General features: G+C 49.5%; 53 protein-coding genes (1 of these 53 running past the window's edge). 24 read left to right on the top strand and 29 right to left on the bottom strand.

The features are described 5' to 3' along the window. From BP71_RS22095 to BP71_RS22080, 4 genes are all read left to right on the top strand, one after another. On the top strand, positions 1-440 hold the end of the coding sequence (locus BP71_RS22095; protein ID WP_496383253.1) for an outer membrane beta-barrel protein. It extends 2,770 nt beyond the left edge of the window; the window shows 440 of its 3,210 coding nt (coding positions 2,771-3,210); the start codon falls outside the window, past its left edge; its stop codon occupies positions 438-440. 276 nt (positions 441-716) lie between these two features. Further along, positions 717-1,163: a methyltransferase family protein gene (locus BP71_RS22090; RefSeq protein WP_496383251.1), complete on the top strand. Its 447-nt coding sequence runs from the start codon at positions 717-719 to the stop codon at positions 1,161-1,163. A 327-nt stretch (positions 1,164-1,490) separates the two neighbouring features. Further along, positions 1,491-1,952 carry a (2Fe-2S)-binding protein gene (locus BP71_RS22085; RefSeq protein WP_496383249.1) on the top strand — a complete coding sequence of 154 codons (462 nt, stop codon included), beginning with the start codon at positions 1,491-1,493 and terminating at the stop codon, positions 1,950-1,952. A gap of 10 nt (positions 1,953-1,962) precedes the next feature. Then, on the top strand, positions 1,963-4,134 hold the full coding sequence (locus BP71_RS22080) for a xanthine dehydrogenase family protein molybdopterin-binding subunit (RefSeq protein WP_496383248.1): 2,172 nt from the start codon (positions 1,963-1,965) through the stop codon (positions 4,132-4,134). Positions 4,135-4,137: 3 nt separating this feature from the next. Here BP71_RS22080 and BP71_RS22075 read toward each other — a convergent pair whose 3' ends face one another. Further along, positions 4,138-6,915: a DUF6797 domain-containing protein gene (locus BP71_RS22075; protein WP_496383246.1), complete on the bottom strand. Its 2,778-nt coding sequence runs from the start codon at positions 6,913-6,915 to the stop codon at positions 4,138-4,140. A 158-nt stretch (positions 6,916-7,073) separates the two neighbouring features. Here BP71_RS22075 and BP71_RS22070 point away from each other — a divergent pair, with 158 nt between their 5' ends. Both BP71_RS22070 and BP71_RS22065 read left to right on the top strand, forming a co-directional pair. After that, on the top strand, positions 7,074-8,366 hold the full coding sequence (locus tag BP71_RS22070; protein ID WP_496383244.1) for an NCS2 family permease: 1,293 nt from the start codon (positions 7,074-7,076) through the stop codon (positions 8,364-8,366). A gap of 8 nt (positions 8,367-8,374) precedes the next feature. Further along, on the top strand, positions 8,375-9,178 hold the full coding sequence (locus BP71_RS22065; RefSeq protein WP_496383242.1) for a 5'-methylthioadenosine/adenosylhomocysteine nucleosidase: 804 nt from the start codon (positions 8,375-8,377) through the stop codon (positions 9,176-9,178). A 3-nt stretch (positions 9,179-9,181) separates the two neighbouring features. On the opposite strand, the gene BP71_RS22060 is transcribed toward BP71_RS22065, so the two are convergent. Then, positions 9,182-10,447, bottom strand: coding sequence for a chloride channel protein (locus BP71_RS22060; RefSeq protein ID WP_496383240.1), 1,266 nt, complete (start codon positions 10,445-10,447; stop codon positions 9,182-9,184). 273 nt (positions 10,448-10,720) lie between these two features. On the opposite strand from BP71_RS22060, the gene BP71_RS22055 reads away from it, so the two are divergent. Beyond that, a complete protein-coding gene (locus tag BP71_RS22055) occupies positions 10,721-11,830 on the top strand; it encodes a hypothetical protein (RefSeq protein ID WP_496383238.1) in 1,110 nt (369 codons plus the stop codon). Positions 11,831-11,834: 4 nt separating this feature from the next. Then, on the top strand, positions 11,835-12,953 hold the full coding sequence (locus BP71_RS22050; protein WP_496383236.1) for an Ig-like domain-containing domain: 1,119 nt from the start codon (positions 11,835-11,837) through the stop codon (positions 12,951-12,953). Between the two features lie 6 nt (positions 12,954-12,959). Here BP71_RS22050 and BP71_RS22045 read toward each other — a convergent pair whose 3' ends face one another. The 4 genes from BP71_RS22045 to BP71_RS22030 all read right to left on the bottom strand — a co-directional run bounded on the left by BP71_RS22045 (position 12,960) and on the right by BP71_RS22030 (position 16,036). Next, entirely contained in the window at positions 12,960-13,688 is a 729-nt protein-coding gene (locus BP71_RS22045) for a LytR/AlgR family response regulator transcription factor (RefSeq protein ID WP_496383234.1), read from the bottom strand. Continuing rightward, entirely contained in the window at positions 13,689-14,852 is a 1,164-nt protein-coding gene (locus BP71_RS22040; protein ID WP_496383232.1) for a sensor histidine kinase, read from the bottom strand. A gap of 137 nt (positions 14,853-14,989) precedes the next feature. Continuing rightward, positions 14,990-15,226 (bottom strand): hypothetical protein, encoded by a 237-nt coding sequence (locus BP71_RS22035; RefSeq protein WP_496383231.1) that lies wholly within the window; start codon positions 15,224-15,226, stop codon positions 14,990-14,992. A 189-nt stretch (positions 15,227-15,415) separates the two neighbouring features. Next, positions 15,416-16,036, bottom strand: coding sequence for an START domain-containing protein (locus BP71_RS22030; RefSeq protein WP_496383229.1), 621 nt, complete (start codon positions 16,034-16,036; stop codon positions 15,416-15,418). A 233-nt stretch (positions 16,037-16,269) separates the two neighbouring features. Between BP71_RS22030 and BP71_RS22025 the strand changes: the two genes are divergently transcribed. After that, positions 16,270-16,497 (top strand): type II toxin-antitoxin system HigB family toxin, encoded by a 228-nt coding sequence (locus BP71_RS22025; RefSeq protein WP_496383227.1) that lies wholly within the window; start codon positions 16,270-16,272, stop codon positions 16,495-16,497. A 15-nt stretch (positions 16,498-16,512) separates the two neighbouring features. Continuing rightward, positions 16,513-16,896 carry a helix-turn-helix domain-containing protein gene (locus BP71_RS22020; RefSeq protein WP_496383225.1) on the top strand — a complete coding sequence of 128 codons (384 nt, stop codon included), beginning with the start codon at positions 16,513-16,515 and terminating at the stop codon, positions 16,894-16,896. A 176-nt stretch (positions 16,897-17,072) separates the two neighbouring features. On the opposite strand, the gene BP71_RS22015 is transcribed toward BP71_RS22020, so the two are convergent. Then, positions 17,073-18,047: a phytanoyl-CoA dioxygenase family protein gene (locus BP71_RS22015; protein WP_496383223.1), complete on the bottom strand. Its 975-nt coding sequence runs from the start codon at positions 18,045-18,047 to the stop codon at positions 17,073-17,075. Between the two features lie 167 nt (positions 18,048-18,214). Here BP71_RS22015 and BP71_RS22010 point away from each other — a divergent pair, with 167 nt between their 5' ends. Next, positions 18,215-19,060, top strand: a complete 846-nt coding sequence (locus BP71_RS22010; RefSeq protein WP_496383221.1) for an AraC family transcriptional regulator — start codon at positions 18,215-18,217, stop codon at positions 19,058-19,060. 105 nt (positions 19,061-19,165) lie between these two features. Next, positions 19,166-19,810, top strand: a complete 645-nt coding sequence (locus BP71_RS22005; RefSeq protein WP_496383219.1) for a 2'-5' RNA ligase family protein — start codon at positions 19,166-19,168, stop codon at positions 19,808-19,810. Positions 19,811-19,855: 45 nt separating this feature from the next. Here the strand turns inward: BP71_RS22005 and BP71_RS22000 are convergent, their stop codons facing one another. Next, on the bottom strand, positions 19,856-20,818 hold the full coding sequence (locus tag BP71_RS22000; protein WP_496383217.1) for a metallophosphoesterase: 963 nt from the start codon (positions 20,816-20,818) through the stop codon (positions 19,856-19,858). 348 nt (positions 20,819-21,166) lie between these two features. Here BP71_RS22000 and BP71_RS21995 point away from each other — a divergent pair, with 348 nt between their 5' ends. Next, positions 21,167-23,038 carry a gamma-glutamyltransferase family protein gene (locus BP71_RS21995; protein ID WP_496383216.1) on the top strand — a complete coding sequence of 624 codons (1,872 nt, stop codon included), beginning with the start codon at positions 21,167-21,169 and terminating at the stop codon, positions 23,036-23,038. 25 nt (positions 23,039-23,063) lie between these two features. Here the strand turns inward: BP71_RS21995 and BP71_RS21990 are convergent, their stop codons facing one another. Genes BP71_RS21990 through BP71_RS21980 form a run of 3 tightly spaced genes read right to left on the bottom strand, consistent with a single transcriptional unit; the run spans position 23,064 to position 26,769 of the window. Next, on the bottom strand, positions 23,064-23,924 hold the full coding sequence (locus tag BP71_RS21990) for a GNAT family N-acetyltransferase (RefSeq protein ID WP_496383214.1): 861 nt from the start codon (positions 23,922-23,924) through the stop codon (positions 23,064-23,066). 10 nt (positions 23,925-23,934) lie between these two features. Continuing rightward, complete coding sequence (locus tag BP71_RS21985; protein ID WP_496383212.1) at positions 23,935-25,578, bottom strand: ankyrin repeat domain-containing protein; 1,644 nt, start codon at positions 25,576-25,578, stop codon at positions 23,935-23,937. A gap of 9 nt (positions 25,579-25,587) precedes the next feature. Continuing rightward, a complete protein-coding gene (locus tag BP71_RS21980; RefSeq protein ID WP_496383210.1) occupies positions 25,588-26,769 on the bottom strand; it encodes an acetyltransferase domain-containing protein in 1,182 nt (393 codons plus the stop codon). A gap of 103 nt (positions 26,770-26,872) precedes the next feature. On the opposite strand from BP71_RS21980, the gene BP71_RS21975 reads away from it, so the two are divergent. Further along, positions 26,873-27,286 carry a GNAT family N-acetyltransferase gene (locus tag BP71_RS21975; RefSeq protein WP_496383208.1) on the top strand — a complete coding sequence of 138 codons (414 nt, stop codon included), beginning with the start codon at positions 26,873-26,875 and terminating at the stop codon, positions 27,284-27,286. Between the two features lie 9 nt (positions 27,287-27,295). Here the strand turns inward: BP71_RS21975 and BP71_RS21970 are convergent, their stop codons facing one another. From BP71_RS21970 to BP71_RS21950, 5 genes are all read right to left on the bottom strand, one after another. Then, the gene (locus BP71_RS21970; protein WP_496383206.1) at positions 27,296-28,369 is read right to left on the bottom strand and encodes a winged helix DNA-binding domain-containing protein; all 1,074 of its coding nucleotides are present in this window, start codon (positions 28,367-28,369) and stop codon (positions 27,296-27,298) included. A 139-nt stretch (positions 28,370-28,508) separates the two neighbouring features. Beyond that, positions 28,509-28,976: a nuclear transport factor 2 family protein gene (locus BP71_RS21965; RefSeq protein ID WP_496383204.1), complete on the bottom strand. Its 468-nt coding sequence runs from the start codon at positions 28,974-28,976 to the stop codon at positions 28,509-28,511. A gap of 8 nt (positions 28,977-28,984) precedes the next feature. Then, the gene (locus BP71_RS21960; RefSeq protein WP_496383202.1) at positions 28,985-29,368 is read right to left on the bottom strand and encodes a hypothetical protein; all 384 of its coding nucleotides are present in this window, start codon (positions 29,366-29,368) and stop codon (positions 28,985-28,987) included. Positions 29,369-29,541: 173 nt separating this feature from the next. Next, entirely contained in the window at positions 29,542-30,009 is a 468-nt protein-coding gene (locus tag BP71_RS21955) for a GNAT family N-acetyltransferase (RefSeq protein WP_496383200.1), read from the bottom strand. Positions 30,010-30,085: 76 nt separating this feature from the next. Further along, the gene (locus BP71_RS21950) at positions 30,086-30,712 is read right to left on the bottom strand and encodes an SDR family NAD(P)-dependent oxidoreductase (protein WP_496383198.1); all 627 of its coding nucleotides are present in this window, start codon (positions 30,710-30,712) and stop codon (positions 30,086-30,088) included. A gap of 94 nt (positions 30,713-30,806) precedes the next feature. Between BP71_RS21950 and BP71_RS21945 the strand changes: the two genes are divergently transcribed. From BP71_RS21945 to BP71_RS21925, 5 genes are all read left to right on the top strand, one after another. After that, complete coding sequence (locus BP71_RS21945; RefSeq protein WP_496383196.1) at positions 30,807-31,616, top strand: LuxR C-terminal-related transcriptional regulator; 810 nt, start codon at positions 30,807-30,809, stop codon at positions 31,614-31,616. Between the two features lie 143 nt (positions 31,617-31,759). Beyond that, on the top strand, positions 31,760-32,062 hold the full coding sequence (locus BP71_RS21940; protein ID WP_496383194.1) for a hypothetical protein: 303 nt from the start codon (positions 31,760-31,762) through the stop codon (positions 32,060-32,062). Positions 32,063-32,185: 123 nt separating this feature from the next. Further along, the gene (locus BP71_RS21935; RefSeq protein ID WP_496383192.1) at positions 32,186-32,581 is read left to right on the top strand and encodes a response regulator; all 396 of its coding nucleotides are present in this window, start codon (positions 32,186-32,188) and stop codon (positions 32,579-32,581) included. Between the two features lie 61 nt (positions 32,582-32,642). Beyond that, complete coding sequence (locus BP71_RS21930) at positions 32,643-33,134, top strand: anthrone oxygenase family protein (protein ID WP_496383190.1); 492 nt, start codon at positions 32,643-32,645, stop codon at positions 33,132-33,134. 11 nt (positions 33,135-33,145) lie between these two features. Next, positions 33,146-33,649, top strand: coding sequence for a GNAT family N-acetyltransferase (locus BP71_RS21925; RefSeq protein WP_496383189.1), 504 nt, complete (start codon positions 33,146-33,148; stop codon positions 33,647-33,649). Here BP71_RS21925 and BP71_RS21920 read toward each other — a convergent pair. Both BP71_RS21920 and BP71_RS21915 read right to left on the bottom strand, forming a co-directional pair. Beyond that, the gene (locus BP71_RS21920) at positions 33,616-35,307 is read right to left on the bottom strand and encodes a GH39 family glycosyl hydrolase (protein WP_496383188.1); all 1,692 of its coding nucleotides are present in this window, start codon (positions 35,305-35,307) and stop codon (positions 33,616-33,618) included. The two genes, BP71_RS21925 and BP71_RS21920, sit on opposite strands and share 34 nt — an antisense overlap. Positions 35,308-35,444: 137 nt before the next feature. Continuing rightward, a complete protein-coding gene (locus BP71_RS21915; RefSeq protein ID WP_496383186.1) occupies positions 35,445-37,889 on the bottom strand; it encodes an outer membrane beta-barrel protein in 2,445 nt (814 codons plus the stop codon). A 248-nt stretch (positions 37,890-38,137) separates the two neighbouring features. Here BP71_RS21915 and BP71_RS21910 point away from each other — a divergent pair, with 248 nt between their 5' ends. Together BP71_RS21910 and BP71_RS21905 are read left to right on the top strand one after the other, a co-directional pair. After that, positions 38,138-39,178 carry a sensor histidine kinase gene (locus BP71_RS21910; protein ID WP_496383184.1) on the top strand — a complete coding sequence of 347 codons (1,041 nt, stop codon included), beginning with the start codon at positions 38,138-38,140 and terminating at the stop codon, positions 39,176-39,178. A 1-nt stretch (position 39,179) separates the two neighbouring features. Continuing rightward, positions 39,180-39,896 carry a LytR/AlgR family response regulator transcription factor gene (locus BP71_RS21905; RefSeq protein WP_496383182.1) on the top strand — a complete coding sequence of 239 codons (717 nt, stop codon included), beginning with the start codon at positions 39,180-39,182 and terminating at the stop codon, positions 39,894-39,896. A gap of 53 nt (positions 39,897-39,949) precedes the next feature. Here BP71_RS21905 and BP71_RS21900 read toward each other — a convergent pair whose 3' ends face one another. Beyond that, positions 39,950-40,528, bottom strand: coding sequence for a porin family protein (locus tag BP71_RS21900; RefSeq protein ID WP_496383180.1), 579 nt, complete (start codon positions 40,526-40,528; stop codon positions 39,950-39,952). Positions 40,529-40,869: 341 nt separating this feature from the next. On the opposite strand from BP71_RS21900, the gene BP71_RS21895 reads away from it, so the two are divergent. After that, positions 40,870-43,416 (top strand): hypothetical protein, encoded by a 2,547-nt coding sequence (locus tag BP71_RS21895; RefSeq protein ID WP_496383178.1) that lies wholly within the window; start codon positions 40,870-40,872, stop codon positions 43,414-43,416. 7 nt (positions 43,417-43,423) lie between these two features. On the opposite strand, the gene BP71_RS21890 is transcribed toward BP71_RS21895, so the two are convergent. From BP71_RS21890 to BP71_RS21875, 4 genes are all read right to left on the bottom strand, one after another. Further along, complete coding sequence (locus BP71_RS21890) at positions 43,424-44,848, bottom strand: LamG domain-containing protein (protein WP_496383176.1); 1,425 nt, start codon at positions 44,846-44,848, stop codon at positions 43,424-43,426. Positions 44,849-45,112: 264 nt separating this feature from the next. Next, positions 45,113-45,925 carry a class I SAM-dependent methyltransferase gene (locus BP71_RS21885; RefSeq protein WP_496383174.1) on the bottom strand — a complete coding sequence of 271 codons (813 nt, stop codon included), beginning with the start codon at positions 45,923-45,925 and terminating at the stop codon, positions 45,113-45,115. Between the two features lie 60 nt (positions 45,926-45,985). Further along, a complete protein-coding gene (locus BP71_RS21880) occupies positions 45,986-46,453 on the bottom strand; it encodes a hypothetical protein (RefSeq protein ID WP_496383172.1) in 468 nt (155 codons plus the stop codon). Positions 46,454-46,495: 42 nt separating this feature from the next. Further along, complete coding sequence (locus tag BP71_RS21875; protein ID WP_496383170.1) at positions 46,496-47,797, bottom strand: vanadium-dependent haloperoxidase; 1,302 nt, start codon at positions 47,795-47,797, stop codon at positions 46,496-46,498. 233 nt (positions 47,798-48,030) lie between these two features. Between BP71_RS21875 and BP71_RS21870 the strand changes: the two genes are divergently transcribed. Next, complete coding sequence (locus tag BP71_RS21870; protein WP_496383168.1) at positions 48,031-48,645, top strand: DUF3455 domain-containing protein; 615 nt, start codon at positions 48,031-48,033, stop codon at positions 48,643-48,645. Position 48,646: 1 nt separating this feature from the next. Here BP71_RS21870 and BP71_RS21865 read toward each other — a convergent pair whose 3' ends face one another. The 3 genes from BP71_RS21865 to BP71_RS21855 all read right to left on the bottom strand — a co-directional run bounded on the left by BP71_RS21865 (position 48,647) and on the right by BP71_RS21855 (position 54,135). Further along, the gene (locus tag BP71_RS21865; protein ID WP_496383166.1) at positions 48,647-52,705 is read right to left on the bottom strand and encodes a hybrid sensor histidine kinase/response regulator transcription factor; all 4,059 of its coding nucleotides are present in this window, start codon (positions 52,703-52,705) and stop codon (positions 48,647-48,649) included. 428 nt (positions 52,706-53,133) lie between these two features. Further along, positions 53,134-53,502, bottom strand: a complete 369-nt coding sequence (locus BP71_RS21860) for a VOC family protein (RefSeq protein ID WP_496383164.1) — start codon at positions 53,500-53,502, stop codon at positions 53,134-53,136. Between the two features lie 69 nt (positions 53,503-53,571). Then, a complete protein-coding gene (locus tag BP71_RS21855) occupies positions 53,572-54,135 on the bottom strand; it encodes a Crp/Fnr family transcriptional regulator (protein WP_496383162.1) in 564 nt (187 codons plus the stop codon). Positions 54,136-55,192: 1,057 nt separating this feature from the next. Here BP71_RS21855 and BP71_RS21850 point away from each other — a divergent pair. Further along, positions 55,193-55,726: a hypothetical protein gene (locus tag BP71_RS21850; protein ID WP_496383160.1), complete on the top strand. Its 534-nt coding sequence runs from the start codon at positions 55,193-55,195 to the stop codon at positions 55,724-55,726. Positions 55,727-56,389: 663 nt separating this feature from the next. On the opposite strand, the gene BP71_RS21845 is transcribed toward BP71_RS21850, so the two are convergent. The 3 genes from BP71_RS21845 to BP71_RS21835 form a co-directional block, all read right to left on the bottom strand. Next, positions 56,390-56,836: a hypothetical protein gene (locus BP71_RS21845; RefSeq protein ID WP_496383159.1), complete on the bottom strand. Its 447-nt coding sequence runs from the start codon at positions 56,834-56,836 to the stop codon at positions 56,390-56,392. 176 nt (positions 56,837-57,012) lie between these two features. Continuing rightward, complete coding sequence (locus BP71_RS21840) at positions 57,013-57,123, bottom strand: hypothetical protein (protein ID WP_496384269.1); 111 nt, start codon at positions 57,121-57,123, stop codon at positions 57,013-57,015. Positions 57,124-57,385: 262 nt separating this feature from the next. Then, on the bottom strand, positions 57,386-57,671 hold a 286-nt coding region (locus tag BP71_RS21835), incomplete at its 5' end, for a transposase (RefSeq protein WP_496383157.1).

Genomic DNA, 57,671 nt, shown 5'->3' with positions numbered 1-57,671 from the left:
ACGATCCGAGCGTACCTGAAAACGTGCGTACCGGTCTCCAAGCCATCCTCGACAACAAGGACGCGAGCCAGAGCATTAAAGATTATATCATCAAGAACTCAGGTAAAATCGCTGAAAGAAATGGTGGTATCAACGGATTCTACGGCGTGTTCGACGTTCGTGCATCGAAAAAGATCAAAATTGCCGGCACGCATGCCATTGAAGTTTCTGCCGATATCTTCAACTTCGCCAACTTCCTGAACAAGGAGTGGGGCCGCAACAAGTCGCTGGGTACACAAAACCTTTATGCATTGGGTATTCCGGCCACGAAAGATCAGCAGGCAATTCCGGCATTTGACAGAGCGAAAAACCAGTTTGTATACCGTGTGAATACTGCCGGTGTGGTGACGCCTTCGGGCAACCCTTACCAGGTGCAGATTGGGTTGCGGTATAGCTTCTGATACCTCATTTAATAAGGATTGTAAGAAAGTCCCGGTTGCTGACGCGGCCGGGACTTTTTTGCACATCCCATTGATAATTGATTTACGGCTAATGCAATAACGAAAATGCCGGAGTCGGTATCCCGGCAATCCAAACGGCTCACCTTCGTTTTCAAGCCGTTTACACCGCTGTTTTTGCAGTTCATCGCATTGATATTCTCACGTATGCGTGCAACGACATAGCTTTGTATTGCGTTTTACCAAAAAAGAACGGTAACTACCAAACTCCAACTAGCCATGAGTACTATCGAAATTGAACAAGACCAAGAGATTACCCCCAAAAACATCATCCAGATCGGGATGGGATTCTGGCCGGCAAAAGTCCTGCTGACGGCCGATAAACTCGATCTTTTTACCGAACTGGCCGACGGACCCCTGTTTGCATCGGAAATCCAGCGCCGACTGGGCTTACACGAGAAAGGCGCCATGTATTTTCTCGACTCGCTCGTCGCGCTCGGCCTCATCGAACGCCAGGGCAAAGGCTTCACCGCCATTTACAGCAATACACCAGAAACCGCAACTTATCTGAATCGCCGTAAGCCAACGTATTTGGGCAGGTTTCTGGAAAAAGCCAACGACAGGCTCTATCCTTTCTGGAACAATTTGGAAGAAGCATTGCGGACTGGCCGGGAGATCAAAGCGATCGGACAACCGCTGTTTTCGGCATCGCAGGCGTCTGCTTGATTGTGAAAACCGCATAAAAATCGAGCAACCAGTGGGTTCATTGCTAGTAAATAGCCAATGTACCGAATCATATCCCAGATTTCCGGGAGTCGCTTGCGCGGCTCCCTTTTCTATTTTTTCCCTTAGTCGGTTGGAATCGCTAAACCCAATATCTCACGGTGAGATATTGCCTCCATACTACTGTCCATTTTGTATTTATCGAAAACGAGCAGACCCATCAAAACCTGCATTTCGTCACTGTAAACCAGTCCTTCATCAATTGTATTTCTGCACCTCACGGCGTCGGCTTAGGTTTGAACGATTTATGTCATCCCAACCAACATCAATATGCCGTCCTACGAACTCTCCGTCAATGGCAAAAACTACTCCGTCGAGGAGGAAGAACAGATGCCGTTATTATGGGTTATCCGCGATATCATCGGGCTCACGGGTACAAAATATGGATGCGGGATCGCGCAATGCGGCGCTTGTACCGTGCACCTGAGTGGTGCTCCGGTCCGGTCGTGCTCTTTTCCGGTGTCGGCGGTAGGGGGACAGCCCGTGACGACAATCGAGGGAATTTCTGAGGACAATTCGCATCCGGTCCAGAAAGCGTGGATCGCCGAGCAGGTACCGCAATGCGGTTACTGCCAGAGCGGGCAGATCATGTCGGCGGTGGCGCTGCTGCAAGGCAATCCGAAACCTACCGACGAAGATATCAATGCAGCCATGAGCGGAAACATATGCAGGTGCGGAACCTACCCGCGTATCCGCAAGGCGATCAAAACCGCCGCAGGCTATTCCCATTGACCGCACGAATATGAAAGATGCCGATATTTCCCGACGCGATTTCCTGAAACAGGCTGCGTATTCGGGCGCAGTGCTCACCCTGGCAGCTTACTTTCCGGCGAAAGGACAAACCGTCGTGCAGGTGATCAATACCGGTGTGAGTGGCCATACGTCGGGAATGGAATTAATGTCATGGATTTCAATCAGTGAATCGGGAAAAGTGACGCTGATGTGCAACCGCTCGGAAATGGGCCAGGGCACTTTCCAGGCTATGCCGCAGATGATCGCCGAAGAGCTGGAAGTCAGACTGGAAGATGTGGACATTCTTTTTGCTCCCGCTAATCCTAAAAAATTTGGCCCGCAACCCCAGGAAGGAAGTTTCTCGATCCGAGGCTGGGCACAACAGCTCCTGCGCACGGGCGCCTCCGCGCGGGAGATGCTGCGACAGGCTGCCGCTACGCAGTGGCACGTGCCCCTGAGTGAATGCTATGCCGAGAATGCCCATATCCTGCACCATTCTACGGCCCGGAAGCTGGGTTATGGCCATCTCGTGGCGACCGCGTGCAGCCTTCCGGTTCCCGAAAATGTGGTGCTCAAAAGCCGGAGAGATTATAAAATCATCGGCAAACCGATTCCCCGCAAGGACATTCCACTGAAAACCAATGGGACCGCCGTGTTTGGTTTGGACAAAAAAATATTGGGCATGCGGTATGCGGTGGTAGAGCGCAACCCGCGGTTCCTGGGAAAAGTAAGTGGGTTCGACGATTCCGAAACCCGGAAGGTACCGGGTGTTACGCACGTCTTTAAGGTACAGCGTGCTGTTTTTTCGCAATTATGTGAAGGAGTCGCGGTGGTGGCCGATTCACTTTGGGCCGCCATGCAGGGACGCAAGGTATTGAAAGTGGATTGGGATGATTCAGGATTCCCACATCCGGGTTCCGCTTCGCTTGACGCACAAATGCGGGAAAATCTCCAGAAGCCCGGCCCTCAGCCACAATTCGAAAATGAATATGCCCGTTGCTCCCGAAAGCTGGAAGCCGTTTATGAAACACCTTACCAGTCGCACAGCTGCATGGAACCGCTCAACTGTATTGCCGATGTGCGCCCGGACAGCATCGAGATATGGGGCCCGATTCAGGAGGTCAACTGGATCCAGGCCGACCTCAGTTCCCGGATGAATATCCCCATTGAGCGCGTTACGGTACATATGACGTTTCTGGGAGGCGGGTTCGGCAGAAAGGCCTTCCCGGACTATCCGCACGAAGCCGCATTAATTTCCAAAGAGATTCACGCCCCCGTACAGGTGGTATGGACACGTGAAGATGATATGAGTACCGGCCCCTTCCGGCCCGGCGCATTTTATGCTTTAAAGGGCGGCTTGCATGCCGATGGCCGCATTCATGCCTTCCAGGCCATTACCGCCACCCAATGGATCGGCCAGGAGTGGTCACCCGCCCTTCCGCCCGCTCCCGAAGTGCCTGGCTATAATACCGGTGATTTTGAAGGATTATTGCCTGCTTATCGCAAAGGTATTCCGCATTACAGTTTCGGGGGTGTGGGTACGCATTCCCCCGTCCCTGTGATGTGGTGGCGCTCCGTATCCGCATCGACCAATGGATTCGCCTGCGAGAGTTTCATAGACGAACTGGCGCACCTGGCAGGCAAGGATCCGCTGGATTTCCGCCGTGATCATCTACCCGAACCGCGTTACCATGCATTAATGGATCGCATGGAAACATTGACAGGCTGGAAAACAAGAGGAAAAAACAAGGGATGGGGCCTCGCGGCAACCGAATGCTTTACGGGCATTTGCGCTCATGCCGTGAAAGTGTCACGAGGCGCCAACGGCAAGGTGAAGATCGATAAGGTTATTGCGCTGATGGATTGCGGCTGGTATGTGAATCCCGATATCATTCGCGCGCAGGTAGAAGGCAGCATTGTGATGGCACTTGGCGCAGCTACCATTCATGCTACCACATTTGAAGATGGCAAAGCAGTTCAAAAAAACTTTGACACCTACCCGATGCCCCGGATCGCGGACATCCCGTCTATTGAAGTACACATTATGGAAAACGACGAGAAACCCGGCGGTGTGGGAGAGCCGGGACTGCCTCCGTTTGCCCCGGCTCTTGCCAATGCTGTTTTCGACCTGACGGGCCAACGTATCAGAAAGCTGCCTTTCAGTCTGGATACTATTTCCTGAAACCTATTTATCCGAAAGGGATTTGATGTACAGGATCACCGATTCGATGTCATTGTCGGAAAGCACGCCGACAAATGAAGGCATTTCCTCATTGTATCCCTTCACAATGCGCTTGGACGGCGTCAGGATAGATTCCCTCAGATAAGCTTCATCCGCGATAACCTTGCCGCCATCATCGAAGTGCCTTTCAGATTTGTATAGGTTCTGAAACGGCGGACCGTACATGCCTTTGGTACGGGTGCCTTCGGAATGGCAGCCTGCACAGGCCATTTTCTGGAAAATCTCCCGTCCTTTTTCAGCCGAAGCCGGCGTCTCCGCAATTGCTGCCGCTACGACCTCGGGCCTTTTGGCGGTTAGCAATGCCAAATCGACATTTTGGAACCCATAGCGTTTCAAATCGAGTTCTTTGGACTCATTGATAGTAAACCAGAACTGATCATTGACTTTTTTGCCATCGGCCGCCTGCAAATGGTAAGTCACTTCCACCTGCATGATTTCCTGCATATCGGGCACGAGCAACAGTATTTTTTTACGATCCGGCGACAAATATGAAGCTGCAACATACAGGGTCTCCTCGCCGGTTGAGCCATCCGTTTTGAAATGCCCCGAACCGTATTCCTCGGTCCGTTTGTAGTTCCAGCGCTTTACTTCGAAGTTTTTGGGATCTGTTGCAGAATTTGCTTCCAACGGCGAATCAAAACTCAGGATAATGCCTTGCTTACCTGCTCCAAAATGGTTGGGCATATAGCTCGGCTTACCGGTGTAGCGTAGCCGCAGCAATGCACTGATCCCATTGGAACTCGACCCCCAGAGGTTAAAACCCGCTACATACAGCTGCTCATCCACAGGATTCATGGCCCCTTTGGAAGTGGGTGCCGGGTAGTCGGCGTTAATCACAGACACACCTCCCTGCACCACGCTCGTCGTACTGTCGATCAGCACGCGGAAGAGTCCCGGGCGGCCAAAGGAGAAATGGATGAGGTTTCCATTCAACGGCCCCATTTTATTCCCGGTTACCCATGCCTGACTGATCGCCGAACGATCGACGCTGTGAGGAATCCAAGTCAACGGAGGCGTTACCGCCGGATTATCCTTGCGATGCAATGTGGGCTCCACGCCAAAATAATCGCCGTTATGAATAACAAAAATCGGGGTGGAGGGCACGAAGTTACCCTGTTGGTCTGAGGCCGTGAGAATACCCTTCTGCGGATGAATACCCAGGTAAGGCCCTCTCAGACCGGTTGCTATCACTTCATAGTTACGTCCGTCCTGCGAAATTTTCAGGATTGTGCCATTCTGATCGGAGCCTGCACGAAAACCTTTGCCCGTCGCCGCGGTCATTCCCGGGCCATTGCTGAGGCTGCCTCCCTTGGCAATATAAAAACTCCCGTCGGGAGCCGTTACCAAATCCCCGGCCCATTCACGCGACTCGGGCGATTGCGCCATAACATTGGAGAAATTTTCGTAGTAATCAGCCACATTATCATTGTTGAGGTCACGCAGGTGTACGATTCCGTTCCGGTCAAAAACATAGATTTCCTCTTTTACGATCTCGATGCTCATCGGTTCATGCAACCCCGACGCAAAACGCCTCCATTTGAGGTTTTGCAGGTTGCGGTCGATGCCTTCGATCAGCCAGACATCCCCTTCGAAAGTCACTACGGCAGCTCTGCCATCTTTGAAAAAACCGACATCGGCCACACGTACATTGCGCTTCCAGGGATTGTTCAGGGGCAATGTAAGCTGGTCGGTCACGAAAGCTGCGGTATCGGGCGATAATTTCCCTTGTGTTACTACGGTCTCCTTCCACAATCCCAGCCCTCCGCTTTTGAAATCGGGAAGCGGGGTATGTTTTGTTTTACAGAATTTTTCAAATGCGCCTTTATTTTTCGAAAGCCCTTTCCAAATCACCACGGTCGCTTCTTCCGTTTTGCCGGAAGCCGGGATTTTGACAGTCAGGTACTTTCCTTCTTCAATCCCGGGTTGCCACGCTGACTTACCTTTCCCAAGCAACGCCACCGCCGTAACGGTGTCTTTGGCTACCCCCTGGTATATGTAGGCAATGCGGCCCTTCACCTCGCTTGCGGTCGCATTGCCGATCTCCGCGGCGGTCAGGTACAGCTCGTTACCCGGGTTATTAGCCTGAATGCTCCGTGTAAAGGCTACACCGCCTGCAAATTTTGTACTGCCGGGCATTTCATAAATGCGGGCATCGCCCACCGAATAATCCAGTACCGACCGGTTGCCATATACATACACACCATTCCAGCGGGCCTTGTCAGCAGGAAGCGCCTTCCAGGTGGGCGGCAACGACTGGTCGCTGCGGTACGCGGGTTTCCCCGTGGTCCAGCCTGCATACGCGCCCGTGGCGAGCACGGGTACACCGGGCACGGTGGTAATGCCATTGTTTTTATTAAAAAAATCCTTGTAGGAAACCTGTGCCATCAGCACCATCGGCAGGAATCTTCCGGTCCAGGCCACCGACCAACGTAGCAAATCGGTGTCGAAGCATGCATAGGCACTATCACCCAGCTGCAATGCGAGCGTACGTGCGGCCTGATTGTCTTTGGGGAAGCCTCCACCCAGTTTGCGGGCATCGACGGACGTTGAAATATAAGGAAAACCGGGTTCGACAAATGAAGCAAGATTCAGTGAATCGGGCCGGTCTGATGCATTGTTGATCGTATGGGTGTATCCGGTTATCAGAACGGACGCTACCGAAAGCCCTCCCAGCAGAGCCAATGCCCATTGCTTGCCGCGGTACTTCGAAATTCTAAACATGTAAGGATCAGGGAATAAAGGAACAAAAGGTAAAGCAGTGCAAAGTAGCAACTTACTGGATTACATTTGACCAATTTTACCCCCTTTCTCCCCTACAAGCAATAAAAAAGGCCTCTCGTTGAATTTAAATCAATATATTTGAAATAAACCTAAACACTATGTTCGCTTTCTCCGGGCTTCGAAAAGACCAGGTCTCCACCGAAATCCTGGCCGGAATTTCCTCATTCCTGGCAACCGCCTACATCATTGTTGTCAACCCGTCGATCCTCAGTCAAACGGGAATGCCATTTTCAGCGGTACTCACCGCTACCATCCTGGTCTCATTTTTCAGCAGCCTTATGATGGGTCTGTATGCCAACAACCCGATCCTGGTAGCGCCGGGGATGGGGCTGAACGCATTCTTTACATTTACAGCAGTACTCACCGATAAGCTAACCTGGCAGGTTGCATTGGGCACTGTGTTCTGGTCGGGTATATTTTTTCTGATCCTGTCGGCCTTTAACGTGCGCGCCTACATTGTAAAAGCCATTCCCAAGCCTTTGCGCTTCGGGATTGCGGCCGGTATCGGGCTTTTTATCACGCTCATAGGCTTTGCCAATGCGAAATTCATCGTTCCCAACCCGGCTACGATGATCAGCCTGGGAGGCCTCAATGCCCCTGCTCTGACATTCATCGGCGGATTGCTCATTACAGTGATCCTGCTCGTGAGGCGGGTAAAAGGCAGTATCCTCATCGGCATTGTCGCCACCAGTCTGCTCGCCTGGCCGATCGGTCGCTGGTGGGGCGGTACGGAAACTGTCATTAACATTGACCATATTATTGCAAAACCGGATTTCAGTCTGCTGTTCCAGCTGGATCTGGTCAATTCCCTGCAATGGAGCCTGGCTCCGATCATTCTGGCATTTGTGTTCACAGATATGTTCGACAGTCTTTCGACCTTCGTAGGTCTGGCCGAAGCAGCCAACCTGCTAGACGAGAACGGAGAGCCGAGAAATATCCGGCGTTCGCTCATAGTCGACGCACTATCCACTGCCATTGCCGGATTGACAGGCAGCAGCCCCGGAACTGCCTACATCGAATCGGCGGTGGGGATCGAACAGGGCGGAAAAACAGGCCTCACGGCGGTCACCGGCGCCATTTTGTTCCTGCCTTTCCTCTTTTTATCGCCACTGCTGAGCGCTGTTCCCGCGATTGCCACCGCTCCTGCATTGGTTTTGGTGGGTGTTTTTATGATGAAACCGGTAACACGCATCAATTGGCACGATCTTTCAGAGGCATTCCCCGCGTTTCTGGCGATGGTGCTCATTCCATTTACCTACTCCATTACGCAAGGCATCATCTGGGGTTTCCTCAGCTGGACCGTGTTGCAGCTTCTGACCGGCAAAGCCAGGGAAATCAGTCTTGCGCTGATTGTTATCGATATTTTCGCCATTCTGGCGCTGATTTTTTAGCTTTTCTTATGAAAAATTCACTACTCACGTCTCTTCTGCTCCTTTCTTCAATGTTCGTTCAAGCCCAAAGTATAACGGGTATCCTCGGCGCATTTCCTCCTGAACTGGTTCTTTTGGAAACTGAAATGAGCAACAAAAAAGACACGGTGATCAGCAACATCCGGTTTTCACTGGGCACGTTACGAGGAAGGCCTGTCGTGCTGGCACAAACGGGTATTGGTAAAGTGAATGCGGCCATTACCACCGTGCTGATGATTGAGCATTTCAAACCCAGGGAGATTGTTTTTTCAGGAATTGCCGGCGGGATCGATCCGGCATTGTCACCGGGCGACCTTGTGATCGCGACACAGATCACCTATCATGATTTTGGTCAGATCGACGATGCAGGCATGCATTATTGGGCAACAAAAAATCCTTTTACTCAAAAGGACAATCCGTTGAAATTCCATTGCGACTCCGCATTGGTGGCTAAGGCATTCTCGGTATCCAAAACGCTGAGTCTCGCAAAAGTCAAACGCGACAACGGCAGCGTTGTCCCTTCAGTCAAAAAGGGAATAGTAGTTACAGGTGATGTATTTGTTGCCTCCGAAAAAACAACGCGCCGCCTATTGAAAGACCTGAATGCCGCCGCCACCGAAATGGAAGGTGCCGCCATTGCGCAAACCTGTTTTCAGCATAATGTGCCGTTCCTCATCATCCGCAGCCTCAGCGACAGGGCCAATGGTAAAGCCAAGAGCGATATGGACCAGTTTTACAATGTGGCGGCCCACAACGCGGCAACACTCGTGATGGCTGTTGTTGAAGAAAAATAACCGTCAGGCTTTTTTGACCTGATAAGTATAAACCGAGTAGGGAAAAATCATCGACGCGACCCATTTAGAGATCAGGCTGGCGATGACGATCGGAATGAAAAGGATATAGTTGTCCGCCAGTGCGCACACCAGGAAAATGGATGTAAGCGGTGCATGGATACTGCCACTCAGCACTGCGGCCATCCCGATGAGCACGAAATTGACAGGTATTAGTCCCAAATCGAAATAATGGTTCAGGACGACGCAAACGATCAATCCAAGAAATGCACCGATAAACAGACTGGGCGCGAAAACACCGCCGTCGCCACCCGCTCCGAGCGTGACCGAAGTAGCCACCGGTTTGAGTAGTAACACAGCGAGTAAGGGCAACATCAGTGTCATCGAAGGAGCATTCACATGCCGGAATACGCTTTTGATCCCGTCATAGCCTTCCCCGTACAGGTTCGGGACAAAGAAAATCAGCGTCGAGATCAGCAACGAGCCGCCGATAATGCGGACGTAGTCGTTTTGCAGGGAGCCGAAAAATTTCTTGCAGAACAATACGCATTTGGTGAGGTACACCGAGTTCAGTCCTGCCAAAACACCCAGTAATATCATGTAGGGCAATGCTTCGGTGCGCCAGTTAGTCACAGTGAAATGGAACACCTGCTTATAAAAGAAGAACCGTGTCACGAAGTACGACGAGAGTACAGCCGTGATGACACTCGCCGAATGCAGTTTGCTTCTTCTCCGGGTGAAGACTTCAAAGGCGAACAAAAACCCGGCAACAGGTGCATTGAACAAAGCGGTTACCCCCGCCGCCAGGCCCGCGCAGACGAGGTCGGTGCGGTACCTGCGAAGGTAGCTGACTTTGCGGCTCGACAATGCGCCGATGGCCGCTGTCGAAACGACCGTCGATACTTCGATACCCGTAGATCCACCGAAAATGACGGTCAGCAGCCCGTTGAAGTAATGTGATGGGATTTTGTATGCAGGCAGCGTATGTGCATTCTTGTTTACGGTGTCGAGTACTTCCTTGATCCCCTTGTTGGCCTTGTTATGAAAAAGGAAATACCGTAGCAAATGGATGGTCGTGAGACCGATCAGCGGGATAATGAAGATCAGATAGCGGTTATGATGCAGGTTTTCGAGAAAAACTTCCTCGTAATGCTCCGTAATGACTTTGAGTGTGTCGGCCACCAATGCCGACAAAACCCCTGTAACAGCAGCAGCCAGCAACACCACAGCCACTCGCTTTGACTTTTTAATCTGATAAGATTTATAATACATTGTAAAAGAGGATAACCCTACATCTTAAGCTAACGTCATTTTTCCTGCTTTTTGTTTCATCAGCACCGCGACAATTCTTTTTTTTATCCTATTTCTACCACCAAAACCCGGGTACTGTACAAAAACAGCCTGTTAAACCGCAAAAAATAATAATACGGAGACAATCCGGCACGGGTAGGATAAACGAACCGGATTCTTTTTATCAGGTCCGGGAGTAAGTTTCGGACACAATCCAGTGTATTCATTATCAAACCGTTAAATACATATCAGACTATGAAAAAAATGTATTTCCTTTTGACGGTCCTGGCCGGGCTCGTATTGCTGGCCAACACGTCGCGCACCGCGCGCGGAAAGTACGGAATGGTGGTCGGTACCCCGGAAATCAAGTCGATCAGTGGCCTCGCATTCGGTCCGGACGGGATATTGCTGGTAGGCGATTCCAAAAGCGCCACCATCTTTGCAATCGACACCCGGGACGCTGCCCAGAATGCCCAACCGGCGCCCGTAGAGATCAAGAACATCGATCAGAAGATAGCCGCATTACTCGGAACGGAGGCCCAAAACATCTCGATCCAGGATATTGCGGTGAATCCGGTTTCGAAAAGCGTCTATTGCGCCGTTCAGAACAGTGACGGCACACCGGTACTGCTGAAAATAGACGGGGATAAAATCCAGCCCGTGACCACCCAGAACGTGCCATTCAGCAGCCTGGCGCTGAACAATGCACCCTCAGAAGATGCAAAAGACCAGCGTGGCAACCCGGTACGCGTTTCCGCTATATCCGACATCGGTTTCGCCGATGGAAAAGTCCTGGTGAGCGGGCTGGCAGGCAAAGAATTCGCTTCTACCTTCCGCAGCATACCCTTCCCGTTTGGCAACAAGCAGGATGAATCGACGCTGGAAATATACCACGCCGCGCATGGCAAATACGAAACGCTCGCGCCGATCCGCACCTTCACCACAGCCGAAATTGGTGAAAAAAAATACATTGTGGCAAGTTATACCTGCACACCGCTGGTTTTGTTCCCGATGGATGAGCTTAAACCCGGCACGCACGTGAAAGGAAGAACCGTCGCCGAAATGGGCAGCGGCAACTCCCCGATCGATATGGTGACTATGACCAAGGGTGGCGAATCATTCCTGATGATGTCCAATTCGGCCCGGCCTGTTTTCAAGGTTAAATACAAAAACATTGAAGCGTATCAGGGTTCGCTTACGACGCATGTGGCGGAAAGTTTTGCCACAGCCGGGGTCGACTTTGTATCATTGCCGGTGACCAACGTAATCCAGATGGACAAGCTCGATAATACCCGCATGGTTCTTCTGCAACGCCGTTCCAACGGCAGCCTTGACCTTTGGACTTCGAGTGAAAGATATTTGTAAGCAAATGAGCACAAAGAAAGTCAGACCGGATGCATGGTCCGGCCTGGCTTTTTTTGTGTGTTTTATGTTATGCCAATGCCGGCGGGCCAGTGACACTGACCGACTCCGCATCGACTGGAAGGAAGGCAAGGCGGCCGCTGTCCTTATTCCCAAAAGTTTGCTCGACCGCATTCCGGTCGATTCCCTTGACAAACTGGTCCAGGTGAGGCTTGCATCCGTTTCCGAACCCGCCTCCATCTTCGGCAGTTATGCCGATGCCAGCCAACACATTCGCTTTACTCCGCTGATCCCCTTTACGCCGGGGTTGCGGTACGGGCTTTGGCTCCGGGGAAAGCAATCGGATACCTTTGAGATTCCGGCGCCTGATCCCGCTGGTGCGCCGATGATTACCGCCATTTACCCTTCCGGGGACACGCTGCCGGAAAATCTCCTGAAAATCCACCTGTATTTCTCCCGGCCCATGCGGGAGGGACAGTCGGGAAAATATGTCTCTTTGATCAGGAATAACAGCGACAAGGTTACAGCGGCATTTCTGGACCTTCAACCTGAGCTGTGGAATCCCGAACGCACCATGCTGACGCTCTGGCTCGATCCCGGCCGGATCAAGCGCGACCTTCAACCTCACCAGCACTTGGGTGCTCCTATGCAGGCAGCCGCCAGCTACAAAATCTCAGTATCAGAAGATTGGCAAAGTACCCAGGGCATAAAGCTGTCCTCGCCATTCGTGCATGCATTTATAACTACGCAAAAAGACGGTCTTTCGCCGGTGCCTTCGCATTGGCAATTCGGCCTTCCTCCATCCGGCACCCGGGATCCGCTTGTGGTGCGGTTTGGAGAAGCATTGGATTACAGTTTACTGCAAGAGGTTTTTACAATCAGAGACGACGCTGGTAAAGCCATTCAGGGAAAATGGACGACTTCACGGGCAGAAACAGAGAGTATTTTTGAACCCGTCACCCCCTGGCGGTCGGGGAGCTATACGCTGCGGGTAGAGAACCGCCTGGAAGATCTGGCGGGTAATAACATCAGCCGCCCTTTTGACCGGGACGTAACGCGAATCAAGCAAGTGAATGCGGATAAGCGCTTCACCTACATTCTATTCCAGATTCCGGTGCCCCGATAAGTTTTTTCATCTGTTTTTATCCAGTAACCGGCTATTTACAACCTGTTCGATCACTTGTTCGCGGTAGTTGCGGCTGATCGGGATGCGATGTGGATGCATGAATATCTCATTTCCCTCAATGCCTTCGATCTTACTGATGGACACGATGAACGATTTGTGGACCCTTATAAAATGGCGGCCATCCAGGTTCTGTTCCAGATTTTTGAGGTTCAAAAGGGTAATGTATTTTCCCTTCCTGGCGTGGATGGTTACGTAGTTCTGCAAACCTTCGATATACAGGATATCATCGAAGAATATCTTTTCGTATTTGCTCCCGCATTTGATAAAGAAGTAATCCTCGCCTCCATCAGACCTGGGCCCCGCAGATTGCGTGAGAAGCCGGTAATAGTCCCTCGCTTTACCAGCCGATTTGAAGAAACGGTCGAAGGTGATCGGTTTTAGCAGGTAATCTAACACATTGAGCTGAAACCCTTCCAGTGCATAGCTCGGATAAGCGGTCGTGATGACTACGATAGGCGGTTTCTGCACGATTTTCAGGAAGTCGATGCCATTCATTTTCGGCATCTGAATGTCAAGAAAAATCAGGTCGACCGGCTCACGGTCCATTAGGCTCATTAGCTCTACGGGATTCTCGCATACACCTATGAGTCGCAAAAAATCGACTTCTTTTACATAATCCGCCAATCCTTCGCGGGCCAACGGTTCGTCATCGATTATCGCACAGTTCATCATCATTTAACCTGCATGATTTAAAGCCATTGGGGACAGATCCGGCATTTCCATTCTTTCAAGTGGGGCTTCAAAATGAATGGCAAACCGGTCGCTATCCCGCTGAATGTCGAGTGTATAAGCCTCGGAATACATCAGATCCAGCCTGCGTTTTACATTTTTCAATCCTATTCCCCCGTAATTCACGACTTGCGGTGCAGCATCCCCGGAGACACTGTTCACCAGATCAAATGACAGTCTCAACCCGCGGAGCCGCAGCTGCGCCCTGATCCAGTTGGGCTGATCGTCATACCTTGATATATGTTTGAATGCGTTTTCCATAAAAGTCATCAGAATGAAAGGCGCAATACCCAATTCTGCTTCGCCCGCTACTTCCACCTCGAACGAAACAGCCAGGTTCTCATTCTGCCGGAGTTTTTCAAGTTCAATGAAGTTTTCAAGATAGGCAATTTCCTTACTCAGCGGAATGCGATGGTCGTTGCATTCGTACAGCTGGTGCCGAAGCAACTCCGAAAACTTCGCCAGAGAAGCCGATGCCATATCCGGATTTTTATGGATCAGGAAAAAAATGGAGTTGATGCTGTTAAAAAGAAAATGCGGATTGAACTGGTATTTCAAAAAATTAAGCTCCGTTTCCAACTTCTCCTTTTCCAATACCTGCTGCCTCCGCCGGGTTTCAAGCCAGTTTTTGGCTAGCTTGATACTCATGGCAAAGGTAATGGCCGCGACTGTGGACGACAGCGGCCCACCCAGCATCATATGAAAGAAATCGTAATTCCCGGGCCCGAAAAACTCCTCCACTGTCTTCCCCGCCGCCCACGCCCCCACGTAGTAACCGGGGACGATCAATGCGGCGGTACAAACGATGGTGAGCAGCAGCCAGCTCAGGAACTGTACATATCTGCCCTTTTCGAGGTAGCGCGGTATCAGAAAATACAGGTTGAAATATACGGCGAGGGCCTGCAAGACGACGTAAAAGAAAAACTTGATCGCCGAAGAGGTAAAGAAAATACTCGTGACGACCTTGAACGGATTTCCGATAGCCACTACCCACCAGATGTAGTGATAAACAATCCAGAAAGGAATGTGGTACAGCTTATACCTGAAAAACCAATCCGCACGCTGCGGCGAATGGTTGAGGTCTGTATCAGGCTGGATGGGCTCGGTCATCGGGACGATCGGTCTTTGTCATCCTGTAATTTAAGGGAATGGATGCAAATTACCTTCCCGCCTACACGAAGCGTCCGGAATAAATGATGAAACGCCAAAATGGTCTGCACTGCGAGGCTTTTAACGCAGGGCAGGCATTATCCTAATTTAACGCCGCAAGGACATGCGGAACTTGTTTTCGCCCCGTTACTGTATTCCAGTTTCAGCTTTTTCCCTTTTTCTTCTGCTTCTTCCAGCAGCTCGAAGGTCCGTCGCTCCCCTATCATCAGCAATGACTGGAAAAGCACCCCGGCATACTTGCTTTCTGCGCTACCCGGCCCTTTTTGCTTGGCCAGGTCATTGTAATGTCCGAAAAGATCCTTCCCTTTTCCCATGATATTATGATTTGCACTGATTTTCAATAACCTATCTACTGCCTTGGGAATTTACACAGATCCCCATTTGCCAATTTAGAAAAATAATTATAAAAAATCACAAAAAATACATGCCAAAGGATCATCGCAGAGGGCTTTTATGAAATTTGATGGCCTGTAAATACAACTGGCTGTGCTACATCAGATTGTTTAGCGTACGCCTTGTCTTGACTTCAGCTCCCGCCGCATATTCAGAAAGGTTTCGATAGGTGCCCGGCATGCGAACAGGTTCACCACGTGTGGCGGAATGTGCCCGCCGGGATCCACCTGCAAGGTGTATTCGACCCATACTTTGTTCCCGGGTAACGGTCTGACGACCCATTCGTTCAGCGACCGGCTGATCCGGACTATTCCGTTCCGGACAGGCACAACGCCCGGCACAGCGGGCGCGTCTATTTTCACTATCCCGCTACCCGGATCCCGAATTACCTTGAGATGTGTCACGAAATCCCGGTTATCCAGTGGCCAGGGCAAACTCACCTCGGTATAGTAAATGAGTTCGGTATCCGACACGGATCTGACGAGCCGGCACGATTTGGTGTGGCAAACCCATTTCTCGGCCGCTTTTACATCCATCAACAGTGCTATCACCTCGTCTACCCCGGCATTCAACACACATTCCGCCCTCATCGCCCTGATCTTCGAATCCGGTACCGTTTTGGTATACACTTTTATACCATCCCGACCTGCAACATGCTTCCACTCCCTTTGCCCAAAAGCAAACGTAACGCAAAGGTAAAGGGCCAGCAAGGAGGTAATTGCATGTTTCATGGTCATGCAAAATTCTCATTTCAAAACCCCATTCAGAAGTGTATTCCGGGCTGGATGGCGGAAAGCAAGGTCTAACCGACAGAAAACCTGCTTCAACTGATAAACAACATTTTGTAACCACAAAATAACCATAGGTATGCCTAAACATACATTTTGCCTAATTAGTGATACAAATGACGGTCAGACCAATCAGAGTCGGCAGGTTTTGAAACTCAGCCAATTTGCTGCGAAACATGCTAATGCCGGTAAAAGTCGTAGAAGAGGCCCGTTGGATTCGGAATCTGGATGTGCTTCGCGATTTCCCGAATGCGAAGCTTATAAAAGGTGACAGAGCCCGGTTCAAGATCAATGGAAATAAGTATCGGCTTATCATCGAAATAGATTTTCCCGCCGGCATCGTAGAAATCCGTTTTATCGGCACACATGATGAATATGATCAGATAGATGCACTAACAATATAGCCATTTCAGAGTGTCATGATTGAAAAACAACAGTGGTTTTTAATCGAAACCGAAAAAGAATATCAACAGGCTTTGGCGCGATACGAACAGGTCAAACGTGCTGAAAAAGCTACACCTGAGTACCGGGAAAAGCAGTTATTGGTACACCTGATCTCTGAATACGAAAAAGCAAATAATACATTGCCCGAAGTAGATCCTGTTGAACTCATCAAAATAAGGATGAAAGATTTCGGGTACAAGTCTGCCGACCTTGCTACATTATATGGCGACAAAGGCACTATCAGCAAAGTTCTGAATTATAAACAGGCGCTTTCCATTACAATGATCCGCAAGTTCAGCGACCTGCTCCATATCTCCGCCGATTCCCTGATCAAAGAATATGATTTAAAAGAAATCTAAAAATAAGCCGAAACAGGAACCTTGAAAGTGCGACTCAACGGGGCTCCCCTCTCTAGTTAGAAACAAGTACGCAAAATCCGCACTGCAATTTTTCAGAAAACCTGCGCCGGCAGCAAAAAAGCACCGGTATCCCTTGTCCTTACCAGCTACTTTGCATAAACTAAACTGGTCAACCCCTATTCCCATCGGTCCAATCCGAGCAGTTTTCTGCCTAATCCACTCAATTCGGCAGTTTCATATTTAAGTTTCTCCCAATTTCTGGGATCGCCGGGAAATGCGTAACCCTGTGGTGCCTCCCGCTCCTTCCATGAACGGATACGCCATTGACGCAGCGCTTCGTCATCTTCCTGAGCAGGCATCATCGATATATACTGTGCCAGCCGCACCTTATCCTTGCTGCGGTTCGCTCGGATTCCGTGCGGTTGAGAGCTATTGAAGATCAGCAGGTCTCCCGCGTTCATTTTTACTTTAACCAGTTCAAAACCCGTCGTGTCCGGCTGAAAATGATTGCGGTCTTCCGGCTGTGTCAGTTTCCAGGTGTCGTACGTTCTGAACAACTCCGGAATGCATTGGAAGCCGCCCATATTTTCATCGTCCTGGTCGGCCAATGCAAGTACCCCCTGTACATTTTGCGGTTTGGTTTCAGGGTCGTAGTCCCAATGGATAAAACCCTTATAATCAAAGCCCGGGCGCAACGGCAGGTTCAGGTTTGCACGGTCGATCGTCACCCAGAGTTTCTCGGTCCCCCATATATCCGCAAATGCCTGATGTACTTTTGGATACTGACGGTTGTCCCACAAATACTGATGGTTATAAACCTCCACCATACCTGTATTGGTCAGCTCTTTCATCTTCATTTCTGCCCGTGGCGGTGCGTACCAGGTTTCGGGATCACGAGGGTCCTTTTCTTCAAACTCCCAGAGAAAATCGGCCAGCTTACCGACCTGTTCTTTCGGAACGGCATCTTTGATCACTATATAGCCATTGGTTATCCAGAAGTCCCAGTCCTCTTCTGTCAGCAGCCCCAACGGCTTCCCTTTGCTGCGGTCATTGAGCCGGACGGTACTCGACTTGGCGGTGGAAGGGTTGCCGGGAATGTTCTGATGTGCATTCGCGGGTGCCATGGTGGGGATCATAGTTTTCTGCTCCATTTTTGTCCTATTTTTTCGTAAATGAATGAAACAAAATTAGTCGACAAGCTTTCCGTTGTCCACCGCTGAAATAACCAACATTTGCTCTTGATTGATATAATTGCACAAACCAAAGTATAAATCCGCAAACAAGGAGCTTTTTATATACCCATCAAGACCTTATGCCTATGAAAGTGATCCGCGAAGAAATAGAGCCTGATCTGGGCAGCTCGTTCAAAGTCCTGCTGACACCCGGCCTCCATGATACGTTCCTATGGCATTTCCATCCGGAATACGAAATCGTGTATGTAGAAGGCACCAGCGGAACCCGGCACGTAGGGGACCATACGTCAGTTTACGAAGGCAGCGATCTGGTCTTCATCGGGCCTAATATTCCACATCTCAACTTCGACTACGGAGTACGTACCCAGTGCGAGCAGGTTATCATCCAGATGAAAGAGCATTTTCTGGGCAGGGATTTTATGAATATACCTGAAATGGCCACTGTCAAAACTCTTTTTGAACAGTCGCACTACGGACTTTCCTTTACCGGCAATACCAAGCAGCGGGTCGGCGAAGCCATGAAACGGATTCCGGGAATGGACCCGTTTGCGCAGTTGCTTGCATTGTTGCAAATCCTGAAAGAGCTGGGAGAATCTCCGGAAGCGACACAGCTTAACCACAAGCCGGCAGGAAACAAGGCATTGCAGCGGGAGCAGCACCGGATGGAAGCAATTTACAAATATGTCGAGACACATTTCGACCAGTCGCCTGATGTGAACTACATTGCCGGCGAGGTCGGTCTGACGACAGCAGCATTCTGCCGTTTCTTTCGCCAGCACACCCGCATGACGTTCACCGATTTTGTGAATCAGTACCGCGTCAATCAGGCCAAAAATTACCTGCTACTCGACAAATCCGTGTCCGAAACCTGCTTTTCAGTGGGCTTTGAAAGCCTTTCCTATTTCAACAAACTGTTCCGTCATGTGGTGGGAGAAAACCCTTCGGCCTTCAAAAAGAGATATTTGAAGTGATTTTTTTGATATTTAAAGGATCAATATTTTGTTATTTAAAATATCTTATATTATTTTTACAAATGAAATTTTGTAACAGAAATTTTATTACACTTCATCAACATCATGAAAGCCATTCACTTCAACAACAACGATTGGAGTACGATCACGAACATCCGCAACCACATGTTCGAGTATTTGCTGGTCTTCTCCTGCGATGCGGTCACCGAGGCTGCGATCGGCACTGTCAAGCACTATTTTCAAAAGCATTACGGGTGCGAACACGCGGCGAACCTGCGCCCGCACCTGACGCTCTTCAACTGCATTATTCACGACAATAAACTGGACCGCATGATTCAGGGATTTCAAAAGGTCGCTCAGCACACGGCACCCTTTCGCATTGAACTGAACCGCTTCAATCAGTACGAGCGCGGCACTTTCTACGTCGACCTGGAAGATGGTGTTTCCAATCAGATCATGGGCTTTGTAAAGAAGCTGAAATCCGACACTTCTGAGCATTTGTCGCGATGGGCAGGAGAGTTCAGGTTCTGTACCGATCCACATTTCACCGTGGCAAGGCAAATGACGGATCTTCAATTCCAGAGAGCGGTTGCAGAATGGCGGAACAGCCAGTTCAACGCCACTTTTAAGGTAAGCGAAATGAGCCTGCTACGCAGATCGCTGGTCAACGGTTCCAAATTCGCAGAAGTGACGCGTATCCCGCTGGCCGGCCTTCCGGACAAAACATTTGTTCAGGGGTCGCTATTCTGATAAGCCAGCGGCCCCGTTTCTGGCACGAACGGGGACCGCCGCAGGTTATTTTGTCAATTCGGTTTCATAAAGCATTTTTCCCGTATGGTTAATGGCCTTCACATTTAGCCGCTTACTATCCATGGAGAAATAAAGAAACCCGTTTTCGGAGGCTTCAAAACGACTGTAAGGCACGCCTGCTGTCACGTGAGTGAGTTCAGAACCGGCTCCTGAGATAAACTGATGCGGATGGCCTTCAGGCTTTAAATGCTGCATGGAGTGCTCATGACCCGACAGATACACATCCACGTGATGCTCATTGAATACCTTGGTAAGGATTGAACGGATCGCCAGTGTATCGCCGTTTTTAATACGCGGTCCTACCGTATAGCCAGGATGGTGACCGACCACGATCTTCCATTTGACATCAGCGGATGCGCCGCGCAATGTCTCGCTGATCCATTCGAGGTGTTTGGCCGCGCGGGGCTTATCGTCGTCATCGAGCAACTGGTTGGTATCTATCATCACAAACTGCACCTTCGCCGCCTCTTTACCCAACTTTACCTCCCGGGCATAGTAGCGATCGGGCATTTTCCAGCGACGGCTTACGTTGCCATACCGCACCTGCGCATCGGGATCGGCCAGATAATCGTGATTGCCCAGCACGGCATACCAGTCGCATTGCAGCGCGTGCGCCGTGTACACATTCTCGAACGAATAATGCCAGAGCGGGTCATGCTCGCTGATGACACCCCTTGGATAGAAGTTATCACCGGTAGAAATCACAAAGCTATTACGATGCGTAGTCGCCCATTGCCCCATTTGCTTGCCAACTTCGAGTTGCAGGTACTCCCCGCTTCTCCCCCAGTCGCCTAATGCCATAAAATAAAGCGAATAATCGTTGGCTAATCCCGCCTGCCCGGTCAGATCTTCACTATCCAAATGGGTTACCGGCGCTTCGCCGAATGTTTCCAGCGGGTTCAGTAACGATACGCCAAGGGTAGTCCGTACAAAGTCTCTGCGCTTCATATTGAAAAATTTAGGTAAAAAAACCGGCCACACAGCACACTGGTTGTAAGTAGCCATTCTGTATAGCGTCGAAAGAAGGGAACGGGCTATTGATTCCTGGCAAAATTTTCATTTCCATGTATACAATGCGAGCCTGTCTGCATTTGACAGGTATTTTGCAAGTATTTACCGACAGTCTCCATGCACATGGTTTTGGCAACGAAAAAATGGAAATTGCCAGGATATCAAAGTACGTCGAACATTGGGGATCAAAGCAATCTAGCGAAAGTAATGGCCGATATTTCGGCCTGATGTGCGTTAAATGCCCCGGGTTTTGTAATTTGAAGATCGGTCCCTAATCTTCTACCCATGAAACCAAAACTCCTTTTACACACGATGATCGGACTGGTGTCTTCATGCCTGAGCGCCTATTCCCAGTCATTTAACAACTTCCCGGTAACAACCCAGAAACCGCCCCTCCATGGTAAACACTGGATGGGCATCACCGGCAAGCCGCTTGCCGCGACGGCCGGAGCCATGATTTTTAGTAAAGGTGGTAACGCGGTCGATGCTTCCTGTGCAATGCTCGCGGCCACCTGCACCATGTGGGACGTACTGAGCTGGGGTGGCGAAACGCAGGCATTGCTGTACAACCCGAAGACCAAAAAGGTCATCGCCATCAATGCGATGGGTGTCGCCCCAACCGGCGCCAGCGCCGAATTTTTCAAAAGTAAGGGCATGAAGTATCCGCCGGAATACGGACCGCTGGCCGCCACCACGCCCGGCACACCCGGCGGACTGATGACGATGCTCGCGGAATACGGCACAATGAGCCTCAAAGACGTACTGGCACCCGCCATGCAAATGGCGGAAGGCTACCCCATCGAAGCGCAGACAGCCAACTCCATTGAAAAAGGCAAAGATCAGATCAAAAAATGGCCGTATTCTACCAAAGTTTTCTTGCCGCATCTGGGGCAGAAACGAGAAGCGCCCGACGCCGGCGAGATCTTTGTCCAAAAAGACTTGCGGGCCACTTTGCAAAAACTCGTGGATACCGAGCAACAGGCGCTAAAAAGCGGCAAAAACCGAAAAGATGCCATTTATGCGGCCTATGACCGTTTTTACAAAGGAGATATTGCCAAAGAAATTGCCCGCGGATGCCAGGAACAGGGAGGCCTCATCACGGAACAGGATATGGCCAACTGGAAAGTGAAGATCGAAGAGCCGCTGATGACCACCTACAAAGGCGTCGAGGTTTATAAAATGCAGCAATGGACACAAGGCCCGGTCATGTTGCAGACTTTGAATATGCTGGAAAACTTTGACCTGAAAGCGATGGGCTATAATTCTTCCCGTTACGTGCATACGCTGTATCAAACAATGAATCTCGCCTTCGCAGATCGTGACTTTTATTACGGCGACCCCGCATTCGCGCCCGAAGAGCCCATGAAAGGATTGCTGTCGAAAGAATATGCCAAAGAGCGGATTAAACAAATCAACTGGGAGCAGAACGATGCCAAAACCTTGCCGGGCGACCCCTATCCGTTTGAAGGTAAAAAGAACCCTTATACCGATCAGATCAAAGCTTGGGGCAATTTCCATGCATCGCTCAATCGAAATGCGAACGGGCTGAATGAGAAATTCATGGAGGAGTTCACGGCGGGCACAACTTCGGTGGAAGCGGCCGACGAAGAAGGCTGGGTCGTGAGCATAACGCCTAGCGGTGGTTGGGTACCTGCATGCATTGCGGGTAATACAGGTGTAGGGCTGAGCCAGCGCATGCAGTCGTTCGTACTGGACGCGCGTGAGAACCCCTTCAATGTAGTGGAACCGGGAAAACGGCCGAGGGTAACGCTGACACCAAGCCTGGCCATGAAAGACGGCAAACCGTTTTTGTCTTTTGCCAAACAAGCCGGTGACGAGCAGGACCAGTTGCTCCTTCAATTCTTCCTGAATGTGGTGGAATTCGGAATGACGGTCCAGGAAGCGTCCGAAGCATCCAGCTTCAAAACATTACAGATGTACGCCAGTTTCGGGGCGCACGACAAAGACCCCGGCGGGCTGATCCTGAACCAGTCCATGCCCGACTGGACCCGCAAAGAACTGTCACGCATGGGCTACAAGCTTAGTTACCAGCCCCGCACGAGCGGCCCGATCAACGCGATTTACTTTGATTGGCAGCACGGCAGTTTCTGGGGTGGTTCCAGCAACCATGGCGAGGATTACGGATTCGGATGGTAGACTCATTCCAACCAAATAACCGCAGTTACGGCGTATCCGGACGATCAATCATCCGAACCATGCCAAAAGCCCGGCCAAAATCGGTCTGCTGATAAAAAGGAGCAAGCGATTCGGCGGTAAAAAGACCTACCAGAGATTTATTGGGAGCGTTGGCATCCAGCCAACGCTTCACTTCTTTCATGATCGCCGACCCGACCCGCTTACGCTGCCAGTCGGGATGAACCATGACGTCCTTAATATAAAAAAAACTAAGCCCGTCACCCATTACCAGGGCACAGCCGATCGCCTCTCCCGTTTCCGAGTTTTCGGCTACCGCAATAAACTGCGTGGCATCGATTTTCCTTTGCAGGAGTTCATCTGTTGTCTGTATGGGCTCATCATCGGCAGCCTTATTCGACCAACCTACAGAACTGGCCAAATGCCTGTACTCTGCGGGTGTGAGTTTTCTTCCCACGACCCGAACTGTTGCCGGCATCGCCTCCGAATGCCTTTCATCACCAACTGACGCGGGCTCGGCAAATGAAATGTAGTAGCCGTTGATATCGCGGATAATGTATTCGTTGTAACCATACGGTTGGCGCGCCAACGGCATCACAATCTCTGCCTTACGTTCCTGGTGCAGCTGGTATAAAGTTTCAATATGGCTCACCCGCATCCACACCGACTGCCGGTTCGGCCGCACGCCCGATTCCGGATCCAGTGAAAACTGAATAAATGCATTGTGCCATGAAACACCTCCATGATTGGGTGGTGTTCCCCAGGTCCACTGTCCCGGAAAACCCAATACTTCGTGCCAGTACTTCACTGTCGCCTTCACGTCGCCAACGGACAGTACCGGTTCGGCATGTGAGAAAATGGGATCGGGTTTTTCCACTGGTTGCATCATGGTATTTGTTTCAATCCCGGGAGCCCGGCCGACCGGCCAAAATATCACAAACATCGCGATGTCCGCGTCTCTCGGCCCAGGCCATTGGCCGAGCCCAGAGTTGCTCTGTTGGCAATTGCGGATTGGCCCCTTTCTCGAGTAGGAATTTCACCATCTCACCCTTACCAGCCCGGGCTGCCCACCCGAGAGGCGTCGTGCCATGTTGCTCATCGATTACGTCTATTTCTGCTCCGTGATCAATAAAAATCGCTGCATTGACGACGTCACCGCGTTCGGCGAACCGATGCAGCGGCCGTATACCCAGCCAGTTGGAAAAGTTCGGGTCCATTCCCCGGCTGAACAACAGTTCGGTAAGCTCCCGCGATTTGATCGCGTCCTGCGGCCCCTGGCTATTGACACCCACGGAAATATTCCTGGCAAGATCCGGCTGATAATGCAGCATGAGGTGGACAAAATGATCATTCCCCTGACCGGCGGCTGTTTCAAGTGCAGAGGCATCGTTCGCCAGTGCAGGGTTCACTTTCAGAACGGCGGCAGCGGTTTGAATATCATCATAATGCGCCAACAGATCCAGCGAGCGGGCGGCACCATAAGAACAAAGCAGATCTATCATCGCTTTGTCGCCCCGTTCGATGGCAGCCGTGAGCGTGTCCGCCGAGCTTTCCACCGGTACATTGGGGTGCGCACCGTGTTCCAGCAACAGTCTGACAATATCGATGTGATTGTAAACGACAGCCGAATGGAGCGCATGCCCCATAGGCGCAATGCCTTCCTCGGGCAGGTTCGGATCCGCGCCGTGTTCCAACAACAATTTTACAATGTGGATGTGCCCTGCCAGAGCCGCATTCTTCAACGGCGCCCCCGAACCCGGGTAATAGGTCACATATTCTGAAACTTTGTTGGCCAGGGAAGGGTCGGTGTCCAGCAAAGCCCTTACCCTCTTTTCGTCACCCTTTAATGCGGCCATGCAGATATCAACATAGGCCCCTTTGGAAACCAGATGAAGGTAAATGTCATTCGGTTTCAACGCCACCTCCTGGGGTACATCCCGCCAGCCGCGGTAAGAATAATCGCCGTTGGTGAGCTGAATAGGTCTTGCACCGTCGGGCCGTCGGGCGTTGATATCTGCACCACGTGCCAGCAATTCGTCGATCATTTCAGGCTGCCGGGTCATTACAGCCCAATGAATGGGTTGGTTACCAGCGTCATCACGTGCATGCGCAGCCGCAGGAGACGATTCCAGTATTTTCCGAAACAGAATCATATCCCGGTCACGGATCGCTTTCGCAATCTGTTCCCCTGTTTCCGATCCTTTTTCGCGGTTCAATGCGCGTTCAAGAAGCTCCTCCATTTGTTTCAGGCCACGGTCGCGCGCCATCTGGATCAACGAATCTCCTGTGCCGGAATCAAACGGGCTTGCCTGATGTTGCAAGAGGTATTCTGCTACTTCCAGCTGGTTCGCCTGCACTGCGAAAGACATGGGCGTACGGTAGTCATAGGTACCGCGTACCAAGGAAGGATCTTTCCCCAGCAGGGATTTGGCGGATTCCATATCGCCGTCCCGGGCGGCACAAAATATTTGCCAGACATCCGTCCCCAGGCCGGTCGACCAAAACAGCGGCTCGTGCTTACGAAGTGCTTCGGGCTGTCTCATGTTTTCCAATCAAATGTATTTCAACCACTTCTGCTCCGGATGTGCCCTTTTATACCCCGCATACCATTTGCAGGCCCGGTAAAGCAATATCACATCGATTACAAATACGAGGTAGAGCAACGGCAAGCTCCAGCGGTATTCTTCAGGCATTTGGGTAAAAGGTGCGCTGTCGTACCATTCCTGGTGAACGGCCCCGTACAATACGATATTCACGACAAATGCAGACAGGTGGATCAGCAGGAGATGGAGGAGATAAAAAAACATGGGAACCTGCCCGAATATTTTCAGGAAACGGGCTAACCAGCCGCCTGCCTTTTCGGCCCAGGGAAGCAATGCGATAAGCGGCCCGAGCGTCATCAGCAGGTAAAGCTGCGATGCAGGATATTTGCGCTGGTTCAAAAGCTGGAAAATAAATGGCGGATCACCGGCTTCGGGCGTCCGCCGGGTAATGATGATACTTGCAATGATCAGAAACAATGCGATCGCAGAAAGCCCGATGCCCAGGAATATTTTCCTGCGCCGGGCAGGCCCCAGTAACAGGATCTGCCCAGAACCATAACCTGCGGCCATAACCCCGATCCAGGGGACGATCACATACAATACCGAGATACCCTCCCAGGTTTCCAGTCCCGAAGTGTAAATAAACTCCCAGAATCTCCCCAAGGATGCGCGGGAATCTTGCGGCAACCAGTAGGGAACCTTTGCAAACAGGTCCTGTACCACGATAATCACCAAGCCGATGATTCCCACGACAACGGGACGGAGCCATATAAACGCCGCCATCAATACCATACACCAGCCCAGCATCCATATCACACCCAGCAGCACAAAATTGGAATAATCGATCCCGAAAGTCCAGAAAAACCGGATGACGGTCAGTTCCAGCACGACCAGCAAAAGGCCGCGTACTACCAGGTATCGGGCTAATGCAGCCCGGTCACCCAGCTTGTGACCGTACAGGAATATGCTGGCACCGGCAAAAAAAGCAAAGCCCGGCGCACAATAATGCGTAATCCACCGGGTGAAGAAAATGCCGGGAGAAGGGCCACCGGGCGGCTGACCTGAGTAGACCCGCACGTGGTCGATGACCATCAGGACCATGATCAGCCCGCGGACTATGTCAATGGATTGTACCCTTGCAGAGCCCGGATGTCTGATATCCGGAACTGCTTCGAAACCTGAACCTGGCATAACCGACATGTTTTAAACCGTAAAAATTAAAACCGGTTGGGGTAACTTTGCACGAAAACGAAATGATCGTGTAGTTAATCAATTTCCGCATTAATTAAAAGAAATGGATTCCATTGAAATTCAAAAAGTTAATACTGATCAAATTCTGAATATCCGCCACCGCGTGTTGTGGCCGGATCAATCTCCGGACTTCGTGAAAGTCGCCGAAGACGATACCGGCTTCCATTTCGGACTGTATTACGATCAAAAACTCGTTTCAGTCATTTCGCTTTTTGCAGAAGGCGAAAGCATTCGTTTCCGCAAATTTGCGACCCTGCCTGAATTTCAGGGTAAAGGACTTGGTTCCCGGTTACTGGAACATGCTATTGATTTCTCCCTTCAAAACCATTACAGTAGAATGTGGTGCGATGCCCGCAGCAGCGTCCTGGGATTTTACGAACGCTTCGGTTTCCAAAAATTCTCAGAGCCTTTTTTCAAGGAACGTGTCGAATATTACAAAATCGAGCGGGTGTTCTGACGCGCATACTTAGCCGAACGTCACATCCTTTTTACCTATGAACCGGGCATAGGCAGCACCGGCCGCTTCCAGGGATTTCTCCGCGGTGTCCGGCATTTTACTCAGGGGTGTGATTTCAATACGGACCAGGTCTTTTTTCTCCGTCCTTCGCCACGCGGCTACCACCTTACCTTTGACCGTCACGACCGGCTTGAAGATCCCACTACCCGACTCCGGGTTCCGGGCCACCGCATCGTCCATAGCGGCGCTCCGATCGGCATAACCGATGGTAAGCTCGTCGAAGGCAGGGATCAGCATGGCTTTCGCGATTACTTTTGGCACCTCGCTTACGCCGGTGAACAGATACTCCCGGTCTCCGATCTTCGCTGTTTCAAACCCAGCACGTACCGCTTCGAAACCCAGTCTGGAATCCGTTATCGACAATCCGCTCCACCAGGCAAAATCCTGGACGGTAGCTGGTCCGTGACTGGCGAAGTAACGTCCCGCCAATGCGGCCAACGCTTCCTCACGCGGCACAGGCGATGCTGCGGGAACCTTGTGATCAAACAATGCATAAGTAAACTTCTTACCGCGCCGGGCACCGTTGCATATCACTTTGTCCAGTTCTGCACGAAACATAATGTGCGTCGCACGAAGGTTGTCCGTCTCGACACCTGCCTTGTTGACTTCCGCAATGACTTCTTCCCGCGTCAGCTCCCTGCCATCTTCCAGCAACCTTCCGATCAGATCATTAGTCAGACTAAAAACCGAGTCGTCCAGTTTTAATTGCCGGTACATGGTTCCCGCGAGCTTGTTCACGTGCGGCGCAGTAAGGTCCATCATCCAGCGGACATCCTCCGGTGCTACAAAATGCCAGGTAGGTCGCATGATATGCGTCCGGATCATCCGCCCGTCATCAACCGCCTTCTCAATGCTGGCATCCGTGGCCTTTTTAAGTCGTAAACCCAATGCCCATTTCGCCATGGCGAAATCCTGCGCCTGGACTGCGCCCATCCAGGCTACCAATGCACCAGGATCAGTGAAACCGGTATCTATAAGTTGTTGATTGAAAAGACGTAAAGCGGCAATATCGGATAAGGTCATGGCTGTTGAAATTATGTCGTTGAATAGTTGGCAGGATTTTGCCTGCCACTAAAATCAGTATTTATACATAAAAAAGAAAACCCTGCCAACCGGAATGGCTGACAGGTATTGATGAAGTGTTGAACTGAATCTGCATTTATCACGGCATCGGTCCCCAGAATGCATTCTCCTGGTCAATGTCTGATGTGTAGATGACCGCATGGACAATCTTACCATCCCGGACCGTATACAGGTCAATGTTCTCCACATCTAGTAAGGCTCCGTTGGGCTGGGCCGCTTTCCAATGCAGGATACATGCTACCTTATCGTCGTAGGCATCGAAGTATCGTACACTTTCGAGCCGTATGGTTCCTTCCGATAGTTGTCCCATCGTTGCGCCCATTTGCAGGAGCTCGGCTTTTGATTTTTTCGCACCGGAGATGCGATTGCTTCCCGGTTGCTCCCACACCAGATCAGGATGGAGATAGGAAGCAAACTTTTCATTGTCGTGTGCCATATAGGCGGTCAGGAATTCTTTTACAGTTTGAAGTGGCATGGATTTGTCGTTTTGAGTTATTACTGAAACAGTTGTCATGATTGTAATGAAAATGGTGAGAATCGTTTTCATGGCCGTATTTATTTGGAAACCAGCATTTGCTTGAGGCCTGCGGACTGTAACCAGGCCATGGCCGCAACCCATACCGCTACCGCGCCGATGAGTACATAGCCGACAACAGATATTGCGAACGGCTGGAACAGGACAATACTCGCACTGCCGATCACCCATAGCGTGTCGAGGGCGATGACCAGCCGTACGCCGCGGACGTGTACGGGGCTACTGCGGCTGACCGAGAAGACGAGAGCAGCAAATACGGTCAGGAAAATTCCTGTTTCGATGAATGGCATGGTGGCAGTCGTTCCGAACAGACCTGCGATGGTTTTCGGGAGAATAGCAAGCGCCAAACCGGTTACACCTGAACTGATTGCATTGATGAGCATTACATTTTTGAGCGTTTTCATGTTGCGATTGTTTGATTGAAATTGGATGCAACAAAGGTATCCCTGAGCCCTCGCGACAGACTTACCCGAACGCGCCAACGACTTATCATTTCATGACAACGCGCAAAAAAGAGACCCCGGAGGCGCGATGGCCTCCGGGGTCTGGTAATTAAATTCGTAGTTGAAGGATCGGCTTAGTTGCCGGTCGCAAGACGCATTTCGGTCAGCATTTTTTGGAAACCGGCTTTTTCATACGCAGAAACGGCCGGTAGATTATCGGAGTAAACCTGCAATCTGACTTCATCCAGGCCCTTACTCCTTGCCCATTCCACCAGCCTGTCGATGATCAGTTTGTTGATCCCTCGCCCGCGCATATCCGGCTCCGTGTACATAAAACCCAGAAAGGCATATCTTTCAAACCGACTGTAAGGTTTGGCTTCCAGGATACGCGCATGGCCGCTGGCGATCAGGCGATCGTCCAAAACCGCCACAACCACCTCGGCCTCCTCGCTCCGGATCATTTTTTCGAGATCGTAGTAGTGGAATTCCTCAGCGACTAACGTGTCGTCGAGCGGCCTTTCATTGGCAATCAATTTTTGTTCAAATGCAAGAAGCGTCGGTAATTCGTCTAACCGGGCCTGGCGGATGTGAATGTTCTCCATTGTGATGTTGATGTGGTACCATCACAAAACTACTATTTCAGGTCGCTGTGCAAACATTTTGCAAGAAATAATCGGATTACTCCCCCGCCGACACCCGGCTTTCGCGGTAGCCTGGCAGCACACTTCCGAGGATCGCCTTTGCCCTTCCGGCTGTCTCAGGTCCTGCGGGAACAGGCAGGCTGAAGCTACTGATATGGAGGCCGGAGTCATATAATTCAGCATTCAGATACTCGGCAAAACGCATATTAAAGGTCAGTAATACCTGCTCCCAACCCGATACCGGATAAGACGAACACCACAAATCGACCACCCGTGCATGCGCATGAAGCAACAGGTTAGGCAGCAACTGGTGCAGGTATAAGGTACCGCTGGCGTGATTGGTCTTTAAACGACGGTCCAGGCTGTAAATGTCATAATCAACGAGCCGCTGATGGAGGCCGGTTTCAGCGTAATTCACCAGTATATCGACTTCAAAGTGGTCATTGATTTTTTCACAAACCGAGATAATGCTGGCCGTATCCGAATCGTCTGCCACAAAATAATGTACGATGACCCTGTAAAGCCGGATAATTTCGCCCGCGGCGGCTTTCAATGCACTTTCCTCGGCCCCAACCAGTATCAGATGCCGCTGATGAGCCGCAAGGGCCATTGCAAACGTTTTTCCCCACTCGCTGTCAGCCCCGCGGACTACCGAAAAATTCATAGTGTTGATGATTTGATAAAATAATTCCGATGCATTTAAGGTCAAATGCATTCAGAGTTGTCTGTTATGTAGTGCAAAGAAAACAGAGGCAGTCATGCGAGGAAATACTGATTTATCATTACAAAGGGCTTCCGGAGCGACGGCGGCGATCGTCCCCGATTACCTGAAACTGCTCAACAGGCATTATGATTTCGACGGTGTGGAACCCGACCGGCTCGATAAACAGCTGGCGCTTATCCGCGCCATGGCACAACTCAGCAGCAGCGGCGTTACGGTTTACGATCTGCAAAAACAAGTGCACGTTTACGCGTCCCGCAACTTTTATCAACTTTACGGTTACGATTTCGGAGAAAGACCGTCGTACATCGGCAACGACGTCTTCGATTGCAAGATACATCCTGATGATCGCGACGATCTGGCGCGAAATGGCTACGAAGCCATGAAATTCATGATGCGGCAGCCCGTAAGTCTCCGCAAGCAGTTTAAAATGGTTACAGAATACCGCATTATGACCGCCGGGGGAAACTACATCCGTGTTTCCGAACAGCATCAGGTACTGGAACTGGACGCATCGGGCAATATCTGGCTTTCCCTCGGTGTGATCGACGTGTCACCCGATCAGTCCCCGAGTGGCACGGTCAAGAACCAGATTATCAATTTTCACACGGGCGAACTCATCCGGCTGGAAACCGGCAACCGCCCGAGCCCTGTCCGATTGACTTTAAGAGAAGCTCAAATACTTTCCCTGATCTCGGATGGAAAACTGAGTAAAGAAATCTCTGCACTGTTGGCAATCAGCGTGCATACCGTCAACACCCACCGGCAGCGTATTCTGGAAAAACTGGAGGTGGACAATGCCATCGAGGCTTTACACGCGGCCAGAAGGCTGGGAATTCTCTCCTAACGATTAATCAAAAAGTTCGTAGGATAAATTCCAATTCTCAATAAAAGATATTTCTACAATTAAAGATTCTTATTTGGTACAATTTTATTAGTGCGAAGCGGTTACAACTTGCTACTTTTCAATTAATCTAAACAGATGTGATAATGAAAAGCGAACATGAAAAACAGACCGTCATTACACTGAACGACGAAAGCTTTAAGCATTACCTGATCGAGCGCTATGGTCATGGGGCTCAAACATGGAATAAGTTAAAAAACGCCTCGCAGGAGCTGATTTCCTCTGAAACCTGGATACAGCTGTTCAATCACGCGAAGGAAGATGTTGCAAAAAGGGGCGGCACGCTGATCGGCTACGAACTGGTCAACAATATCTTGCTCAGCCACGACGGCATCCACGCTCACTGGCCGATGAACTGGATGTGGGTTATCCAATTCGGCAAAGACTAAATTCCCCTAAAGTGGGAATTTAGTCTTTTACGGGCTTGGCTTATCATTTTTCCGGATTTAACTTTACGAGAAGCAATTAGTAACAATCTGCCCTTGTAGAGCAATGGACAAAAAAACCTCCGGATGAATAATCTTAAAACGATCTATCTGGTGGACGACGACCAGGACGACCGCTTCTTTATCAGGGAGGCCATCCAGGAATGCGGTGCAAATGCGACAATTATTGAGGTAGAAAATGGCTCCGATCTGCTGGCATTGGTGAATGAAGCCTGCGATCCGGCGTCGTCGGTGATCATCATCGACATGAATATGCCTAAAATGAATGGGCTGGAAACCGTCTCGGTGATCCGCATGGATTCGCGATTCTCCGAAATGCCCGTTGTAATGCTTTCCACCTCTTCGAACCCGGCGTTGATCCAAACTGCCTATGATTCGGGTGTCAGCAGTTTTGTGACCAAACCCAGTACATTCGACGAGTTTGCAGAACTTGCTGTGGATATCAGGGACCGTTATTTATAGGCTGTCGTTTTTGTTCTATTTTTCTTTTCCTGCCGGGCCGATCTTTGAAAGAAAAAACGATATGACAACGATGAGCCTGATCCTGATTGCCACCGCATTGGCCAGCGGCCTGATTGCCGGATTATTTTACAGCTATTCGTGCTCCGTTAATCCGGGGTTGGGCGCATTGCCTGATGAAGGTTACCTGGCCGCAATGCAATCCATTAACCGGGCTATACTCAACCCTGTTTTCTTTCTCAGCTTTATGGGAACGCTCATTCTGCTGCCTCTGAGCACCTACCAGCATTTCGGCGCCAGCCAGCGCTTCTACTGGCTTGTCGCAGCCACGGTAGTGTATGCGATCGGAACCTTCGGTGTAACTATTTTCGGCAATGTGCCATTGAACGATGCCCTGGACAAAGTTAATCTCACTTCATCATCCGCCCAGGAACTGGCGCAATACCGGCTGCGTTTTGAGATACCCTGGAACCGCCTGCACGCGGTACGCACTGTGGCTTCCATTGTGTCATTCGCAATGGTACTGATCGCCTGTCTGAGCGGAAACAGCCGCTAATAGAAACAAAAATGACCATACGTCCCTATAAACCAACAGATTACACCGAATGCATTCAGGCATTCCACAGCAATGAGCCCGAGTTTTTTGCAGAACACGAACTGGAAGAATTCCGGACTTTACTCGAAGACCTGGCCGCGGATACGGACGGCAACACTTCCTCTACCTACTATTTCGTGGTAGAGACGGAGGGTCGTGTGGCTGCCTGTGCAGGCTTCTATCTCCCACCCGACAACGAACCGGCCATGTTGGTATGGGGGATGGTAGCACGAAAGTTTCACCGGCAGGGCATCGGAAAGCGGCTGCTTACATTTCGACTGGACAAAATCCGCGAACTACGACCCGGTTTGCCGGTTATCCTGGACACAACGCAATGGAGTTACCCGTTTTTCGAAAAGCTGGGCTTTGGTGTAACCAGGATTACCAACGATTTTTATGCGCCGGGCCTTGATCGCTATGACATGATCCTGGACCCGGACCGCTACCAATCCAGCTTAATGAGCGACACGGCCTGACGCGGCAACGCGAGTGGTATTTCCGTCTTGTTGCCCGCGATTTTTAACTTACGCGGCTTGCCTATGGTCTCCAGCTGGCCCGCTTTTTCCAATGTCGCGACCTGGGCGGCAGTAGGCTGCTGCGGCGAACCCATTTTTTTCCAGACTTCATAGGAGTTACTATGGGAATTGTCTATCCGGTATTCAGTGACCGTTACTGATGACACGGGAATCCCAGCCAGGACCAGGGAAACCGCCTGTTCAGGCCCCTGTTTGTCATCGTCATGGTAGTTCCACAGCATTACAGCCGCGGAATGGGCGGCTTTGGTTCCCAACGCGCCTATTTCCGTCTTTTCGCCCCGGATACTTGAATCAAGCACCATCTGAAGCGGGTACATCCTGTCGCTTTTTACCTGCACACGATCCCCGTCCATTTTACCGAACATACGGAATACATTCAGAACAGGCTTATCGACACCATTCGTAGCCAGGTCGCGGAAGCCGTAAAACCAGGGCTGGTTTTCGAACTCGAATGACCAGGACACTGCTCCCAGAAAGTTAATACCGTATTTGTCTGCCAATTCATATTTTCGCGCGAATGTGGCCGCAGTGTAGCTCGAATACATCGTACCGTTGCGATATGCGTTGGAAGGATTGGTGGCCATACCGCAAGCCGCGCACCCTTCCGGATCCGACTCCCCCACGATCAACGGAAGGTTTTTGAACTGCGGATAGGCCAGTACGGATTTAAAACCGGTCTGGATGTCACGTAACTGCGGACTCATGTTCATGCGGACCATGCCGTCTATGAGTTTGGGCGAACCTTTTGCGTGGAACAGCACCGCATCGAGCGGGGCGCCTGTTTGGCCGGTAACATAGTTGGTACCCTCCGCGCAATGTTTCAGAAATGCTTCCAGCCATTGTGTCCCGCCCTTACTGGATGTGCCTGCAATGTTCAGGCCGCCGATCCGCGCAGTGGGCAATGCCCGTTTAACGGCGTCAGCTGAATAATCATATAATTTAAAAAACTCATCCATTGTCCCTTTCCAATACCCGTTCGGCTCATTCCAAACTTCCCAATACCAGCTCTCCACCTCTTTTTGTCCATACCGTCCCACACTGTGTTTCACCCAGTTGTAAACCAGGTCGGCCCATTTACCGTAATCCTTGGGCGGATAAGCCCAGCCGGTCATGATGCGGCTATACGGATCGCCCGGCTTCCAGTCGTGCTGGTAGGGTTGCGGATGTGTGGATAATGCCTCAGGCATAAATCCGATCTGCGCCAGCGGCTTCATTCCCCTTTTTACGTAGGCATCAAAAATACTGTCAACAATTGCCCAATTGTAGACCGGTTTGCCGTTGCTGTCTTCGGTGTAGGCATTGGTCGATCCCCATTTAAGTGCCGGGGTACCATCGCCTGTGCACAACAGGCAATGCGCACGCACATATACGGGGACCGGGCTCAACGCCGCTATTTCGGACAGTAGCTTTTTACCATCCTTCATATAGGTATAATTCGGTTCGTCATAGCCAAACCATGCCCATACCGGCTTCATAGGCGCTATTTTTTTACTAAAATCCACCTCGACACGCACCGGTTGGCCTTGCGCAAACAACAAATTGTGATTCAAAAACACCAGGCTTAAAAGCAGCAATGCGGCGCGGAAACATGAGGTCATACGAGAGCAGAACATTTGATACGCGGTGAAAAACGACATTCATCTCCGATCTACCTGCGTCATTTCATTTTTTTACAAAACAAAAACCTCCCGGAATCCCGCGAGGTTTAACGTTGGTGCGGCGCTGTTACGCCAGTTCACTCTACCCTTACTTTTTCGTCGTCCGAAGCATTGTTGCTGTGCTTACGCTTCCGGGCAAAAGTATCCTTGCCAAAACGGTAACTAAAAGCCACTCCGATGCGCTGGGTGTCGGATTCGCTGATTTGATAGTAGTCCGACCGCCTAATACTGATCGATTTGTTGTGATACACCCAGGAATGGAACAAATCCTCGAAATTCAAGGCCAATGCGCCTTTTCCCTTCCATATTTTCTTCTGAATGCCCCCGTTCACACGGTACATCCCCGATGTGAGTGCTTGTCCGTTTATGTCCCGGCTTGCATAGTAACCTCCCAATTCGGCATTCCAGCCATGACCGAGATTGAAATAGTTGTTGACTTCCAACCGGGCGAGATTGTAACTGAAATTCAGCTCCTCGGTGTAAACCGGCCCGCGGGTCTTGATGCGCGACAACCGGAGCGTCGTGTTGCTGTACCACCACTTGGTGACCGAACCGGAAACTGTCGTGTTTAGCAACACCATATAGCCATTGGCGATGTTCTGCGGGCGGGTCGTGAAAATGTCCCCCTCGGCTTTGGTGGTCGTAAAAATCACGTCGGTGAACCGGTTGTAGCTCAAACCCATGTTCAGAAACTGCTTGTGCTGGTATTTCAGCTCTACGCGGTTCTGATATTGCGGGGTCAGGCCCGGGTTACCGGAACTGTAACTGTACTGGTCCTTATACAGCACAAATGGGTTCAGCATTTGATAATTGGGACGACTGATTCGCCTGACTGCCATGAGTACGAAGCTATTGTGGCCCTGTTCATCCAGTTTATAGTTCAGGAATATACTGGGGAACAACCTGGTGTAATCTTTGGTAAAACGCATCGCCAATACCGAATCGTTACCCAATTGATTACCTCTCGCCGACGTGTTTTCCAATCGCAGCCCCAGTTGCATTCCAAAGCGCTTCCACTTTCTCTGCCCGCTCACGTAAGCAGCATTAATCATTTCGCGATACCGAAAGTGGTTTGATCTGCGGTTATCGATCACGGCAATGCCGTCAACCACATTGTAATGATTGAATATAAAATCGTTATCAACAAAACTGGTTTTCACCCCGGCCTCCATTCTGGCGTTCCTTTTCAATGGATGTACATAATCGGCTTTGGCGGTATAAATGTTGATATCCGAGGGAATGCGGTAGAGGAACAGCTCATTCGCAGTGGTTGCGCCTTCGGGACTGAAAATCAGGTTCCGGAGGTCCTGATTGCCCCTGGTGCGGTAGTTCAGGTAATTGGCATCCACAGCCAGCTCCCGGCCTTTGTCGTTGAACTTGTGCAGCATGTTCAGGTTAATGCCCGTGTTGTTCCGAGTATCTTTGGATGCGGTACTACCCATTCCGGAGCCGTCGGGGCTGCCGACTGGCCCGAACTGGTTGCTGTGGTAGGTAAAATCTCCGTGTCGTCCCGAACCGTTGAGGTTTACGATCATCCCGTACACTGTTTTGGCGGTCGCCGCGAAGTCCAGTCCCATATTTACATTATAGCCGCTACCGCTATTCCGCAGGTCGTTGGTCAGATCGACGCTTGAAATAAGGCCTGCATTTTCATTGTAAAACCTGCGATTGAACCGGTCGAGCGTATAATTTTTCTCATAACTATAACCCAGGTTGGCGAAGAGATTAACCTTTTTACGGTTGTAGTTGAGGTTAATGGCGTCGTTGCTCCTCGCAAAACGGCCCTGGCTTGCTCCCAGCGACACACTGCCCGTCAGCCCGCCGGCGCGCGTCTTTTTCAGACGGATGTCGATGATCGCATTTCCCGCCGCATCGTATTTCGCGGGTGGGTTATCCAGCAATTCGATCTTGTCCAGCACACCACCGGGAAGCGATTTCAGGTATGCCGCGAGATCTGCACCCGACATATAGGTACTCCGCCCGTCGATTAACACCAGTACCCCACCTTTTCCGTTGAGACTGATTTCACCGTTGGCTGATACGGAAACGCCGGGTGTTTTTCCCAGCACTTCCAGGGTATTGCTAGTAGCGCTGCTGAGCATCGAGCCTACGTGCACGATCGTGCGATCCATTTCCTGCTCGATCAGTGGCTTTTGCGCTTTGATCACCACCTCTTTGAGTTCAATACTTTTGGCGGGCAGCAGAATGATGACGGGCAATGCAATGGCGGGATGCGCATCGTCGACCGTCAGCGCAGTACTTACAAAATCTTTCTGCCCCAAAGCCGTAATGGCCAGCAGGTAGGCATTGCTTGCAAGATTGGTGAAACGAAAGTTACCCGCGGCATCGGTAGCGTCGCCGGTGACGAGGGTCGAGTCGGAGGCTTTTAACAAGCGTACGGTCGCACCCGGCAACGTCTCATTGCCGGAATCTTTGACGGTACCGGATATGGACCTGCCCGGCTGGGCAAATGCCGTGGCGAGTGTAAATAAGAAGATCAGGGAAGTAACGAGTGTTTTCATGGCGGTTTGTTTGAATCGTTGTTCGATGGGTCAAATATTGCCCGCCTGTGTAACCTTCTGAAATAAATGTGTCGTAACTTCCCGGAACCCTGACGGAAGCTGATTTTAGCATGTCCAACCGGTTAGACATCCTTTTGCATCAGTCTGTCATGAAATTTCATGAATCCGGCCTTCTGATCGAGTGCATTCCTGTAATCCCGCCATATTTGTTTCCGACAACCGATTTACGGGCATAACCGAATGGAGAAATGAGTGAAGTCATCAGCAATAAAAATACCGAAGCAACCCGTAACGCCATTTATCTGGTGTTGACCGCCGCAGCAGCAGTGCCGGCATACCTCGCGATCAACACCTATCTGCGAACGATCGGTGCGCACGAAGACGAGGCACTGGCCACAGCCGGGACTATCGCGCTCTTCGGATGTATTTTTACCGGACGTCACCTGGCCACCATATGGTCGGCAAGGCAGCCACAGGTTCCCCGACATGTACTCAACGGGCTGGCCATTACCATTGCAGTATGCTTTTTGTGGCTCTTTATCCATGCTGATTTCCAGATCCACTCGTTTCAGGCCATTAACCTCCTGCTCTATTGGTTGCCATTTCTGGCGATCGGCCTCTGCACAGGCGCGTTGATCAAACTGTTCAGGCTCAGTACTCAAAAGGAACTGGAAGCGGCACAAAGCCAGGCGGCACAAAGCCAGAGCGAGCTGCATTTGTTACAATCACAGCTCAGCCCTCATTTTTTATTCAATACCCTCAATAACATGTACGGGCTCTCGATCACCCAACACGAGAAAATCCCGCCACTGCTGCTAAAACTCTCGGACCTCTTACGATACTCAGTATACGAGGCTAACGAAACCTATGTCGCGCTGCGAGATGAGGTCGCTTACATCCATAACTATATCGACTTCGAAAAGCTGCGGATCGGCGACCGCCTGGAACTGAAAGCTGACATTGAAAATGCAGACAGCAGCGCAGTACGCATTGCCCCTATGCTTTTGATCGTATTTATCGAAAATGCGTTCAAACACTCCAAAAACACGGCGGAGCCCAGGATATTCATTGAAATCGCATTAAAAACCTGGGGTAATTCGATACTTTTTTACCTTAAAAACTCGCATTGCAGACCGGATCCGGAGCAAAGTACCGTTGAAAAACACAGCGGCTTCGGACTTGCCAATGTGACCAAGCGGCTGCAACTGCTTTATCCTAACCAGCATGACCTTTCCGTAGAGAATGGAGAAACCAGCTATTGTGTCAATTTACGCCTGAACATCCGATGATATGACCCAGATCGACTGCCTGATCGTAGACGACGAACCCATCGCGCGGGACATAATACGCGCCTATTGCGGGCACCTCCCCTACCTGCGCGTGGTAGCGGCATGCGCCACTGCATTGGAGGCAAAAGCCGCATTGTTACAGAGCCGGGTGGATATTCTTTTCCTCGATATCAATATGCCGGTCATCGACGGCATTTCATTTCTGAAAACACTGAAAAACCCTCCGCAGATCATATTTACTACCGCATACAAAGAATACGCGATCGACGCTTTCGATCTGGCGGCCTGTGATTACCTGTTGAAACCCTTTTCATTGGAACGATTTATGGTAGCCGTAGACAAAGCGCTGGAAAGAATACAGCCTGCCAACGGCATCATTGCAACGGCCTCCCCGGAACAGAAGGAGGAAGGTTTTTTGTTTCTGAAAGCCGAGGGGAAAATTTATAAGATTCTGCATGATGATATTTTGTATGCCGAAGCAAACGGCAATTACACCAAAATCAGGACAATACAGCACACACTGCTCCCTGCCATGACATTCTCCGGTTTCGAGGAGATGGTACCGAGGTCGCGTTTTTTGCGGATTCACCGTTCTTTCATCATCAACAAATCCAGGATAGACCACATCGAGGGCAACCGGGTTTTTATCGACAATTCCGAAATTCCCATCGGCAGTAGTTACAGGGAGCAATTTCTGAAACAGCTCGGACTCCCATAATCGAAAAGAGCAGGGACTGCTCCCTGCTCTTCACTGACATTCTGCGTACCGTCTCACTTATGTGCCGGGATGGCAAAGAAAAGACTAAGTTGTATCACGCTGTTTTTGAAATCCGGGTTTTGGGCCGCAGTTTTATCAAAATCTCCCACTTTCGAGAAACCTGCGATGTAACGCGCACCGAGACCTAATCCGAATCCGGCCTGGTATCCAATGCCCACCCCGCCTGCGAGATCCAGGTTTTTAGCAAAATGGTCGATCGTCTGATCGGGGATATCTTCACTGGTTTTGAAGGACGCCTGGGGGCCAAACTCAAAATAAAACCCACCCTTCGTGCGGAATTTAAGCATTACCGGAACAGTCACGTACGTCGTCTTGAACTTCGGCTTCTGACTCCCATTGTCTATTTTGGCGCCCTGGGTTGAAAAAAGTACCTCGGGCTGGATCGAGAATACCTGACCAATCCCGAAATTCATGATACCGCCGAGGTGAAAGCCTACTAACGCCTCCGACTCAACATCGCTGCCGGTGTAATTACTGATGTTTACCCCCGCCTTTGGCCCGATGGAGAAGGATTGCGCAAATGCCGCACTGCTGAACACCGACAGAAGGACAAGCAAAGAGATCTTTTTCATGTTTTTGAGTTTAAATGGTTTTTAAAATGTGGATTCAAAAACCTGAATTCAAAAACCATGCCAAAAGGGGATGGGGTGTATGGCTATCAACGTTCGTTTGACGCCGTACTTTCTAAAAAAATTCACTTTGTATTTGCTAATACGTCCGATTTCCCCGGCACAAAAAACATTTCCTGCCATATCTCGCCATGCCGGCTCTTTTTCCCATTTCAGCAAGTTGAAAACCTCTTAAACCAGGCAAACTCCATGCCGTTAAATCAATTTAATAGCGTGATAATCAAACTTGTCTACATAAAATGATAAATTAATTTTTGCGACTCAACCCCTCTTATTCTGCTATTATGAAAACTCTCCCCCTGGTACTGGTGCTGCAACAATTGTGTGCAAGCAGCAGCGGTATTTTCGACACCTTTCCGGTTTCATTGATTTGTATCTGTGCTGTCATCGGGTTTATCCTATTCCTGGGCTGGAAATCTGATTTGCTAAAAAAAGCATACAGAAAGCTAAGCGCCTTCATTCAACGATACAGTGCAATGCCAGACCTTAGCAGGGACGAAATTCTGCCACTATTTTGGCGAATGATCAGGTCGAACTGGTACACAGTGCTATTGATTGTAATTCTATGGATTTTGCTTTTTGAGGTGGATGCCGGAAGTGATCTGGTGGTCAGTTATGTCGATGAAATTGCAACAGGCAGATTGCCAAGTTTAGGTAGTTTCGGCTCATTGTATCTGTTATTCTGCGTCACGCTTTTAATGACACTTTCAATTTGGACTGTCCCGTTTCACTTGTTTTCAGGAGACCGGATCAGGGAGATCAAGAAATCTGATAGAAATGCACTTCACTTTTACGTAGGGCTTCGCATTTTATCCTTACTGGCGATATCGCCGTTCGTTATTATTGCCAACTCATTTTTCTTTCGTTTTAAAATTCAGGATACGTCATTTTGGGAAATCCTGCTCGTAAACATTGGAATATTCGCCCTGCTCACGACGGTTGAGACACTCGTATTCAATAATACAAGGATAAAAAATCGATTAGGGACAGCCTCGGATACGCTGGTTCAACTGCTTAAAACATATGTTATCGCAAATTCTTACTTCGTGATATTGATACAGTTGTTACTCATAGAGTGTATCTACGTAGTGGTGGCCGGTGTGCTTGCGCTATTTGTTCCCGGCACTCATTATTTGATTGGCATTTTTATCCTGTTGAGCGGTGCCACAGTGTTCAGAATGCTCTTTTTCACCGATGGAAAAAAAATGGACGCTGTCGACATCTGGGGGCGCGTGTCTCAGCTTACCGGGGCTGCCAATAGTAAATCAAACAAAAGATTTTACAATGCGCTGTTCTGGACACTTGGATTGACAAATATTCTATTTTTTCTGATGCCCTCGTTGTCCGAAATAAATACGATTTACGTCGTTCTGGCAGTCTTCGGGTTTCTGATCATATACGTGGATCTCTGCCGGTATTGGACTGCAAGTGACTCCGTTCCAAAAAAGATAGCAGGCTATCTTGGCATCCTGATTTTTCTGATTGCTCCTAACATCTCACCCAAAGGACAGTTTTCGGTTCCCCTGCAGAAACTTGAAATACGCACGCGAAGTGGTTCTACATGTAGCGAAAAAATGGGTAAAGGGCTCGGGCCAGTCGCAAAAGACCGTTTGCTGGATTCGGCGCTGGCACGCAGGATTCGGTATATTTCTCAAATTGACACTACTCAGCTTAGTACGATCTACGTCGTTTGCGCAATGGGTGGCGGAAGCAGGGCGGGATACTTTACCGCAAGCGTTCTGCAATCAATCGCGGACAGCCTTCCCGATTTCTGGGACCATACCTTGTTGTACAGCACTATTTCCGGAGGGTCGGTAGGCACCTATCACTACATCAAACGAAAGGTGGAAGGAGAAAAGGCTGATCCAGCTTACTTACAGGAAATTTACAGAAGAAATTACAACACCAGCGGCATGTTTGGCCTATTGCTGGGTGACGCCTTTGAAGGAGCTTTTGGCGGGTTCATTGGCAGGGCCAAGAAATATCTGAAAATTGATCCGGTGACCGCACCGCCTTACCGCGACAGGAATGTCCGTATCAGGCAAGAATACGAATTGAGCCTTCGTGCTGCTCTTTCAGGTAAGCCATCTACCATAAATTCTAAATTCAAAAATCTGACGGGTGGAAAAACGCCCATTCCTGATCGTTTTCAAAGTTTCGCCTATGATCAAAAGGACGCCATACCGATCCATCTGGTAAACACATTTGAAATCAATACCGGAAGGCGAACCGTTTTATCTCCATATGTAGTCGATGACACGACCATTTTTTCCAACGCCATTCTACCCCTTCAGGACACCGCATTTTCAAAATTCATTGCAAACCAGGATATTAGCTACCGGGAGGCAGTCAACATGTCTGAATTGTTTCCTTTTCTCAGTGCAGCCTCCACGATTGGCGACAATTCTGATTATCAGTTTGTTGATGGAGGCTATTTTGAAAACTATGGCCTGGCGACAGCATTCGATGTCATACACCAGCTGAAATCGCACCACAAAGAACTAACAAATCGTCTGAAAGTCATTCTGATCAAAAATAGCCTCCAACCCCCGACTTTGAAAAAGAAAACCCGGCAGCTCATTGCTCCGCTTGTAGGTGTTATCAATGCGCCATTTACAGGTCATGCCAACCATTTTCAGGAAGAAGGCAGAAAGATGTTTTGTGACCGCTTTGTCGTGTTGGAACTCAATGAGAAAGCCGACACCTCCAGGGTCTCCCTCACTCGTGCGCTAACTAAAAGGCATATGGACATCATGGATAAGCAGGCCGCCAGGGAAGTAAGAGCAAAGTTGAAAAAAATCAGGTACCCATACCGACCGTGTGAAAAGTAAATTGTGCCTATTCTTTCACAAACTCGCGGCTTTCACTCCCCTGTCGCAATATCACCTTATTACTGGCCGGAATAAACTCAAATGTAGCTGCCGCGGCCGGAAAGGCGAAGGAGTGTTTGCCGGTTGCCCGCAGTTCGCTGGCCTCCTGGCCCGTGGCCTGGGCAGTGAGCGCATTCCCTTTTTTTACAAACGTGAGTTTGAATTGTACCTGCGAATTGGCATAAGTTCCTACGTAAGGTTCCAGGTCAATGGTAGCGATCGTTTTGGCCAGGTTAACAATGCCGGCAACATGGTCGGTCTCGGTGATCGCTTCGCCGTATTCCAGCCGCGCGATGATGCCCCAGCCGTAAAAATCGTTGGCAACACCGATGAGCAGGTCGTTATCCCCCTGATTGAGGTTCAGCCTGACGGTCGCGTTTTGAATTGAAATCCTTCCATCGGGGTACCGTTTCATACCTTGCTGGAAAAGGTTTTTGTCGGCGAAGATCATCTGGTTATTTAAGAACACCCAAACCTCATCACTGAAACCGAACTGCAGCCCTACGTTCACGGCTTCTTTTGTCGTGATCTTGGTTTTCAGCCAAATCGCTTTCCGGGTTTTATTACCGCCATGTTTACGGGTCAGATTCACCAAACCATCGCGCTCGGCAGCAATACTGTCGGTAAACAGTTCGGGTTTCGGCTGGTTTTGAAATGTCAGTTCACTGCCGATTGGAAGGTCAAAAGGAGCGCTAGACGCCCATTTTCTCAGATAGAGTCCATCATGATCGGTAATATCGGGTAGCGCCAACGGGCTCAAACCTTCAACTTCATTAGGTTTTATCTGTACGTTGGCAATATAAGAAGCGCCTTCGAAAGCGACGCTACCTTCGGCGGCAAGGCCCTGGAGTTCAGGAATGTCCAGCACCGGCTTGGGCGCATGATTAAGGAAAACTTGCAGCCTCTTACCTGATATGATCAGTTTCATATGGTTCCATTCACCGGCTTTCGCTAATGCAGGTGATTGGTAATCAGGATACATATCCCACATATTGACGCCGTCGAAGTAAGGGCAGTACTGAATCCCCTGATTTGCGAGCTTGTTGCCAACCCTGGACATGCGCAAGTACACAATCTCCTGCTCATTGGCGTCTTTGCGATGAAAATAAATGGATTCTCCAAACTCGGCCGCGGAGGGCTCGATATCGAATTCGATGATTCCGTCTTTAAAAATCACATCTTTCAGGATCACCTGTCCGGACCTTGGCGCCAGCTTCATTGCCTTCACTCCCTTGTGCTCTTCGAAAGTTACTTTTCCATCCTGAAACTCCCATTTCTCAGGCGTGAGAGAGATAAAGAAATCGCTTTTTTTGACCGGGGGAGCTTCTTTTTTCCTTTGTCCAAAACATGGAACGGCGAAGAGAATGAACAGAATGGGAAGGAGATTTTTCATAGCATTTTTGCTTGTTTATTTTGTGGCAAAAATGCGTTTTCAGAACATTTCATGTCTGTTCAAACCCGTAGCAAGTTTTGTTCAAGTTGGGTTCAAACTGTCTGTATCTATGAAAAAGCCCGATCTGTACAGGAAATTCTGATTCACTGACTTGCAATCATGCCCATCCCGTGATCATGATCATATGAAACGCAAAAAACAAGAAAAACCCGTTCATCATATTGCTGAATGCAATATGAGAACGGGCCTTTCTGCAAATTATCCTTAACGGCGAACTGTCACTTTCAGGAATGTGGCGGGAATTGAAGTCGCGTTTTCGTTCTCACTCTGATTTTGACTTTCGAACAATACTTGCAGTTCGCGCAGAAGATCGGCTTCCTTTCCATTTTTTTCTGCCGCTTCAAATGCATTCATCGTAGGACCATAGTATTTCCTGAAAATCTCGAGGAACTCGGCCGGAGCATAGGACGCCTGAAATGTGAACGTTTCCCTTTCAAACGAAATATTTTCCCTGGACGCGCCTGCCGCAACAAACCGGTCCGTTACATTGCTTTCTACCCCCCAAAGCATCGGACTGACAAACCCTTCCGGCGGTGAGGGCGTGTAAGCGGAGCATACTTTCAGGATCTGGGCCACCAGCGTCGGGTCGCCGGGGATCCAGTTGCCCATCACGATCCTGCCGCCGCGGCGTGTGACGCGGAACATTTCTTTGGCCACATCAAATGGCTGGGGCGCGAACATCGCACCAAAAATGCTCACTACCAGATCGAACGATTCATCCTTAATGTCATTCAGATCGATCGCGTCGCCTTCCCGGAATGTGATATTGGTCAATCCTTCCGCCTTTACCCGGGCATTGCCGGCTTCCACGAGGTTTCTCGCAATGTCGACGCCCTGAACATTCGCGCCGAGCCGGGCGGCAGGTATGGCGGTAGTGCCATCGCCACAACCCAAATCCAGCACATCCATGCCCTCTTTGATCCCTAATTTTGCTATCAGTGCAGAACCGCTTTCACGCATCGTTGCTGCCAGACGGGTGAAGTCACCCTTTTCCCATAGTGCTTTGTTTGCATTCATTTTATTTTTTGTTTTTTGTTAATAGATAATGATTTAAACTTCTTGATAGCCGTTCTGTATTTACAATTCGGCAACCTCATTGACTTTGATGGCACGCGTCTCCCATCCTATTTTCACCACATACCGGGCCGAAACGGCCTCCGAATTAAGCGTCAGTTGATAGTCGCCGGATTCAAGCTCTGAAACATTCAATAGCTTGCCGTAATACAATGCAGCCGTTTTATCGCGATGCAATGTGTTCCCCTGCTTGTCGAGAAAACCAACGCTGATGGGTATATGCTTGGGATTAAAAATGTACACAAACACGTTTCCGTCGTCATTGACCGTAATCCTTGGTAACACTGAAAAATGCGTGGTCAGCGGATTGACAGTCGGATTCTCGTTTTCAGACCGGGTACCGGCCATCCAGCCGGATTCTGCGTGGTTTTGGCCCAACAAGGCCAGATCGTTCTGCTGTGCATTGCCCGTATTGAGCATCAAAGACAGGAACAGCGAAAGAAGCAACGTTACTAATTTAAGGTTTTTCATAGCTAATTTTAACTAAATCAGGATTGACCCCGACATTCGTTTTTATTGTTTGAATTTCAACTTGTTAATCACGTTCCGGCCCACGATTTTGCCATGGGTAAGACTTACCTCACACGTTTTGCGATAGTGGATTCCCGCATACACCCGTGAAACGGCTGCCTCTGCCGCAGCGGCTTCGAAAGAGTTGAATTCTCTTGGAACAAAGCCCGTCAGATTGTAAGGCTTGTCGGTATAATGGTAGTTTTTACCGAAAATATCCGTGAGCGCTTCCGCGGCCGCAGCCGACATCACCGAATGTCCCGAGGGATATTCCGGATGTGGGGGCGTCGGAATCACAGTGTTCCATTCGGGATGGTTCATCACAGTGCGGATGTAAGTGATCGGCCGCACACCCTGGTACACATATTTCCCCTTACAAAGGCTGATGGCCCCGTCCGACATCGCGATCGACAGCTGCGTAAATGCTTTTGCCGCTATGGCCAGTCCCGGTTTTTCGATCGCCAGGACCTGACTCAGCACATTATGCCACGAATTGTCCGGCCAGAAGGTCGCGATGGTACGCTGCTCCTGCGTGAGCGATTGTGAAATGGCGTACAGCTCGGCAACCTGCTTATAATACTCCGAAGCTTTGTCTTCCGAATAAGCGATGGGCGCGCCCTGTTCCGCCCCGGCATCACTGTTTGCTACGATCGTACGCACCTTACCCCAGTTGGAAAGGATGGCCGGAGCCAATGCGGGCGGCGTCGGTTTCCAGTAGGCCGCTCCGCTCAGGAGGGTATAAGGCGTAGCGTTGTCGAAACCGTCGGTTTTGGACCATTCGAAAACCGCAGCGGCGATCTTCTTTCCGAATGCCACGGAATTGGCGAGCACATCCGGCTGCTGGTGTTGCTGGTACTTAGCCAGATTGGCTGCTTCAAGCGAATCGATGCGGGCCAGGTTAGCGGCTGAAATCCCCGGATGGATCACCCTGTTGATGGCCGCGAGCGCCGCATTAGCACTGGCCGGATAATAATAGCCCAAGGATTTCTCAGGCTGCGGCAGCGCGGGCAGGCCGTTGAGCTGCGGCGCGATCGACTGGTACCCTGGCAAACCGGGTTGCAGGGATTCCCATAATGCAACGCCTGTGTAAGCCCATCTACGGGCGTGGACGGGGGGCGGGCCAGGCATGGTCTGCGCGATTTTCAGTTGCATCGTCAGCCATGTGGTGACTACCTCGGGAGAAGCAACCGGCTGGGCCGGGACATCGGGACCATCGTGATCGGTGCAGGATACTACTACCATTGCGCAGGCAAGCAATCCGATGGTTGATTGTTTGATGCGTTTCAATACTCTTAAATTTTTCATGTTTATAATAGATGATTGAGGCTGCAAAATTGCGGTGGATCGGGTGTCCCAAACTTGTAATCACGAAGCATATCCAGGTAATTATGCGTCACCTGCATCGCCCCTGAATACCGCCGCTCATAACTACCTGGATTTGCATCCGCATTACCAGCCGGGCCCGCAGGCGCCTCCTAGTTTTGCACCCGGTTCAATCGACCGCATTACGCAAATCATTTATATTCAAAAAAACAGCTATGAAAAAAAGTACATTTCTCCGTCACAGCGGGCGCATTCTGGCGCTCGTTACGATTTTGGGTTTCTTCAATGCCTGCACGGATCACGAGGATCCTCAGCCGGTTACGCCTGCCGCCCGCATTGCCGCAAGTGAAAACCTGACGATGCCCGATGCTTTTTCGCTTCCTTCCAATCCGAAAGGTTATGAACGTGTTGCTACCTATTATGCAGTGGGTGTGCAGAAATACAAGGCTCAGGTGAAAGCAGGATCCGGTCCCGTCCAGTACGAATGGGTTTTCGTGGCCCCGGAAGCAGAGCTTTACGATGCTTCCAATGCAAAGATCGGCACACATTATGCCGGCCCGACGTGGAAAGTAACCGGCAGCGGCCACACGATCATGGGCCAGGCTTTCAGTCCGGCGAAAACCTATTCGAACGATCCCGCCAGCATCGACTGGCTGCTGCTGAGCAACAAAGCCGGACAGGAACCAACGGGAATTTTCCGGGGAGTAGGCTACATTTTCAGGATCGCGACCACAGGCGGGAGAGCGCCGGCCGCAGCGCCCGCCGACTTAACAGCCACCGCCGAAGTGCCTTATACAGCGGTGTACCGGTTCGTCAAACGGATTCTTTGATTTATTCTTCTTTTGGGGAGACCCGCGCGGAATATTCCGTGGGAGTCTCCCCAAATTCTTTTTTAAAGCTTTTACTGAAATAGGATTGATCATTAAATCCTACCGCATAGCCGATCTGCGTAATGGTATCGGCCTTCTGCCGGATCATTTCCGCCGCTTTTTGCAGACGCAGGTCACGGATAAAGTCATTTGGAGCAAGACCGGTGAGCGCTTTTAGCTTCCGCAGCAGCTGGGTACGGCTCAAACTCATTTCCTCCGCCATTTTCTCAACCGAGAACAACACGTCTTCCATATTCGCTTCCACGATCTCTTTGGCCTTCATCAGGAACTTATCGTCGAGCGACATTTCTTCCGCGGATGTTACGTGTACCCGAATGCGTTCCTTGTAACGCCCGGCGAGTTTCTTTCTCAGTTCGATCAGGTTTTTGACACGAACCGTCAGTTCTTCCACCGAAAATGGTTTGGTCAGGTAGTCGTCCGCACCGGTTTTCAACCCGTCGATCCGCGACTCCTGGCCGCTTTTTGCCGTGAGTAATATCACCGGTATGTGGCTCGTGCGCTCGTCGGATTTAATATGGGCGGTGAGCTCCATACCATCCATTTTAGGCATCATGAGATCGCTGATGATCAGGCTTGGCAGTACTTTCCGAGCGCACGCCAGTGCTTCCATGCCATCGGGCGCCCTGAAAACAATGTATTCGTCGTCGAGCAGCGACGCCATGTAATCCCTCAGTTCCGCATTATCCTCCACGATGAGCACTGTTTCGCGGAGTGCCGGACCACCGGGTGCCGGACCATCAACTTGCGCGTCAAGGTTTTTCGGGTTATTTACGATCGGTGCAGTTTCAGGCAGGGTTGGTACGGACGGCATTGTGAATTCGCTGAACTCCGATTCAATGAGCTGGTTTGCTTCATAGGCGCCCTGATGGACTGGTACTTCAATCGCGAAGACCGACCCTTTACCCGGCTCGCTTTGCAGGGAAATATCTCCTCTATGCAGCTTCACGAGTTCCTTGGCCAGCGCAAGGCCCAAACCGGTGCCTCCGTCCTGGTTTTCAACAGTTTGCCTGGCCTGGTAAAACGATTCAAATACCTGCTTCTGCTCTTCGGGAGCAATGCCTTTTCCGGTATCCGACACCGCAATGCGAACGAGTTGCCGCCCCGCGTCTTCTTCCAAATGCGCAGTAAACCTGACCAGTCCCCCCGCAGCAGTGAATTTAAATGCATTGGAAAGCAGGTTGATAATCACCTTTTCCAGCTTATCCGGATCAAACCAATAAGACCCTGGCTTCACATCCACCGTTTTTTCAAAAACAATTTCCCTATGCTGCGCCAGCGAGTCAAAAGAGGATGACAAAATGCTCAGAAATTGGCGCAGGTCGCCTTTTTGGATTTGAAGTTCCATTTTACCGGCTTCCAGCTTCGACAGGTTCAATAACTGGTTCACTAATTCCAGCAGCCGGTTGGCATACCGTTTCATAATGAGCAGCTTATCTTGCTCAGCCGGAGGTTTTTTACTCAATTCTTCCTCCAATGGTGCAAGGATAAGCGTCAACGGCGTCCGGAACTCGTGGGAGATATTGGCAAAAAATCTTGATTTCATCCGGTCCATTTCTTTCAGTTCCTCGGTTTGAAGCATGATTTTCTCCGTACGCTCCCGGACCGTATTTTCCAGGACGAGCTTTTCCATTTGCAGCTTCCTTTCCCGGAAACGCACCAGCATGACGGCCAGCCCGCCCAGGAGCAGCGCGTAAATCGCAAATGCCCACCAGGTGCGGTACCAGGGCGGCAGAATCGTGAATGCAAGCCGGGCTTCGCTTCCCGCATGCCCGTATACGTCCCTGCCGCGCACACGGAACTCGTAATTTCCTTCCGGCAAATTGGTAAAGTCCACAAAAGACTCGCCCGACCACGCCGACCATTGGTCATGAAAGCCTTCGAGAAAGTATTGGAATTGATTTTTGGTAGAAAGATCGTAGCTCGGCAATGCAAACTGAAAACGAAGTCCTTTGTGTCCATAAGCGATTTCAGGGGGAGATTGGGCGTCCCGGAAGCTGATCAGCGAGTCCTTATTGACCGAGATCTGGCGAATGAGGGTTTTAAATGGCCTTATCGCACCTGTTTTCAGGTTTTTATCAAAAAGGACAATCCATTTGTTGGAGCCAAAAAGCATAAAGCCGTCGCCATTATCGTGTACTTTGGAGATCAGCGCATCGGAGAGCCTGCCCGACATCGGCAATCTGTGCAACCCATTTCTTCCATATTCAAAAACATGGCTCTGGTAGTTATGGTAAAGGGTAAACCACATCGTACCATCCCGGCCCGCCACAATTTCGTTGATCCACCCACCTTTATAGGGCGCCACACTGGCTGTCAGCATGGAATCGACTTCAAAAACGCGTTTGGACGGGTTAAACCGGTGCATTCCCTCGTCGGTGGAAGCGTAGATCGTATTCCCTACCCGTTCGAGCCAGCGGATTTTATTAGACGACAGCCCATTTTCAGGTCCGTGATGGATGAGTTTAAATTCGTCGCTGAGCGTGTGTGTCGATGCCGGGCGCATTCCCCGAGGCGTTTGCCAGGCCATTTCGTAAATCCCGTTGCGACGGCTGTTGATGAAAATCGTCCCGTCGGCAGCGCGCGCGAAGCTTTCAGAATAAAACTTCATATCATCACGCCTGCCGCCCTGCACCCATTTCCCGTCTGAAAAAAGCAGTTCGGTAAGTCCATTGCCTTCCAGCCCGACCAGCAAATGCCCGGGCATCTGCGCGGGACGCGATTCTTCGACGCGGACTACGTTTTCCTTGGCTATCTGCAAACGCGTGCCATTGGTACCCAACAGAAAAACGCCGTCGTAGTTGGACACAATCAACTCGTTACCGTAGGTTTGGCAATGCATGGTCAGGTTATCAATCCCCTCGATCTTCCTGAAATGCGGTTTTAAAACACCCTGGGAAGGCAGGCTCTTCAGTTCGAAAAGGCCTTTGCTATTCGTTGTAAACAACTTATTGTTAAAGACCTCGATGTCCATCGGGTTTTCGTCGAGACCGTGGTTTTGATTCAGTACCCGTAGCGGCGAATTAGTTTCAAGGCGGCTGATCCCATTGTCAGTTGCCAGCCACAAATCCCCTTCCGCGTCCTCGAAAACCGAATACACCGCGTCGCTCGACAGTCCTTCCTTTCGACAGATATTGTTCCGGATCGTCCCGTTCCGCTCCATCAGGTAAAGTCCCGAACCCGTGGTAGCCAGGGCATAACCGCCATTGCTCAGCTGCAAACCGTGGTAAACCGCGTCTTTGATCCGGACCCTTTGCCCGTCCTTCACAAACGGTTCCAGCTTTGAACCATCGTAGATAAAAAACTCCTTGCTAAGCCCTACGGCCAGCAACTTTTTTTCGTCGTACGGCAACAGGCCCGTCAGTCCCATTCCTTTGAATGCCTCGCCTCCCGGAACGAGTTTCAAAGCGTCCTTTTCTTTCCTGAGCAAACCCTTCTCACTCGCACTCACGTACAAGGTGCCGTTGATCAGCCATGCAAAACCGAGTGCCCCGATGCCACTTTTCCAGACTTTGAACTTCCCGTCGACGAGTTCAAGAATGTGGAGATCGCAGACGAAATAAACAGAACCTTTGTCGGCAAACGTGAACCAGACATTGCCGAAGTTCCAGTCTGCGCGGCTGAGCTTGTTTTTCAGGGAATGGAAAACCGTCCTATTCTGCCCATTTGGAGCCAGATAACCCACTTCGCCCGATCCGCCGACAAAAATACGGCCCTTCGGATCCTTCGCCAGCGACCTCACCGGGTTGCCTTCCGTGGTAGGAATGAGCTGCCACGAGGTGCCGTCATATTCGAGCACACCCGAATTGTTCGCCGCGTACATCACGCCATGATCACCCTGAACCAGCGCCCAGTTTTGAAAAGCTGCTTTGTATTCGTCGGTGGAGTAATTGGTGATAAAAGGAAGACTCTGCTGCCAGATCCGGGCAAGCGGCGACTCCGGCTTTTGCGCTATCGATTGGAGGCTGAATGCCAGAGCGAAAAGCAGGATTACTTTTTTCATGAGTTTGAGTAGTAAAAACCCTCACATATCAGAGGCAATCTGCATGTGATGGGTACAATGCATCATAGTTACCCTGGCATTGCAAACTGATCAGCTGAATTGCGGATATAGATTTAACCACAACCAACAGCAGGCTGATTTATAGACAGTTGCAAAGGTCAAAAGTATTCTATTTCGGGAAAAGGTTAATAAACAGACGGGTAGATCTGATTGGGAACTTAGTTAACGGGTGAGAGCCGGAATTACATGGAGCAAAACGGACTGCCGCTCCCCGGGTCATCGTATCCTATTGAAAATCCAAGGCAATCGACAAACAATTTGAGGCAATCTTTATGTCTGCGTAAAAAATATTCGGGATTATCTTGGCGAAATTCATAATAGTAAAGTGATGTTTCTCGTGAAGACAGCTGTTACTATAGAATCAATGCTCATTTTTCAGAAAACGCTCCGAAGTGCCAAAGAATACCTGATGGATCGTGTAAGAAGCATTCGCATCCCCAGTGCTGTGTCCGAATGGGCGTCAGCCTTACATTTTCGTATTTGCTGGTAATGTCGAGCGCGACGAGCTCTTCCCAGAAGTGCTTTACGTCCTCGACCTCCAGGAAAACCATTGTGTTGTCGATCCAGTCCCTGATATCCGCATTCTGTAGATAGAATCCTAAGCCTGCGGTTTTGAACAACGACATTTGTGGTGTCAGGCTGACTTCCTCAAAACCCAGATCCCGGTAAAATCTTCGGGACAGCTGAAAATCAATAGCACCGATAAATGGCCTGATGGAGATGGGTCTGTGTTCCATAATTTTTGTTTTTTGAAAATCCTAAAACCAAAAATAGGATGTTGAAACTTCTAACCCACTTGATCCTAATCAAGAAATGCCCCTGGCCATTTTTTCCCTAACCCTACTGAGCGTCTCCGGTGTGATTTTTAAATAGGACGCGATCATCTTCAATGGAAAAACCTGAATCAGTTGCGGACGAGTTTTAAGCACAAACTGGTATTTCTCCAGGGGCGTCATGGAGTAATCAAAAAAATGCAATCTGGATACGGCTCCTTCCAAAACCCTGTTCAATTGCATAAATGCCAATGATTTGCCTGTGAGGTAGTGAATAGCTTCAAGGTTCAATTCTATGATACTGCTGTCAGTAAAAGCTTCAATGAACGCTTGGGACGGCTTCTGACCTACGAGACTTGTGTAGTTGAAGAACCATTCATTGGGAAGATGCAGGTCAATAATATCAGGTTCTTTTTCCACATTTTTTTTATACTGAAAAACGCCACCTTTCAAAACAAGAAACAGTGACCTTGCTACTTCTCCCTCCCGAAGAAGCACTTCGCTTTTTCTGATCTGACGCTCCCTCGCCCAGCTTTCAAACAGCAGGACGTCCTGGTCACTGTAAGTCCCGGTTGCCCTCAATATTTCTGAAAACATAAGTGAATAGGGTTAAATGGTTATTTGCCTCCTTACAAGCCGCCCAACGATAAAATTCGCTGATCAAATTCGCCATAAAATACCTTCCAATCGTTGACTTTCTTTTTTACAAAACTATTTCAACAAATCAGCTTTTTCATCAAGCAACCTTTTTTACTTTCATTAACCGCTCTTACCGGGATTCCCATTTTGAGATCACCCCGACCCGGTTATCGTACCCCTCTTTGAACTGGCTGTATTTTACGAGAATACCCAAGAGAAGTGTTTGCCGCATTGAGAGTTTTGGGCCTATTCCGCGGAGCAGAGTAGCTCTGCAAGCCTTATGAAAATTGCTGCAATCGAGGGTGAGCAGAAAATTGATCAACTTTAACAGCCTCGAACCATGCCTCTCCCCATCCGATCCAGTGATATCTTGTTTACCAATAGCCCTGATACAGGCAGAAATTGCCTATGTTCTCGCTGCCAAAAACCAATTATGAATCATGCAATCCGAGTCTGGCCGGAGAACGAAAATGCGGAGTATCGTCACCATTTGCATTGTCAAGGTTTCACAGCAATTGAGTAGATAGACTTTGGGCCTCACAATGATTTTTTTGACGAGTACTAAACTTCAACAGGGGATTTTTTGCGATAATCGGCAATAAAAACTAAAATCCCAACAACAACAATTCGACTTTCAGTTTTTCTCGACATTCCTTCAAAAAACTATGATGTGCCTACAGAGCACCCATTTATCATTAGACATAAGCCTATTTTTGTCGAAAAAAGCGCCATGTTTGGCTGAAAATTACCGTTCCAAAAGCTTGCCTCCTTTAAATCTTGGCGTTGATTTAATAGAATTAACCCAGATTTGACTTGAATCAGGGTAACACCCGGTCTTGGCATAACTGATGGTGGAACTACTTATCCGACTAGTTTCACGTTTTCGCAAGGACACTTTAGTTATATTGAATATTTCCAGGCGAGATATCCTGAATACAACTACCCAACTTTGCCCGGATTAAACCCAAGTGCCATGCTTACTATTTATTAATGCATCAAGTTGTCATAAATAATCATGAAAACTATAATTATTACAATACTGCCAATATTACTAATAACAACAAGCGTTTATTCACAAAAAGTGAACCAAATGCAGAAAATCGATTTATCAAAAAAACAGTTTTCAGTTAACAAGAAGACATTCAGCTTTGAAAAAAATAAAATAGCAACCAAAACAGTTATTGTTTTTAACTCTTCAAATTCGCTACGAAAAGTCGAATCAAATGTCGGATCAGAGGGAGAAAAATTATTATCAGAAGTGAACTCCGATAAAGACTATCAGAGTAAATTAAAAAAGGCTCTATCAGCTGAAATGGGGAGCAGATACAATGATCTGATAGGGCAAAAGGTCTTTATCGGATTCTTTATGGATTCAGATGGACTGGTCCAAGAATTGCAATTCATTATAAACAAAGATAGTAATCTTTTGGCAGGCGACTATGACAAAATAGAGTCAGCATTAAACAAAAAATATCGGTTTAACATATCCCGAAATTACAAAAACAAGTTCAACTACGCTACATTTTTCATACCGTTCACCTTTTTCTGAGGTGCTGTCTTGAACAAAGTTTTATTGATCGTATTAGAGCGATTTAGACCATTAAATCCCTCCCGAGTTGCTGGGATTTTGGTTTATACGCCAACTCACCCCGTTTGGGCCTTTCCGGGCCAGTATCAGGATCTTAATTTCCGGATTCCTGGCTTTAAAAAATTACATCTACCGCCCGGGAATTATTTCGTCGCTGCTGGCGTCACTGCTCCGAAATAGTTGGTAAGAGAACTGGGGCAAATCCGTATCTTGGTTAGATCAGTAACCTATTAACCCACTTCATCATGTCCTCAATCGCCCGGAAAATCGCCGACGAGATCCGCTAACATGGATCTTGGCAGGCCTACGTCCAATGGGAGAGTGATCAGTATGCTCTCATCCAAAATAAACCTTCTCCAAAGCCAGCTCATTCTAATCCTCAAACTCATGAGCTCACCCGGCGCTGTGAACCAGCTGGCGACGTCGTTGTCCCACGGCAAGACTGGAAACCATGATAATTTCCGATCGTAATCGGTCAAAACCTTTATCAGTGATTACCCCCGTCATTTGGGCGAGAGAATACTTCGATTCATTCAGGCTTGAAATGAACGACATGTACATCAGGAATACATTTACCGCGCTGACCTACCAGGAAGCAAGGCTATTGTGACCCAACAGAGAGTACTAATGAATCTCGGCTGTGTCGCTATCTTTCCCCTTTGAAAAAAAACCAATCCGTTGAAAGTAGATTGTGTGTTTTTTCATTAATAATCGAAATTTTCTTGCTGCCTTATGGACGTTTATGATTTCAAAATCAAGATCATCCTTTAACTGCAAAAGCTCAATCTTATACATAGACCCCCAGGATGCGCGTTTTGCGAAATCGAATGTCTTGTCAATAATAACTACGAGACCAGGAACACCGGCAACAGCGGCTGTAATTAGCTTGGAGTTAAACATGTACTTGTCATCCGCAAGGAATATTGCGGATGTGAAACTTGCTAAGATTGATATCCAGAGAAATGTGTGGGCGAGATAAAAGTCAATAACCTCCCATCTGCTTCGCAGTCTTATCTCCTTATTTAACTCTTTCCTTATACATTTTGGTTTTCTAGCATCAGACAAGTCCATAATGATTTGATTTAGAGGCCGGTGTCAGTTTTTTACCTAAACATACCAATTCGCTTAAATTTAAGTGAACCGAATAATAAATATTTGATAATCTTAAGGCAATGCCCCACCAAATAAAGCAAAGCCCTGAAACGAGAAATGAATGATTTATTACACCAGATACGCATTGAGAAGTTTTACATCTTCATTACACCATTCTTCCTACCGGCTGACGAATTCCATTTTCCCGGCTCGCACTCCCTCTTGGTGCTAATTTCAATCCGTTGACCGTCAACTGTCAATCTCATGTAGATCGGCAATTCACCTTTGACATAATTGTTGCGCCTTTTAAGATAAAAGAGCAACGTGAAGCTTTTTGTTAACATAGCAATCAGATTTTAAGTGATTAAAATTATGATTACAGCCTATCGAAATCAAGATGTTTACTTGGCAAACATGTTCATAAACAAACCGTTACGAGTAATTTAGTGAGCAATTTTTTCTTCTTCCAACTGCTCACCGAACTGCTCACCAACATATTTTGGATCAAGCAGAATTCTTGGGGTGAGATTAAGCATAAAGTTTCGTGAGCCTGAATAGGAAGAACGGAATATCCCTCACACCTCTGGATGAGGCCCTGAAAGCCTTGATTTTGGCGTTGAATGACTCAACGGAAGCATTGGTAGTCCTGTTATTAAAGAAGTTGAGGATATCCAAATAATGTGTCTGAATAGACCTGGCGACAGTTTTGAACGAATCAAGGCCGCAATCTTCCACTGCATTGTACCAAAGCGCAAGCCTTTTAAATGCTTGTTCTTTGGACTTGCAAACCCTAAAGACAGTTCCCAAACCTGTT

Source organism: Dyadobacter ginsengisoli DSM 21015 (assembly GCF_059568735.1).
The sequence above is the reverse complement of the archived record's forward strand: the minus strand, read 5'-3'. Positions and strand labels throughout refer to the sequence as shown.

Excerpts from the sequence above, each read along its gene's own strand:
- BP71_RS22090 (WP_496383251.1), top strand. The coding sequence starts at position 717 with ATGAGTACTATCGAAATTGAACAAGACCAAGAGATTACCCCCAAAAAC.
- BP71_RS22085 (WP_496383249.1), top strand. The coding sequence starts at position 1,491 with ATGCCGTCCTACGAACTCTCCGTCAATGGCAAAAACTACTCCGTCGAG.
- BP71_RS22080 (WP_496383248.1), top strand. The coding sequence starts at position 1,963 with ATGAAAGATGCCGATATTTCCCGACGCGATTTCCTGAAACAGGCTGCG.
- BP71_RS22075 (WP_496383246.1), bottom strand. The coding sequence starts at position 6,915 with ATGTTTAGAATTTCGAAGTACCGCGGCAAGCAATGGGCATTGGCTCTG.
- BP71_RS22070 (WP_496383244.1), top strand. The coding sequence starts at position 7,074 with ATGTTCGCTTTCTCCGGGCTTCGAAAAGACCAGGTCTCCACCGAAATC.
- BP71_RS22065 (WP_496383242.1), top strand. The coding sequence starts at position 8,375 with ATGAAAAATTCACTACTCACGTCTCTTCTGCTCCTTTCTTCAATGTTC.
- BP71_RS22060 (WP_496383240.1), bottom strand. The coding sequence starts at position 10,447 with ATGTATTATAAATCTTATCAGATTAAAAAGTCAAAGCGAGTGGCTGTG.
- BP71_RS22055 (WP_496383238.1), top strand. The coding sequence starts at position 10,721 with ATGAAAAAAATGTATTTCCTTTTGACGGTCCTGGCCGGGCTCGTATTG.
- BP71_RS22050 (WP_496383236.1), top strand. The coding sequence starts at position 11,835 with ATGAGCACAAAGAAAGTCAGACCGGATGCATGGTCCGGCCTGGCTTTT.
- BP71_RS22045 (WP_496383234.1), bottom strand. The coding sequence starts at position 13,688 with ATGATGATGAACTGTGCGATAATCGATGACGAACCGTTGGCCCGCGAA.
- BP71_RS22040 (WP_496383232.1), bottom strand. The coding sequence starts at position 14,852 with ATGACCGAGCCCATCCAGCCTGATACAGACCTCAACCATTCGCCGCAG.
- BP71_RS22035 (WP_496383231.1), bottom strand. The coding sequence starts at position 15,226 with ATGGGAAAAGGGAAGGATCTTTTCGGACATTACAATGACCTGGCCAAG.
- BP71_RS22030 (WP_496383229.1), bottom strand. The coding sequence starts at position 16,036 with ATGAAACATGCAATTACCTCCTTGCTGGCCCTTTACCTTTGCGTTACG.
- BP71_RS22025 (WP_496383227.1), top strand. The coding sequence starts at position 16,270 with ATGCTAATGCCGGTAAAAGTCGTAGAAGAGGCCCGTTGGATTCGGAAT.
- BP71_RS22020 (WP_496383225.1), top strand. The coding sequence starts at position 16,513 with ATGATTGAAAAACAACAGTGGTTTTTAATCGAAACCGAAAAAGAATAT.
- BP71_RS22015 (WP_496383223.1), bottom strand. The coding sequence starts at position 18,047 with ATGGAGCAGAAAACTATGATCCCCACCATGGCACCCGCGAATGCACAT.
- BP71_RS22010 (WP_496383221.1), top strand. The coding sequence starts at position 18,215 with ATGAAAGTGATCCGCGAAGAAATAGAGCCTGATCTGGGCAGCTCGTTC.
- BP71_RS22005 (WP_496383219.1), top strand. The coding sequence starts at position 19,166 with ATGAAAGCCATTCACTTCAACAACAACGATTGGAGTACGATCACGAAC.
- BP71_RS22000 (WP_496383217.1), bottom strand. The coding sequence starts at position 20,818 with ATGAAGCGCAGAGACTTTGTACGGACTACCCTTGGCGTATCGTTACTG.
- BP71_RS21995 (WP_496383216.1), top strand. The coding sequence starts at position 21,167 with ATGAAACCAAAACTCCTTTTACACACGATGATCGGACTGGTGTCTTCA.
- BP71_RS21990 (WP_496383214.1), bottom strand. The coding sequence starts at position 23,924 with ATGATGCAACCAGTGGAAAAACCCGATCCCATTTTCTCACATGCCGAA.
- BP71_RS21985 (WP_496383212.1), bottom strand. The coding sequence starts at position 25,578 with ATGAGACAGCCCGAAGCACTTCGTAAGCACGAGCCGCTGTTTTGGTCG.
- BP71_RS21980 (WP_496383210.1), bottom strand. The coding sequence starts at position 26,769 with ATGCCAGGTTCAGGTTTCGAAGCAGTTCCGGATATCAGACATCCGGGC.
- BP71_RS21975 (WP_496383208.1), top strand. The coding sequence starts at position 26,873 with ATGGATTCCATTGAAATTCAAAAAGTTAATACTGATCAAATTCTGAAT.
- BP71_RS21970 (WP_496383206.1), bottom strand. The coding sequence starts at position 28,369 with ATGACCTTATCCGATATTGCCGCTTTACGTCTTTTCAATCAACAACTT.
- BP71_RS21965 (WP_496383204.1), bottom strand. The coding sequence starts at position 28,976 with ATGAAAACGATTCTCACCATTTTCATTACAATCATGACAACTGTTTCA.
- BP71_RS21960 (WP_496383202.1), bottom strand. The coding sequence starts at position 29,368 with ATGAAAACGCTCAAAAATGTAATGCTCATCAATGCAATCAGTTCAGGT.
- BP71_RS21955 (WP_496383200.1), bottom strand. The coding sequence starts at position 30,009 with ATGGAGAACATTCACATCCGCCAGGCCCGGTTAGACGAATTACCGACG.
- BP71_RS21950 (WP_496383198.1), bottom strand. The coding sequence starts at position 30,712 with ATGAATTTTTCGGTAGTCCGCGGGGCTGACAGCGAGTGGGGAAAAACG.
- BP71_RS21945 (WP_496383196.1), top strand. The coding sequence starts at position 30,807 with ATGCGAGGAAATACTGATTTATCATTACAAAGGGCTTCCGGAGCGACG.
- BP71_RS21940 (WP_496383194.1), top strand. The coding sequence starts at position 31,760 with ATGAAAAGCGAACATGAAAAACAGACCGTCATTACACTGAACGACGAA.
- BP71_RS21935 (WP_496383192.1), top strand. The coding sequence starts at position 32,186 with ATGAATAATCTTAAAACGATCTATCTGGTGGACGACGACCAGGACGAC.
- BP71_RS21930 (WP_496383190.1), top strand. The coding sequence starts at position 32,643 with ATGACAACGATGAGCCTGATCCTGATTGCCACCGCATTGGCCAGCGGC.
- BP71_RS21925 (WP_496383189.1), top strand. The coding sequence starts at position 33,146 with ATGACCATACGTCCCTATAAACCAACAGATTACACCGAATGCATTCAG.
- BP71_RS21920 (WP_496383188.1), bottom strand. The coding sequence starts at position 35,307 with ATGACCTCATGTTTCCGCGCCGCATTGCTGCTTTTAAGCCTGGTGTTT.
- BP71_RS21915 (WP_496383186.1), bottom strand. The coding sequence starts at position 37,889 with ATGAAAACACTCGTTACTTCCCTGATCTTCTTATTTACACTCGCCACG.
- BP71_RS21910 (WP_496383184.1), top strand. The coding sequence starts at position 38,138 with ATGAGTGAAGTCATCAGCAATAAAAATACCGAAGCAACCCGTAACGCC.
- BP71_RS21905 (WP_496383182.1), top strand. The coding sequence starts at position 39,180 with ATGACCCAGATCGACTGCCTGATCGTAGACGACGAACCCATCGCGCGG.
- BP71_RS21900 (WP_496383180.1), bottom strand. The coding sequence starts at position 40,528 with ATGAAAAAGATCTCTTTGCTTGTCCTTCTGTCGGTGTTCAGCAGTGCG.
- BP71_RS21895 (WP_496383178.1), top strand. The coding sequence starts at position 40,870 with ATGAAAACTCTCCCCCTGGTACTGGTGCTGCAACAATTGTGTGCAAGC.
- BP71_RS21890 (WP_496383176.1), bottom strand. The coding sequence starts at position 44,848 with ATGAAAAATCTCCTTCCCATTCTGTTCATTCTCTTCGCCGTTCCATGT.
- BP71_RS21885 (WP_496383174.1), bottom strand. The coding sequence starts at position 45,925 with ATGAATGCAAACAAAGCACTATGGGAAAAGGGTGACTTCACCCGTCTG.
- BP71_RS21880 (WP_496383172.1), bottom strand. The coding sequence starts at position 46,453 with ATGAAAAACCTTAAATTAGTAACGTTGCTTCTTTCGCTGTTCCTGTCT.
- BP71_RS21875 (WP_496383170.1), bottom strand. The coding sequence starts at position 47,797 with ATGAAAAATTTAAGAGTATTGAAACGCATCAAACAATCAACCATCGGA.
- BP71_RS21870 (WP_496383168.1), top strand. The coding sequence starts at position 48,031 with ATGAAAAAAAGTACATTTCTCCGTCACAGCGGGCGCATTCTGGCGCTC.
- BP71_RS21865 (WP_496383166.1), bottom strand. The coding sequence starts at position 52,705 with ATGAAAAAAGTAATCCTGCTTTTCGCTCTGGCATTCAGCCTCCAATCG.
- BP71_RS21860 (WP_496383164.1), bottom strand. The coding sequence starts at position 53,502 with ATGGAACACAGACCCATCTCCATCAGGCCATTTATCGGTGCTATTGAT.
- BP71_RS21855 (WP_496383162.1), bottom strand. The coding sequence starts at position 54,135 with ATGTTTTCAGAAATATTGAGGGCAACCGGGACTTACAGTGACCAGGAC.
- BP71_RS21850 (WP_496383160.1), top strand. The coding sequence starts at position 55,193 with ATGAAAACTATAATTATTACAATACTGCCAATATTACTAATAACAACA.
- BP71_RS21845 (WP_496383159.1), bottom strand. The coding sequence starts at position 56,836 with ATGGACTTGTCTGATGCTAGAAAACCAAAATGTATAAGGAAAGAGTTA.
- BP71_RS21840 (WP_496384269.1), bottom strand. The coding sequence starts at position 57,123 with ATGAGATTGACAGTTGACGGTCAACGGATTGAAATTAGCACCAAGAGG.